The organism is Candidatus Limnocylindrales bacterium (genome assembly GCA_035626395.1).
GTDB lineage: Bacteria > Desulfobacterota > Binatia > UBA1149 > CAITLU01 > DASPNH01.
Map to the genome: position 1 here is coordinate 806740 of DASPNR010000042.1, position 57671 is coordinate 864410.

45 protein-coding genes and 2 tRNA genes (2 of these 47 only partly in view) are annotated in these 57671 nt (G+C 68.4%); 17 read left to right on the forward strand and 30 right to left on the reverse strand.

Going from position 1 to position 57671, the window contains the following annotated elements; translation table 11 throughout:
* Window positions 1–720: the 3' portion of a sucrase ferredoxin gene (locus tag VEC57_19095; protein ID HYC01249.1), read on the forward strand. Its footprint begins 282 nt before the window's first position; only the last 720 of its 1002 coding nucleotides appear in the window; its start codon lies beyond the left edge, outside the window; it ends in the stop codon at window positions 718–720.
* A 123-nt stretch (window positions 721–843) separates the two neighbouring features.
* Complete coding sequence (locus tag VEC57_19100; GenBank protein ID HYC01250.1) at window positions 844–2094, forward strand: alpha/beta hydrolase; 1251 nt, start codon at window positions 844–846, stop codon at window positions 2092–2094.
* On the opposite strand, the gene VEC57_19105 is transcribed toward VEC57_19100, so the two are convergent.
* The gene (locus VEC57_19105; GenBank protein ID HYC01251.1) at window positions 2039–2788 is read right to left on the reverse strand and encodes a hypothetical protein; all 750 of its coding nucleotides are present in this window, start codon (window positions 2786–2788) and stop codon (window positions 2039–2041) included. The two genes, VEC57_19100 and VEC57_19105, sit on opposite strands and share 56 nt — an antisense overlap.
* A gap of 101 nt (window positions 2789–2889) precedes the next feature.
* On the opposite strand from VEC57_19105, the gene VEC57_19110 reads away from it, so the two are divergent.
* Window positions 2890–2965: transfer RNA gene (locus VEC57_19110), tRNA-His, on the forward strand.
* Window positions 2966–3159: 194 nt separating this feature from the next.
* Window positions 3160–3235, forward strand: a tRNA-Lys gene (locus VEC57_19115).
* A gap of 24 nt (window positions 3236–3259) precedes the next feature.
* On the opposite strand, the gene VEC57_19120 is transcribed toward VEC57_19115, so the two are convergent.
* Window positions 3260–3940 (reverse strand): FKBP-type peptidyl-prolyl cis-trans isomerase, encoded by a 681-nt coding sequence (locus VEC57_19120; GenBank protein HYC01252.1) that lies wholly within the window; start codon window positions 3938–3940, stop codon window positions 3260–3262.
* A gap of 161 nt (window positions 3941–4101) precedes the next feature.
* On the opposite strand from VEC57_19120, the gene VEC57_19125 reads away from it, so the two are divergent.
* Window positions 4102–4788 carry a hypothetical protein gene (locus VEC57_19125; GenBank protein HYC01253.1) on the forward strand — a complete coding sequence of 229 codons (687 nt, stop codon included), beginning with the start codon at window positions 4102–4104 and terminating at the stop codon, window positions 4786–4788.
* Window positions 4789–4838: 50 nt separating this feature from the next.
* On the opposite strand, the gene VEC57_19130 is transcribed toward VEC57_19125, so the two are convergent.
* Window positions 4839–6644: an ABC-F family ATP-binding cassette domain-containing protein gene (locus VEC57_19130; protein HYC01254.1), complete on the reverse strand. Its 1806-nt coding sequence runs from the start codon at window positions 6642–6644 to the stop codon at window positions 4839–4841.
* 285 nt (window positions 6645–6929) lie between these two features.
* Here VEC57_19130 and VEC57_19135 point away from each other — a divergent pair, with 285 nt between their 5' ends.
* A complete protein-coding gene (locus tag VEC57_19135; protein ID HYC01255.1) occupies window positions 6930–8972 on the forward strand; it encodes a hypothetical protein in 2043 nt (680 codons plus the stop codon).
* A gap of 2 nt (window positions 8973–8974) precedes the next feature.
* Here VEC57_19135 and VEC57_19140 read toward each other — a convergent pair whose 3' ends face one another.
* The 4 genes from VEC57_19140 to VEC57_19155 all read right to left on the reverse strand — a co-directional run bounded on the left by VEC57_19140 (window position 8975) and on the right by VEC57_19155 (window position 13120).
* Window positions 8975–9757 carry a proteasome-type protease gene (locus VEC57_19140; protein ID HYC01256.1) on the reverse strand — a complete coding sequence of 261 codons (783 nt, stop codon included), beginning with the start codon at window positions 9755–9757 and terminating at the stop codon, window positions 8975–8977.
* Window positions 9758–9886: 129 nt separating this feature from the next.
* A complete protein-coding gene (locus VEC57_19145) occupies window positions 9887–10702 on the reverse strand; it encodes a transglutaminase family protein (protein HYC01257.1) in 816 nt (271 codons plus the stop codon).
* An 11-nt stretch (window positions 10703–10713) separates the two neighbouring features.
* Window positions 10714–11655, reverse strand: coding sequence for an alpha-E domain-containing protein (locus VEC57_19150; GenBank protein HYC01258.1), 942 nt, complete (start codon window positions 11653–11655; stop codon window positions 10714–10716).
* A 4-nt stretch (window positions 11656–11659) separates the two neighbouring features.
* Window positions 11660–13120, reverse strand: coding sequence for a circularly permuted type 2 ATP-grasp protein (locus VEC57_19155; GenBank protein HYC01259.1), 1461 nt, complete (start codon window positions 13118–13120; stop codon window positions 11660–11662).
* 210 nt (window positions 13121–13330) lie between these two features.
* Here VEC57_19155 and VEC57_19160 point away from each other — a divergent pair, with 210 nt between their 5' ends.
* Together VEC57_19160 and VEC57_19165 are read left to right on the forward strand one after the other, a co-directional pair.
* Window positions 13331–14821 (forward strand): hypothetical protein, encoded by a 1491-nt coding sequence (locus VEC57_19160; protein ID HYC01260.1) that lies wholly within the window; start codon window positions 13331–13333, stop codon window positions 14819–14821.
* A gap of 4 nt (window positions 14822–14825) precedes the next feature.
* Window positions 14826–15764: a DUF5715 family protein gene (locus tag VEC57_19165; protein HYC01261.1), complete on the forward strand. Its 939-nt coding sequence runs from the start codon at window positions 14826–14828 to the stop codon at window positions 15762–15764.
* A 439-nt stretch (window positions 15765–16203) separates the two neighbouring features.
* Here VEC57_19165 and VEC57_19170 read toward each other — a convergent pair whose 3' ends face one another.
* Window positions 16204–17376 carry a glycosyltransferase family 4 protein gene (locus tag VEC57_19170; GenBank protein ID HYC01262.1) on the reverse strand — a complete coding sequence of 391 codons (1173 nt, stop codon included), beginning with the start codon at window positions 17374–17376 and terminating at the stop codon, window positions 16204–16206.
* A complete protein-coding gene (locus VEC57_19175; protein HYC01263.1) occupies window positions 17373–18866 on the reverse strand; it encodes an oligosaccharide flippase family protein in 1494 nt (497 codons plus the stop codon). The genes VEC57_19170 and VEC57_19175 overlap by 4 nt, the downstream gene beginning before the upstream one ends.
* A gap of 51 nt (window positions 18867–18917) precedes the next feature.
* On the opposite strand from VEC57_19175, the gene VEC57_19180 reads away from it, so the two are divergent.
* The gene (locus VEC57_19180; protein ID HYC01264.1) at window positions 18918–20033 is read left to right on the forward strand and encodes a glycosyltransferase family 1 protein; all 1116 of its coding nucleotides are present in this window, start codon (window positions 18918–18920) and stop codon (window positions 20031–20033) included.
* A 552-nt stretch (window positions 20034–20585) separates the two neighbouring features.
* Here VEC57_19180 and VEC57_19185 read toward each other — a convergent pair.
* Entirely contained in the window at window positions 20586–22679 is a 2094-nt protein-coding gene (locus VEC57_19185; GenBank protein HYC01265.1) for a hypothetical protein, read from the reverse strand.
* 310 nt (window positions 22680–22989) lie between these two features.
* On the opposite strand from VEC57_19185, the gene VEC57_19190 reads away from it, so the two are divergent.
* On the forward strand, window positions 22990–23997 hold the full coding sequence (locus tag VEC57_19190; protein HYC01266.1) for a cysteine synthase A: 1008 nt from the start codon (window positions 22990–22992) through the stop codon (window positions 23995–23997).
* Window positions 23998–24084: 87 nt separating this feature from the next.
* On the opposite strand, the gene VEC57_19195 is transcribed toward VEC57_19190, so the two are convergent.
* On the reverse strand, window positions 24085–25998 hold the full coding sequence (locus tag VEC57_19195; GenBank protein HYC01267.1) for a pectin acetylesterase-family hydrolase: 1914 nt from the start codon (window positions 25996–25998) through the stop codon (window positions 24085–24087).
* A gap of 344 nt (window positions 25999–26342) precedes the next feature.
* Here VEC57_19195 and VEC57_19200 point away from each other — a divergent pair, with 344 nt between their 5' ends.
* The gene (locus VEC57_19200) at window positions 26343–30833 is read left to right on the forward strand and encodes a hypothetical protein (GenBank protein ID HYC01268.1); all 4491 of its coding nucleotides are present in this window, start codon (window positions 26343–26345) and stop codon (window positions 30831–30833) included.
* 239 nt (window positions 30834–31072) lie between these two features.
* Here the strand turns inward: VEC57_19200 and VEC57_19205 are convergent, their stop codons facing one another.
* Window positions 31073–33484, reverse strand: coding sequence for a sulfatase (locus tag VEC57_19205; GenBank protein HYC01269.1), 2412 nt, complete (start codon window positions 33482–33484; stop codon window positions 31073–31075).
* 107 nt (window positions 33485–33591) lie between these two features.
* Window positions 33592–33801, reverse strand: coding sequence for a dodecin family protein (locus VEC57_19210; GenBank protein ID HYC01270.1), 210 nt, complete (start codon window positions 33799–33801; stop codon window positions 33592–33594).
* Window positions 33802–34047: 246 nt separating this feature from the next.
* Between VEC57_19210 and VEC57_19215 the strand changes: the two genes are divergently transcribed.
* Window positions 34048–34704 carry a YecA family protein gene (locus VEC57_19215; GenBank protein HYC01271.1) on the forward strand — a complete coding sequence of 219 codons (657 nt, stop codon included), beginning with the start codon at window positions 34048–34050 and terminating at the stop codon, window positions 34702–34704.
* Here VEC57_19215 and VEC57_19220 read toward each other — a convergent pair.
* Genes VEC57_19220 through VEC57_19230 form a run of 3 tightly spaced genes read right to left on the reverse strand, consistent with a single transcriptional unit; the run spans window position 34635 to window position 37983 of the window.
* Entirely contained in the window at window positions 34635–36287 is a 1653-nt protein-coding gene (locus VEC57_19220) for an ABC transporter permease subunit (GenBank protein HYC01272.1), read from the reverse strand. The genes VEC57_19215 and VEC57_19220 overlap by 70 nt on opposite strands.
* Window positions 36288–36297: 10 nt before the next feature.
* Window positions 36298–37245, reverse strand: a complete 948-nt coding sequence (locus VEC57_19225) for an ABC transporter permease subunit (protein HYC01273.1) — start codon at window positions 37243–37245, stop codon at window positions 36298–36300.
* A 3-nt stretch (window positions 37246–37248) separates the two neighbouring features.
* Entirely contained in the window at window positions 37249–37983 is a 735-nt protein-coding gene (locus VEC57_19230) for an ABC transporter ATP-binding protein (protein HYC01274.1), read from the reverse strand.
* Window positions 37984–38104: 121 nt separating this feature from the next.
* Here VEC57_19230 and VEC57_19235 point away from each other — a divergent pair, with 121 nt between their 5' ends.
* Window positions 38105–38833 (forward strand): signal peptidase II, encoded by a 729-nt coding sequence (locus tag VEC57_19235; GenBank protein ID HYC01275.1) that lies wholly within the window; start codon window positions 38105–38107, stop codon window positions 38831–38833.
* On the opposite strand, the gene VEC57_19240 is transcribed toward VEC57_19235, so the two are convergent.
* From VEC57_19240 to VEC57_19255, 4 genes are all read right to left on the reverse strand, one after another.
* On the reverse strand, window positions 38766–40490 hold the full coding sequence (locus tag VEC57_19240) for a hypothetical protein (GenBank protein ID HYC01276.1): 1725 nt from the start codon (window positions 40488–40490) through the stop codon (window positions 38766–38768). The genes VEC57_19235 and VEC57_19240 overlap by 68 nt on opposite strands.
* A 98-nt stretch (window positions 40491–40588) precedes the next feature.
* Window positions 40589–41368, reverse strand: coding sequence for an SDR family oxidoreductase (locus tag VEC57_19245; protein ID HYC01277.1), 780 nt, complete (start codon window positions 41366–41368; stop codon window positions 40589–40591).
* Between the two features lie 96 nt (window positions 41369–41464).
* Window positions 41465–42715 (reverse strand): sulfotransferase, encoded by a 1251-nt coding sequence (locus VEC57_19250; protein HYC01278.1) that lies wholly within the window; start codon window positions 42713–42715, stop codon window positions 41465–41467.
* A gap of 1 nt (window position 42716) precedes the next feature.
* Window positions 42717–43808: a DUF1214 domain-containing protein gene (locus VEC57_19255; protein HYC01279.1), complete on the reverse strand. Its 1092-nt coding sequence runs from the start codon at window positions 43806–43808 to the stop codon at window positions 42717–42719.
* Window positions 43809–44029: 221 nt separating this feature from the next.
* Between VEC57_19255 and VEC57_19260 the strand changes: the two genes are divergently transcribed.
* Window positions 44030–44749, forward strand: coding sequence for a BON domain-containing protein (locus tag VEC57_19260; protein ID HYC01280.1), 720 nt, complete (start codon window positions 44030–44032; stop codon window positions 44747–44749).
* Between the two features lie 11 nt (window positions 44750–44760).
* Here the strand turns inward: VEC57_19260 and VEC57_19265 are convergent, their stop codons facing one another.
* Window positions 44761–45447, reverse strand: coding sequence for a pyridoxamine 5'-phosphate oxidase family protein (locus VEC57_19265; GenBank protein HYC01281.1), 687 nt, complete (start codon window positions 45445–45447; stop codon window positions 44761–44763).
* Window positions 45448–45593: 146 nt separating this feature from the next.
* Between VEC57_19265 and VEC57_19270 the strand changes: the two genes are divergently transcribed.
* The gene (locus VEC57_19270; GenBank protein ID HYC01282.1) at window positions 45594–46910 is read left to right on the forward strand and encodes an aminotransferase class I/II-fold pyridoxal phosphate-dependent enzyme; all 1317 of its coding nucleotides are present in this window, start codon (window positions 45594–45596) and stop codon (window positions 46908–46910) included.
* A gap of 7 nt (window positions 46911–46917) precedes the next feature.
* Here the strand turns inward: VEC57_19270 and VEC57_19275 are convergent, their stop codons facing one another.
* The 5 genes from VEC57_19275 to VEC57_19295 all read right to left on the reverse strand — a co-directional run bounded on the left by VEC57_19275 (window position 46918) and on the right by VEC57_19295 (window position 52650).
* Window positions 46918–49074, reverse strand: coding sequence for a PAS domain S-box protein (locus VEC57_19275; protein HYC01283.1), 2157 nt, complete (start codon window positions 49072–49074; stop codon window positions 46918–46920).
* A 167-nt stretch (window positions 49075–49241) separates the two neighbouring features.
* Entirely contained in the window at window positions 49242–49931 is a 690-nt protein-coding gene (locus tag VEC57_19280) for a fumarylacetoacetate hydrolase family protein (GenBank protein HYC01284.1), read from the reverse strand.
* Window positions 49932–49936: 5 nt separating this feature from the next.
* The gene (locus tag VEC57_19285) at window positions 49937–50920 is read right to left on the reverse strand and encodes a GNAT family N-acetyltransferase (GenBank protein ID HYC01285.1); all 984 of its coding nucleotides are present in this window, start codon (window positions 50918–50920) and stop codon (window positions 49937–49939) included.
* 141 nt (window positions 50921–51061) lie between these two features.
* Window positions 51062–51913, reverse strand: coding sequence for a metal ABC transporter permease (locus VEC57_19290; GenBank protein ID HYC01286.1), 852 nt, complete (start codon window positions 51911–51913; stop codon window positions 51062–51064).
* Window positions 51910–52650 carry an ABC transporter ATP-binding protein gene (locus tag VEC57_19295; protein HYC01287.1) on the reverse strand — a complete coding sequence of 247 codons (741 nt, stop codon included), beginning with the start codon at window positions 52648–52650 and terminating at the stop codon, window positions 51910–51912. Before VEC57_19295 ends, VEC57_19290 begins: the two co-directional genes overlap by 4 nt.
* A gap of 147 nt (window positions 52651–52797) precedes the next feature.
* On the opposite strand from VEC57_19295, the gene VEC57_19300 reads away from it, so the two are divergent.
* Window positions 52798–53463, forward strand: coding sequence for an ankyrin repeat domain-containing protein (locus VEC57_19300; protein HYC01288.1), 666 nt, complete (start codon window positions 52798–52800; stop codon window positions 53461–53463).
* Window positions 53464–53572: 109 nt separating this feature from the next.
* Here VEC57_19300 and VEC57_19305 read toward each other — a convergent pair whose 3' ends face one another.
* Both VEC57_19305 and VEC57_19310 read right to left on the reverse strand, forming a co-directional pair.
* Complete coding sequence (locus tag VEC57_19305; GenBank protein HYC01289.1) at window positions 53573–54229, reverse strand: hypothetical protein; 657 nt, start codon at window positions 54227–54229, stop codon at window positions 53573–53575.
* 113 nt (window positions 54230–54342) lie between these two features.
* Window positions 54343–54801, reverse strand: a complete 459-nt coding sequence (locus tag VEC57_19310) for a PaaI family thioesterase (GenBank protein ID HYC01290.1) — start codon at window positions 54799–54801, stop codon at window positions 54343–54345.
* A 135-nt stretch (window positions 54802–54936) separates the two neighbouring features.
* Between VEC57_19310 and VEC57_19315 the strand changes: the two genes are divergently transcribed.
* Complete coding sequence (locus VEC57_19315; protein HYC01291.1) at window positions 54937–56259, forward strand: MFS transporter; 1323 nt, start codon at window positions 54937–54939, stop codon at window positions 56257–56259.
* 103 nt (window positions 56260–56362) lie between these two features.
* On the opposite strand, the gene VEC57_19320 is transcribed toward VEC57_19315, so the two are convergent.
* Both VEC57_19320 and VEC57_19325 read right to left on the reverse strand, forming a co-directional pair.
* A complete protein-coding gene (locus VEC57_19320; GenBank protein ID HYC01292.1) occupies window positions 56363–57133 on the reverse strand; it encodes an ABC transporter permease in 771 nt (256 codons plus the stop codon).
* Window positions 57130–57671: the 3' portion of an ABC transporter ATP-binding protein gene (locus VEC57_19325; protein HYC01293.1), read on the reverse strand. The gene runs 403 nt beyond the window's last position; only the last 542 of its 945 coding nucleotides appear in the window; the start codon falls outside the window, past its right edge; the stop codon is at window positions 57130–57132. Before VEC57_19325 ends, VEC57_19320 begins: the two co-directional genes overlap by 4 nt.

Below are 57671 nucleotides of genomic sequence, written 5' to 3' on the forward strand. Positions count from 1 at the left end.
TTCACCCGGCGCGAGATCGCGGCCCCGCGCGCCGAGCTGGCGCAGGTCATCGACGCGATCGACTTCGATCCGGACGGCCGCGTCGTCGCTGCGCCGCGGCTGGCCGCGCACCCGCTGCACGGGCCGCGTGAGCAGGGACGCGACATCTTCGTCTGCACCCACGGCAGCCGCGATGCGTGCTGCGGCAAGATGGGCTTTCCGCTCTACCGCCATCTCTGCGAGCGCATGGCGGCGCCGGGCGTGCGGCTGTGGCGCTGCAGCCACCTCGGCGGCCACCGTTTCGCTCCCACGCTCCTCGATCTGCCGAGCGGGCGCCTGTTCGGGCACCTGCGCTTCGAGGACGCCGAGTGGCTGCACGACGGTGATGCCGGCAGCGACCGCATCCGCAAGCACTACCGCGGGCTGTGCGCGCTGCCGGCGCCGGCGCAGGTGCTGGAGCGCAGGATGTGGGAGCGCCACGGCCTGCGCTGGCTGGACGCGCGGCTCCTGTGGCGCTGCGAAGAGGAAGGCGATCACGCGAGCGTCGAGCTGTCCGCGTTCTGGCAGGATGGGGCGCAGTCGCAGTGCCGCGGGGAGGTGCAACGGCGCGGGGGTGGCATGCAGCTGGTGGCGGAGAGCTGCGGCCGCGATCCCGAGCCGCCGTATTCGTGGGAGCTCACATCCTGGAGCGAGAGCCGCCGCTTAGGCGAGCTTGCGGGCGAGAAACAGCGCGAGCAGTAGAACCGTAGAAGCGACGATGAGGACGATGAGACGATTGCGAGAATCCATGCTGGTGCCCCCGTGCCGTCATGACCGCTGGGACGAACAGCGTCAACCCGGTCACACTCTGCAACCATGCGCACGATGGTGAGCATCCGGCCCTATCTGATCGCGGCGGCGCTCGTGTATCTGGTGGGCACGCCGTTCGCGCTCGACGGCGAGCGCCTGGACCTGGACGATCGGGTGCGCCAGGGCGTGCCGGGACGGTTCGTGAAGCTGTCGGCCGGCCACACCCGCTACGATCTGCTCGGCCCACAGCCTTCGCAGGTCGTCGTGCTGGTGCACGGCTTCACCTCTCCGTCCTATGTCTGGGGCGAGATTCCCGGACGGCTTCGCGACGCGGGCTATCGCACGCTCGTCTACGACCTGTACGGCCGCGGCTTTTCCGACCGTCCCGACGTCGATTACGACCTCGATCTGTATGACCGACAGCTCGAGGAGCTGCTGGCGAAGCTCGAGCTGAGCGAGAGGGTCCATCTGGTCGGGCTGTCGATGGGCGGCGTCATCGCCAGCGAATTCGCGCTGCGGCACGGCGACCGAGTCGCTTCGCTGACCCTGATCGATCCGGCAGGCTTTGGCGTGGATGTTCCCGTGCAGGCACGGCTGCTGGCGCTGCCGCTGGTGGGCGAGTACGTGCTGCGAGCCTTCGGCGACGGCGTGCTGATGTCCGGCAACGAGCGCGGGGTGCACGACCAGTCGCTGGTTCCGGACCTGCAGGCCAGGTTTGCACCGCAGCTCGCCTACCGCGGCTACAAGCGCGCGATCCTTTCATCGATGCGGCACATGCCGCTGTCGGACTTCCGCGAGCGATACCGGGAGCTCGGTCACGGCGCGCTGCCGGTGCAGATCTTCTGGGGACGCCAGGACCGCGTCACGCCTTTCGAGGGCGCCGAGGTTGCGGCCACGCTGCTGCCGAAAGCGCATGTGCATCCGGTCGAGGAGGCGGGGCATCTGCCGCATTACGAGAAGCCCGACGCCGTCGCGCCGCGCCTGCTCGCGTTTCTGGCCGCCAATCCTGCGCCGGCTCAGCAGGGCGTCGCGCTGCAGGGAATGTGCGGGACGACCGGCGCGCACGTGCACACGGCACAGGGCGATGCGCACGTGGCCGTGCACTCGGATGCAGCTGCAGGCGACGGCAAGGCTTCCGAGACAGGCGAGGGCGCGGAGACGAAGCGAGGTGCGCAGCGCGGCGCCGCGTCCGCGGAGCGCAGGGCGGCGCGACCGCCGCAGCAAGAGAAGGATTGCCGCGAGTGCGACCCGCGCAAGCGCGACCGGATGCCTACGGCGGAGGAGCGCGCAAGGCGGCGAGCTCCTTCTCGGCCGCCTGCCGAATAGAGGCGCTCTGCAGCTCGCGCAGGTCGCGCACCTTGACCTCGGCCGGAACGGTGAAGACGTCCTCGGGGATCGGCGCGGCCGTATCGACCTGCGTCGCGACCGTTTCCACTCGGATCGTCCCCTGGATTCCCTCCGACTTGAGGAGGATGTTCGTGCCTTCGATGTAGTGGCTGGTGATGCCGGCGATCTCGACGACGTCGCAGTCGTAGCCGAGAAACTTGTCTTTGGTCGAGACCGGCTCCGGCCGCCCGCGCAGGGCAGGGAAGCGGTTGCGGATATCGGCGGCGGCATTCATCACCGCCTTCTTGTCCGCGTCGCCGAGCGTGTTGTAGCCGTCGATCAGCGTGGCCAGCTTGTTGGGCGCGCGCAGCGCGGTTCTGGTCCCCATCTCGATGCGCGTGATTTCGGAAGGGGTGGAGATCTCGATGGTGTGCCGCTCCCCCGGCGTTGCCGAGTCGGCCGACTGCGAGCGCGTCACGGTGACCCGCTCGTCGCCGCGCGCCCGCAGATACATCACCTTCGTGCCGGGATCCTTGCCCTTCATCTCGTAACGAATGATGGCCGTCTCGAACGGGACGCGCTGGTTCCACGGGTGCGCCGCGGTTTCGGCGACGGCTTCGATGGCGCCTGTAACCAGCAGTGCGGCGCAGAGCGCGCCGATGTGGAGGCAGCGGGGACGACTGGACTGGTTCATGTTTCTCGTTGGACTCCGGCCTGGGATTTTCTTATCTACCCATGTTTCCGGCCGGGTCGAGCTTCCGCATGGCATCATGCGTTGCGGATGCGATCTGTGCGGTGGGCGTAGCTCAGGTGGTAGAGCCCCGGGTTGTGGTCCCGGTTGTCGTGGGTTCGAGTCCCATCGCCCACCCCACTTCTTTCGCGGGAATGGCCAACCGTCGCAGCCAGGCTGTTGCGGCCGTGTCGGGGCAGCCCTCGGCGCCGAATGCCGCGACTGCAATCGCCGCCGCGGTTGACCCGCTGGTCGGCGCGGCATTCGCGGCGCGAAGATCTAGCCACATGGCCCTTTGCCCTACCGTGACGCGTAGGGTAGCAGGGCCGACTCGTGGGTGCGTAGCTCAGTTGGTAGAGCAGCTGACTCTTAATCAGCGGGTCCCAGGTTCGAATCCTGGCGCACCCACCACACTCCTTCCTTCCCAGCCGCTGATCAATTCACCTTGATCAGCTCGACCTCGAAGATCAGCGTCGCGTTCGGCGGGATCGCACCGGGCGCGCCGCGCTCGCCGTACGCAAGCTCGGGCGGAATGGTGAAGCGGTACTTCGAGCCTTCGCTCATCAGCTGCACGCCTTCGGTCCATCCCTTGATGACGCGGTTGAGCGGAAACGTTGCGGGCTGGCCGCGCTTGTAGGAGCTGTCGAACTCCTTGCCGTCGGTGAGCGTGCCCTTGTAGTGCACGGTGACGTTGCTGGTGGCGGTGGGCTTGGCGCCCGTGCCTTCCTTCAGAACCTCGTACTTCAGGCCGCTCGGCGTCGTCGTCACTTTTCCGCTCTCCGTTCCGGCAGCGGCCGTGCCCGCCGCCGCGTTGCTGGCTGCTGGATTGTTCGCGGCGACCTCGGCGGGCGCCGCGGTGGCCGGGTCGTTCTTGTCGGCGGTGGCCGATGCGGCCGTTGCGGGCTTCGCCATCTCGGCCGCCGAGGTTGCCGGCTTGGTGGCCGGCGCCGCGCCGGTGGCCGGCTTGGCGGCATCGGCACCGGCCTGCGCCGCTGCTGCCGATGCGGCCTTGTCGGGCTTGGCCGCGTTCTGGTCGTGGCCGGCATCGTCGCCGTTGCAGGCGGCGGTGGTAATCATCAGCAGCGCGAAGGCGGCACCGTGCAGAAGGATGTTCATGAGAGATGCTCCTGGGCTGACGTTGGAGACGCTGGGGACGACTCCATCCCTAGCCGCGAACATGGCCGCAGTCCAGGCGATTGGCAGGCTTCCGGTGCCGGCGTATCAAGGCACGCCGGCAGCCATCGCGCACGCGTGTCGCTGGTGGGGAGAAACGAGCGATGGACCTCCATCTGAGATCGAGCGCGATACTGCGAGCGCTGCTCGGCGCCATCGCCGCCGTGGCGGTGGCGCATCTGGCAGCGCAGCTAGGCGCGCCGGCCTTCGACGTTCCCTCCAGCCATCCCGCCGTGCGCGCGCTCAACATGGACCAGGAGCCGAGCGTGCCCACGCTGCTGGCGATGGCGCTTTGGGCGATTGCGTTCGTGCTGGCCACATTGATCGCGCTCGGCGAGCATCGCGCGCGCCGTCGGCATGCTGGCGCATGGGCCTTCTTCGCCGTGGTGCTGGGCTACCTGCTCGCGGACGAGCAGCTCGGGCTGCACGAAGCGCTTGCGGTGTCGCTCTCGTCGTCGCGGGCTCAGCCGGCGCTGCGCGCCACGTGGGTCGTGCCCTACGGCGTTGCCGCGGGGGCCGGAGTGGCGCTCGGCTATCGCGTTGCGCGTGAGCTGCCGATGTCGGTGCGATGGTGGCTGCGAGCGGCGATCGTGACTTTTGCGAGCGGTGCCGCGGGAATGGAACTGCTCGGCGGACTCTATCTCGAGCGCCACGGCCACGATCTCTTCTACCATCTCACCTTCGTGACGGCCGAAGAGTCGATGGAGATGATCGGCCTGGCGTTTCTGGTGCGCGCGCTTCTCGAGTGCCTTCACTTGACGCAGCCGCACATCCACTTGCACCTGGACTGACCATACGGCGCGTCTCCTTTTTCCGTCGAGGCCGCCGCGGGTTCCGGTTCCTACGCCGAGCGCTTGTCCTCGAGCTCGCTCCAGCGCGCATACAGCCGTTCGACTTCCGCCTGCGCCTCTTCGAGCTGGCGATAACGCACGGCGACCTCCGCAGCGTCGCTTGCGATCGCCGGATCGGCCGCACGCTGCTGCGCCTGCGCCAGCATTTCCTCGGCGCGAACGATCGTCTCTTCCATCGCGTCCCACTCGCGCTGCTCGTGGTAGCTGAGCTTGCGCGGCCTGGCTTTCTCGGAGGGTGGAGCAGTCTCGCGAGCGACTTCCTTTCGCGCGGCGGCAGGGGCCGGCCGCTGCCGCCGCGTCGCCTCCCACTGCCGATAGTCGGCGTAGGGAACGACGCGGCCGCTGCCGTCCAGGCCCAGCACCGTGTTGGTCACGCGCTCGAACAGATACCGATCGTGCGTGACCAGCACGACGGCGCCAGGAAACTCGAGCAGGCTTTCCTCGAGCACCTCGAGCGTGGGAATGTCCAGGTCGTTGGTCGGCTCGTCGAGCACCAGCACGTCGGCCGGCTGCAGCATCAGGCTGGCCAGCAGCACGCGGGCCTGCTCGCCGCCCGACAGCTTTCCCACCGGCATCGCCAGCTGCTCGGAGCGGAACAGGAAGCGCTGCGCCCATCCCGCCACGTGCACGGGCCGGCCAGCGAAGATCACCTGGTCGCCTGCCGGCGCCAGCGCGCGCCGCAGCGTCAGCGACGGATCGAGCGCCGTGCGATGCTGGTCGAGCATCGACACGCGCAGGCCATCGGCGCGCTCGATGCGGCCGCTATCGGGCTCGAGCTCTCCGACGAGCAGGCGGATCAGGGTGGACTTTCCGCTGCCGTTCGGGCCGAGCAGGCCGAGGCGCGTGCCCGGGGCCAGCACGATGCTGGCGTCGCGCACGATCGTTCGATCGCCGAAGCTCTTGGCCACGTCCTCGGCCACGAGCAGGCGTCTGGTGCGCCGGTCGCTGGCGCGGAAATCGATGCCCGTCGCGCGCCGGTCCAGGCGTGCACTGACGTCGGAGAGCTCCTCCATCAAGCGTCCCGCTTCCTCGATGCGTGCCTGCTGCTTGGTCGTGCGCGCCTTGGGCCCCCGCCGCAGCCACTCGACTTCGCGTCGCACGCGGTTGGCCAGCGTCGCCTGCCAGCGAGCCTGCTCGGTCAGCGCCGCGTCCTTGCGCTCGAGGAACTCGCTGTAGCGTCCGCGCGTCTCGAAAAAGCCGCCGTCGTGGACAGGGTCCAGGTCGAACATGCGCTGCGCCACGTTCTCGAGGAACCATCGGTCGTGACTGACGACGATGAACGCCGAGCGCTGCGACGTGAGCAGGCTCTCCAGCCACAGAATGCCGTCGAGGTCGAGATGGTTGGTCGGCTCGTCCAGCAGCAGGACGTCCGGCTCGGTGATGAGGGCCTCGGCGATGGCGAGGCGCTTTTGCCAGCCGCCCGACAGTGTGGCGGGAGCGACTTCCGGATCGGTGAAGCCGCAGCGCCCGAGCATGGCCCGAACCCGCGCCTGACGGGCCGCGCGGTCGTCCGCTATCGCGTGCAGCGCGGACTCCAGAACCGCAGCGGCAGTGGCGGCGCGAAAGGAGGGATGCTGCGGAAGGTAGGCGAGGCGAGTCAGCCGCCGCAGCGTCACGGCCCCGCGATCGGGTGCTTCGATGCCGGCAAGCAAGCGCAGCAGCGTGGATTTTCCGCAGCCGTTGGGGCCGACCATGCCGACGCGGTCGCCGTCGTGGATGCCGAAGGAAACGCCGGTGAAGAGCGGCACCGCGCCGTACGCCTTCGTCAGGTCCTGGCATCCCAGCAGCACGGCCATAGCGGGCGACGGTTTAGCCGGGGAGGGCCGGGGAACAAATCAGGCAGGCCGCCAGCGCGAGTCGCCCTGGCGATCGCATTCGTGAGGCGGCGCTGGGAACGGCGACGAGACTCTTAGAATGGCCACAGCCATCGCCATGCGTGCGAATCATGACAATGGTTCTTTGCCCGCGGCGAAATCCCCTGGTTCCTACACCATCGAACTGATATCGCTCTAAAAGTCGTGGCGATCTGCGCAGGTTCGGGAGGGGCCTGGATCGATCACGCAGAGCCAGGGGGGTGTCACATGTTCGGTTTCTCGGCGCGCCGCGCGCGCATCCTTGCGTCTTCGTGTCTGCTGCTTCTCTTGAGCGCCGGTGGCGCGGCCGCGTCCGTGTGCGGCAACGGCGTGGTCGAAACCAGTGAGGAATGCGATCCGGGCGGCGGCCTCTACATCGAGGGCGATCCGTCGCAGCCGACCTGCACCAACGGCAGCAAGTGCTTCTACGAGAACAGCTGCTGCAAGTTCAACTGCCAGTTCGTCGGCCAGGGCGCGGCCTGCAACGACGGGGACTCGTGCACGTCTCCCGACGTGTGCAATCAGGTCGGCCTCTGCGTCGGCACCGGCAACTCCGTCAACGGAACGCCGTGCGACGACGGCCTGTACTGCAACGGCACCGAGACCTGCAGCAACGGCACATGCGGCTCCTCCAGCGGCGATCCCTGTCCCGGGACGCTATGCAACACCTGCCAGGAAGCGACGGATACGTGCGTGGATCCGGCCGGCACCGTTTGCGGCAGCGAGACCGGTTGCATCCTTGGCCAGTGCGACGGCGCCGGCGCGTGCAACGGCCAGCTCATGGACGGTCCGTGCGACGATGGGATCTTCTGCAACGGCGCCGACACCTGCGCCGGTGGCACCTGCAGCGTCCACGCGGGAGATCCCTGTCTCGGCGGCAGCGAGTGCGCCGATGCCTGCCAGGAAGAAACGGACTCGTGCAACGATCCCGCCGGCACGGCCTGCACCGATGACGGCAACGCCTGCACCGACGACGTGTGCAACGGCAGCGGCGTCTGCCACAGCCCGCCCAACACCGCCGCCTGTGACGACGGCGTCTTCTGCAACGGCGCAGACGCCTGCTCCGGCGGCAGCTGCTCGGTGCACGCCGGCAATCCGTGTCCCGACGATGTCGGGTGCACCGTCGATGCATGCGACGAGGACGCCGACAGCTGCTCCAACACGCCGAACGATGCCGCCTGCGACGACGCTCTCTACTGCAACGGCCCCGAGACGTGCCATGCCATCCTCGACTGCCAGAACGCCGTCTCCCCGTGCGTCGACGGCAACTCGTGTACCGTCGACAACTGCAACGAAGCGACGGACCTCTGCAGCTACGATCCTCTGCCCGAGCTGGCCGCCTGTAACGACGGCTCCGATTGCACCATCGACGACATCTGCGTCGGCGGCGGCTGCGTGGGAGAGCCGCCGCTGATGGCGGATCTGTGCCCGTGGGTTCTGGTCGAGCGGGAGGACGCCAAGGGCGACCGTATCAAGACCGGTTTCGAAACCATCGTCGGCGGCGACATCTGCGGCGGGTTCCTGCTGCTCGGAGATGCGTCGATCAACGAAGGCGACGTCGTCTCGGAGCTGACCGACGGGCGCGGTGCGATCCGCATCGGCGCAGCCGCGCTGATGTACGACGACATCGCCAGCGGCGGCGGCGGCGCGAAGGGACGTCCGAACGGCGTCAAGGTCCCGTACACGGAGGAGTACCGACTGGATCCGGGTACCGTAACGCCCAAGAGCGATGCGACCGGCAGCTATGACCTCGACGGCAGCAACCCGCTCGTGGGACAGTGCGCGCTGGCTCGCGACAGCTTCGGCCCCGCGGCAGCAGCGCTGGATGCGCTGCCGACAACGGCCAATGCGGGCTCGGTGGCGATGCGTGCGGGCGAGCTGGTCACGATCACGGTGCCTGACCCGGGCGCGCTCAACATCATCGACATTGGCGACATCCGCGGCTCGACCGATTCGGTACTGGAGATCGACGGCGGATCTGATCCCGCCACCGTCGTGGTCCTGCGCGTGGCGGGACGCCTGCAGCTACGCGCGAGAGCGCGGATCGACCTCGTCGGCGGCCTGACGCCCGAGCGGCTCCTGATCTACGTCAGCGGCCGCAAGTGCGAGCTCGGCGACAAGGCCGAAGGAGCCGGCACGCTCCTGTGCACGGCCGGCCGTTTGAAGTTCGGCACGCAGACGTTGTGGACCGGCGCCCTGTACGGTGCCGGCCGCCTGGTGCGTCTGGGCGACCGGACCGAGCTCATCCGTCAGGCATTCCAGGGGTTCTGACGTCACTTTCGGGCGGCAGGCGAGGGGTCGCCGTCGCCGTGCGATTCGACGGCCCACTCCGGGCGCGGAATGGATCGGAACGATTCGCGCAGCGCCGTTCCCCATTGCTCGCGCAGGTTGCGGAAGTACGGATCGTCGCTGGTGATGCGCTTTCGCACCTCGGGAGCGTACGTATTCTCCCGATACACGAGCAGGTCGATGGGGAGGCCGACGGTGAGATTGGAGCGCAGTGTCGAGTCCATGGAGACCAGCGCCAGCTTCACCGCATCGTAGAGATCGGTTTCGTAGCTTGCGGCGCGGTCCAGGATCGGCTTGCCGTACTTGTGCTCGCCGATCTGCATGAAGGGCGAGTCCTCGCACGCCTCGATGAAGTTGCCGGCCGAGTAGATCTGATAGAGCTGCACGGGGCGCCCTCGAATCTGGCCTCCGAGCAGCAGCGAGACTTCGAACGCGACGTGCTGCTGCTTCATCGCCTCGCCGTCGCTGCGGTAGACGGCCCGCACCGCCTCGCCAACCAGCTGGGCGGCGCGGAACATGGTCGGCACCGTGCGCAGCGTCTCGGGGTCCACGCCTCCCTCGGCCGTCAGGCCCTCACACACCATGTTGACGACGGACTGGGTGACGGCGAGGTTGCCGGCGGTCATCAGCGCGATCATGCGCTCTCCCGGCGTCTCGATGACGTGCATTTTCTTGAAGGTGGCGATGTTGTCGACGCCCGCGTTGGTGCGCGTGTCCGACACCATGACGAGCCCATCGCGCAGACGCAGCGCTACACAGTAGGTCATTCGTCCCCTTGCGCCGCTTGGCGGCGACATCGACGGCAGCGAGTCCTTGCCGTCGGCTCGTGGATGGGCGCGCGCGACTGCGGTCGTTCCGGCGCGATCAGGCGATCCCGCCGTGGTCGGAGGCGGGAGCTACTGCTGCGCGCCGGCAGGACGCACGTCCACCAGCACCGACATCGTCTCTTCCGCCAGCCCTCGCCGCACTCCGCGCACGGGGCACGCCTCGGAGTAATCGAGGCCGATTGCCACGCGGACGTAGGAGTCGGTGGGACAGACGAAGTTGGCTGCGTCGAATCCTATCCAGCCAAGCTCCCCGACCCAAGCCTCTGCCCATGCGTGGCCGGCCTGCGTCGCCCCCCCTGAGCCGGCAGGTTGGAGGTAGCCGCCGACGTAGCGAGCCGGGTGACCGAGAAGGCGCGCACAGGAGGCGAACACGTGCGCGTGGTCCTGGCATACGCCGGCGCCGCGTCCGACGGCTTCGTCGGCCGTTGTTCCCGTGTCGGTGACATCGGCGGCGTAGCGGACGTGGCGGTGCACCGCTTCCATCAGCGCGTGAAGCACCTCGAGGGCGTCGCCGCGTCCGCGCACGGCTTCGGCAATCTCGCGCAGCCGCTCGCTCGGCTCGGTCAGCGCGGTCGTGCGCAGCCAGTACGCCGGCGGAAGGCGCTCGACGCCGCCGCGCACGATGCCGGACCGGTCGGAGGTCTCGACTTCGCCTTCGGCAATCACCGTCGCGCTCTGGTGCGCCCGCGTCAGCGTCAGCACGTGCAGGATGTTTCCATAGCCGTCGTCGGTGGACGGAAGCGGGCGGCCGTCGGTATGCGCCAGGCGCCACCACACCACCCACTGCCCGTCGTGGCTCTGAGGCGTCAGGCGCAGCAGCTGTGCGGCGTAGTCGACCGGCCGGTCGTAGGCATAGGTGGTCTGGTGACGGATGTGGATGCGCATGGGCAGCGGCCTCAGGTCAGGTACTTGACCGCGATCTCCTGCCCGAGCGCCGCGTTCTCGCGCAGAAAGCCCTGCAGGAACTCGTGCAGCCCGTCCTGGAAGATCTGCTCGATGCGCCCGTAACGCAGCGTGGAGTGCATTTGTCCGGCCAGACGGTGGCATTCGCCGCGGTCGGCGTAGGCGCCGGCAAGGGCGTCCAGACGCAGCGTGACCTCGTCGAAGCAGCTTCGCAGCGAGCGCGGCATCTCGGGCCGCAGCAGGAGCAGGTCGGCGATCAGCCACGGCTGCAGGCGGTCGCGATAGACCCAATGATAGGCGCGTAGCGCCGAGACCGAGCGCAGGATGGCGGCCCATTGGTAGTAGTCGCGCGCGCCGCCGATGCTCTCGTGCTCCGGCAGCAGCACGTGGTACTTGACGTCCAGGATGCGTGCGGTGTTGTCGGCGCGCTCGAGGAACGTACCGAGGCGAACGAACCAGTAGGCGTCGTTGCGCAGCATCGTGTTGGCGTAGGCGCCGCCGAACAGGATCGAGCGCTCCTTGACCCACTCCAGAAACCGCCGCGCCTTCTCCGGAGTCGGCGGCTCGGGACACACCGAGCGCAGATCGAGCCAGGTCGTGTTGACCGCCTCCCACATGTCGGCGCTCAGCGCCGTGCGCACGGCGCGCGAGTTGGCGCGAGCCGTCTGCAGGCACGAGACGATGGAGGAAGGATTGCTCTGGTCGCAGGCCAGGTGCTCGAGCACGGTCTGCGCCGTCGGCGTCTCGTACCTGGCGTAGAACGTCGTCTCGCAGCCGGCAGCCACCACCGTCGAATGCCATTCGACCGTATCGCTTTCGGCCTCCGGCGACAGGTTGGCCATGCGCAGGCCCACGTCGAGAAGGCGCGCCGTGTTCTCGGCGCGTTCCATGTAGCGGGCCAGCCAGAACAGGTCTTCGGCGGTGCGGCTCAGCACGAGCTCATGCCTCCAGCACCCATGTGTCCTTGGTGCCGCCACCCTGGCTCGAGTTCACCACCAACGATCCTTCGCGCAGCGCCACGCGCGTCAGTCCTCCCGGCACGATGCGGACCTGATCGCCGTAGAGCACGAACGGCCGCAGGTCGACGTGGCGCGGTGCGATGCCGCTCTCGACGAAAGTGGGGCACGTCGAAAGCGCCAGCGTCGGCTGCGCGATGTAGCGGTCGGGGCGCGCGCGCAGCATCGCGCGAAACGCCTCGACCTGGGCCCGGCTCGCAGCCGGCCCCACCAGCATCCCGTAGCCGCCCGAGCCCTGGACGTTCTTGACGACCAGCTCGCCGAGGTGCTCGAGCACATAGGTGAGATCGTCGCGCTGGCTGCAGCGCCAGGTAGGCACGTTCTCCAGGATCGGCTCCTCGCCGAGAAAGAAGCGGATCATGTCGGGGACGTAGGTGTAGATGGCCTTGTCATCGCAAAGGCCGGTGCCCACGGCATTGGCGATCGAGACGTTGCCGGCGCGATAGGCGGCGAGCAGCCCAGGCACGCCCAGACTCGAGTCGGGGCGGAACATCAGCGGATCGAGATAATCATCGTCGATGCGACGGTAGACGACGTCGACGCGCTGCAGCCCGCGCGTCGTGCGGGTGTAGACGACGAGGTCGATGACGACCAGGTCGAGACCTTCGACCAGCTCGATGCCCATCTCGTCGGCCAGGAAGGAATGCTCGTAGTAGGCGCTGTTGTAGGAGCCGGGAGTCAGAAGCACCACGGAGGGCTCGCCGCTGCAGTTGGGCGGTGCCACCGAGCGCAGCGTGGCCAGCAGCTCGTCGGGATAGTGCGACACCGGCTGCACGCGATGCATCGAGAACAGATCGGGAAACAGCCGCATCATGACTTCACGGTTCTCGAGCATGTAGGAGACGCCCGAGGGCGTTCGGCAGTTGTCTTCGAGAACGTAGAAGCAGTCGGGTCCCGTGCGCACGACGTCGATGCCGGAGATGTGCGCGTAGACGCCGCCCGGCGGAGGCAGGCCCTGCATCTGCGCGCAGTAGCCGGGATTGGCCAGCACCATCGCCTGCGGGATTCTGCCGGCGCGAACCATTTCCTGGCTGGAGTAGGAGTCGGCCAGGAAGGCATTGAGCGCCCGCACGCGCTGCTCCAGTCCGCGGGCCAGGCGCGACCATTCGGCGGGGTCGAGCACGCGCGGGATGATATCGAACGGGATCAGCCGCTCCGGATCGCCGCCCTCGTTGTAGACCGCAAAGGTGATCCCGGTGCGACGAAAGACCGCCTCCGCCTCGTGACGCTTGGCCGCAAGCGCCGCCGCAGGCATCGCATCCAGCCAGGAGGCGATGCTCTCGTACTGCGCGCGCACCTTGCCGTCGGCCGCCATCTCATCGAAGGCCGGCAGGTCTCGGGTTCGCTCGGTGGCCGTCCGCCCGGGGATGGCACAAACATTCACGGGCGTCCGAAGTGCAACGTGCGTACCACGGCGCGCCCGGCTCGCGCTCGCAAAATTTCCGCGCGCCGCGGGCTCGCGAATGCTCGCGGGGGTGCTGTCGATGCTGCCGGGCGTGCTCGCAAAAGCGGCGGCTGTCCAAAACCCGGGCAGCGGGCGATGCACGGCGCACGGATTGAAAGCGCGCGGCCCTGCCTGCACGAGACAGCTCAGGTGGCCTGCTTTCCATCCGACGACCGTGCGCGGGCATCGGTCTTTCGTGCCTGCGCCTTCTACTTCGCGCTGACGCTGGCGGCCTGCGTCGGCGCCGGCGTTTTCAGCCGGCCGGTCGTGGCCGACAACCGGCTGTACTTCTTCATGGCCGAGCGCGCCGCCTCGGGCACGCCACCGCACGTCTCGATGATCGATACCAAGAGCCAGCTCGCCACGCTGCTCGGCGGCGCAGCCATCGCCATCGGGCGCTCGGCAGGCGTCGATGACGTGCACGCAGGGCGCGCGGCCAGCGTCGTGGCGGCGTCGGCAGCCGTGGCCGGCACGGCCCTGCTCGCCGCCTCCGTTGCAGGCTCGAGCGTGGCGGGAGCGATCGCCGCGCTGGCGCTGCTGTCGACGCGCGGCTTCGTCGATCACGCCGCCATCGGCTTCAACCCGAAGATCTTCCTTGCGGCGTTCCTCGTATGGGCGCACTGGGTCTGCGCCCGAAATCGGCCGGGCGCAGCGGGCTTCCTGGCCGGCTGCGCGTTCCTGTGCTGGCAGCCGGGTTTGCTCGGCATCGCCGCGGTCGCTGCCGAGACCCTTCTTCGTCACGGCGTGCGCCGCTGTGCCACCGTCATCATGGCCGCACTGTTGCCGATCGCTCTCTACCAGGCCTACTTCCTCGCCAACGACGCCGTGGGCGAGCAGCTCGTGCAGACGTACGTGATGACGCTCGGCAGCGTCCACACTCGCGTTGCATGGGCCCCGTCGCTGCTGTTCCTGCTGACGGAAGCCCGAGGGCACCTGCCCCTGCGCCTGGCTCCGCTTCTGTGCACCGTCACGATCGCCGCTTCGGCGCTGATCGCGATCACGCGGCCGCGGCGGGCGCTGGCGATGCTGCAGCGGCAAGGTGCAGCGATCTCGCTACTCGTGGCGGGAGCCGGTGCCGTGCTCTTCACGCTCTACGATCACCAGGGCGTGCCCGATCTGTTCTTCCCCGCTCCGTACGTTGCCATCGGTGCGGGCATCGCCATCGCCGCCGCTGCGCGTAGCGCCGCGGTCGTCGGCGAGCGGGCGGCGGCGGCGGTGACGGTGATTGCGGTGGCGGCTCTGATGGTCCAGCTCCATGGCGGCGGCGTCCAGCTTCCGCGCAGCGGCCGCACGCTGGCGGAACAGCGCGAGCTGGCGGCGGTGCTGGCCGACCTCGGAGAGCAGCATGGCGGAGTATGGGCGTACGAGGCGGTGCATCTTCTGGCGCTGGCGCATCTCGAGAACTGGGTGCCCGTGGCGCAGCTCTACGATGACGTGGCTTCCGTCATGGACATCCACGCCTATCGGCCGCAGCGGGACGGCCGCATGCCGGGCATCATCGTTCGCGGCCGCGGCCGGCTGCCCGGCTTCGATGGCTATGCGGCGGTCTACGAGCGCATCGCCAATCCGGCCTTCGGGCGCGACGGCCTGAGGCTCTACAGGAAGCTGGTGACAGCCGAGCCGGAACCGCCTATAGATTGAGCCGGTGCGTGGGGACCTCCTTGCAGCGGCGGCCATTCTGGCCATGACCGTCGCGGCGGCGACAGCCGTCGCCGCGCCATCGTCGTCCGCATCCCCAGTCTCCGAGCCCGTCCTTCCGGCTCGTATCGTTCCGAAGATCATCGACGTTCCCGGCAGCCTCGGCCGTGCCCGTGCGGCGCGAGACCATGACCGCGAGCGGCTGCAGCGCGAGCTGACGCCGGCTCTGGTCGGCGAGCGATGGATCGAGGATTACGCTGATCTGGAGCGAGCTTACCGAGACGGTCTGCTGGTCGACGTGAAGAGCGATCCGGACGGTCTCGGCATCGAGCTGCGCCTGGAAGGTCCCTCGCGCATCGGCGAGCTCGTGGACGAGGACTCCATCCTTCAAACCCTGCTTTGTCGCGCGGCGCCGCCCACCGTCGGCCTGCTGTACCGGCTGGCCGACCGTATCCGCCTGATCGAAGGGGAGGCCTACGAGCCGCTGATCATCACGAGCCTGGTCAGGACCTGGAGCTACCAGCAGCGCCTTTCGGCGGTCAATCCGAACGCCGACCGCACCCGCGAAGGCATCCCGCCGACCCACGTCCTGGGTCTCGCCTTCGACATCGCGCGCAGCCCCTTGTCGGCCGAGCGCCAGAGGCTTCTGGAGTCGGTGCTGGACGAGCTGTCGGCCGACGGCGAGCTCGTCTACTACAAGGAAGGCTCGGGCCACGACTGCTATCACGTCATCGCGATGCCCAGTGCCCACGCCTCGCTGACCCGTTACTACGAGAAGCTGACGGGCCAGGATGAGCGCCGGCTGGCCTCCGGCGAGCGGCATCGCGAGCACGCGCTGCCGGCTCCGCCGTGTGTGATGTTCGGCCGCGGCCTCGAGCCTTACAGCGCCGTCTGCACGTGCGACCTGCCGGCCGATGCCGGACCCATGGCCGGCGACGGCGGCTGAGCATCGTCTTTCGCACAGGTTTGTGGGGCACGAGGCGAAGATGCACTTGCGGCCCCGGACCACACTGAGTAAGCTTCGAAAGCTCGATCCGACCGGATCGCGCTGGCCGCAAGGCCCTCCTGTTCGGAGTTCCGGTCTCGTCCCCCAGGTCCATTCTGCGCGCCGCCTGCGCGCGGCTCATTGCGTGTGAACGCCTCGCGTTCGCTGCGCTGGCCGCGTCATCGGCGCGCTCGGTCTCGACGGTGATGCCACCCGCCGTCGGGCCGTTGCAGAGGGAAGCCGTGTGCGCTGGTACCGGGGGGTCCAGCGCTCCCTCTCGCAGCGGAGCCTTGTAACGTTCCGGGGCTCAGGCGGCACTCCTGGCGGGTCGTCGCGGTTGGTAGTCCCAGCCAGCCGCGGCGGCACGTTCCTTCTGCGTGCGGTTCGCGAAGGAACGGCGCTACAGATTGGCGAGCGCGGTTTCCATGTCGCGCGAGACGCGGTCGTAGGTGAGGTTCTGCAGCGCCCATTCGCGGCCGGCGATGCCTATGCGGCGGCGAAGCGTCGGGTCGGCCAGCAGGGCCGCGAGCGCTGGGACGAAATGCTCGGGGTCGGCCAGAACGAACTCGAGACCCGGCGTCATCGCAAGGCCCTCCGCGCCGTGCGGCGTGGTCACCACGGCTTTTCCGGACATCAGCGCCTCGGCGATCTTCAGTTTGGTTCCAGAACCGGAGAGGAAGGGCGCGGCGAAGACTGCGCAGCGCTTGATGTACGACTGCACCTCGGGAACGTCGGCGAACATCTCCGCATGCGGAACCGCCGCCACCGCCTTCTGCAGCGCGGCGTCGGGACTGCGGCCGACGAGCCACAGTCGATGCTTCACCCCGGATTGCGCCAGCTCCTGCGACACCTGCAGCAGGCATTCGGCAGCCTGCGCGTTGGGCAGGTAAGCGAACGTCCCGACGAACAGCACGATGTCGGCGTCGCCGTCGCCCGCAGGCTCTCGCCGTGGCACGGCGTTCAGGACCACCGCAACATTTCCGAGGCCGAAGCGTTGCCGGTAGCTGCGCGCGTTCTCCTCGCTGGCCGCCCACACCTGGTCGGCCAGCTTCAGCGCGCGACGCTCGAGCGCCTCGGTGTTGGAGGCGAGGGCCCTGTAGGCGAACCGGACCAGCGCGCTGCCGGCGGCGGCTGCGACGCCGGCGTGAAGCTCGGATTCCACGTTCATCGTATCTGCAATGATGCGCACGCCGGGCACGCGTGAACGCAGCGGCGCGCACAGTTCGGCCAGATACGTGTCGCCCAGCACCACCACGTCGGGTCGCGCGGCGCGTACCTTGGCCGTGATGAGTCGCTCGCGCTTCGGCCACAGATAGCGTGCAGCGGGAATGGACCGCCCCGTCAGCATCGCCCGCGCAATGCGCCGTGCCCTGCCGGCCGGCGTCTCGGTGGCGGCGGGGAAGAACTCTGCGGCACGGGCCGACAGCTCGGCGGCGGCGCTCGGCTCATCGCCGACGACCATCAATTCGGTATCGTGCCGCTCGCTGAGGATCTGCCAGATCATGCGCACGCGCATGCGTCCGCCAAAATCCGGGCCCCAGGGCGAGTATGGCGCGATGTAAACGATCTTCATGATGCGCGGCCGTGCCGTCGCCTTGCCGGAGCCATCTGCGCGAGCAAGCCGAGCATGGTGCGTGTCCGTCGCGGCGCCAGCAGCGCCAGCACCGCGGCGTAGGCGCCAAACGTCGTCAGCGCCCACGCGGTAAGCGAGACGACAGAGGCCGCCGGCCATCGGGAATGCAGCAGATGCATCGCCAGCGCCGCGGCGCCTGCGGCCACCCACGGCGCTGCCACCGCCGGTGCGACGTCGAAGGCCACCGTACGACGCGCCACCGGAATGGCGGCGGCGATGGCCGGCGCCGCGGCGATCGCCGCGCAAGCCGCACCCATCGGTCCGAATGCGAGCGTGAGCGCCGTGCCCACCGACCACATGATTGCCGCCTGCGCGGCTGCCAGCGCGAACGCGTGCCGTGCATGTCCGAGCGCGCCGAGCAGCCCGAACAGAGGGAACGCGCTCGCCAGCGGCAACATCGCGATCCAGTAGGGCAGCACCAGCGGCACGGCCGCCTCCCACTGCTGGCCGAAGACGAGCTCGGGCAGGCGGTGCGCAAAGACCAGCACGACCGCGGCGGCCGGCGCAACGGCGGCATTGGCAGCGAACAGGACGTTCCCGATGAAGCCGCCGAGCTGCTCGCGGTGGTCGAGCATGCGCGAGAAGGCCGGGAGGTACACCCGCTGCATCATGAACAGCGGCAGCACCGGAGCTCGCCCGACCCACGACGCCCACGTCAGCATGCCGACGGCGGCCTCACCCGCCAGCACGCCGACGGCAACCGGAATGAACGCGTCCTTTCCCAGGGCCACCAGGGCGATGCCTTGGAAGGGCACGCCGAAGGCAAGGTGACGGCGCAGGCGCGGCCACGACAGGCGCCAGCCCGCCGGCCACGGTGCGGCGGCGTGCGCGAGAATGGCTCCGGTCATGGTACGCGCCAGGAGTGCGAAGCCCAGACTGACGGCCGCGCCGAAGCCGGCCAGGGCCAGTCCGACTGCGGCCGCGTTGAAGATCAGCGCCTGTCCTACCTCGATCACCGCCAGACGATCGAATTGCAGGTGCCGCTCCAGCCGGATCGACGGCACCGTCTGCAGCGATGCCGGCAGCAGCGCCAGCGCCGCCAGGCGGATGACCAGAGCGACGTCGTCGCTGCGGTCGTAGGCCGACGCAAGCGCAGGCGCCATCGTCCACGCCACCGCGATCGCCGCCGCCACGAACAGCTGCTGCGCGGTGAAGACGCTGCGATAGTCGTCGATCTCCGGCTCGTGCGGCTGGCGTACCAGCGCCGCGCCGAGGCCGACGTCGGAGACGAGATAGAGCACGCTCCACGCCATGACGACGATGGCGTAGATTCCGAACTCCTCCACGCTCAGGATGTTGGCCAGCGCCACTGCGCCGGCGCCGTGCAGCGCCTGGGACAGGACCTGGCGCGTGGCCAGCGCACCGGCCGCTCGCGCCGTTGCGCGCCTGATCGCCGACGGCGAGAGCAGTGGCGGAGCGGGAGGCGCCATCGGTGTCATCGACGATCGCGATCGGCTAGACGGGCCATTCTCGTGCGCTTCTTGATCAGTCTTCTCGCGCTCCGTCCAGGGCGTATCGGTGGCACCGAGACGTACATCCGCGAGCTGCTGGCGGCTCTGCCTGCCTGCATGGGCGAAGACGAGGCCGCCGTCCTTCTTTCCAGGCACATCGCCGACGACGTGCCGACGCCGGGTCTGGGCCGGATCCTCGTCGATGCCACGCCGCCGGTGCTGATGGCGCAGCGGATGGCCGAGGCATTCACGCCGTATCGTGCCCGCCACATCGAGCGCGTGATCAAGACCTTCGCGCCCGATGCGATCCTGTTCCCGCAGATCTCCATCTTTCCCAAGCTCGTCCAGGCGCAGGCGGTGATCACCGTCGGTGACGTGCAGCACCTGGTGCATCCCGGCAACTTCGCGCTGGTCGACCGTCTGTTCCGTCGGGCTATCTATCCGTACAGCTTCGAGAGGGCGGCGATCGTTCTGTCGATGTCCGTCCATACTCGCGAGCAGCTCATCGAGCTCGCGAACGTCAGCGCCGGCAAGATTCGCGTCGTGCCGCTCGGAGCCGGCGTGGCCGCCGGCTCGCGCGCCGGCGTTCCCGTGCAGGCTCCCTATCTGTACTTCCCCGCCGCCACCAATGTGCACAAGGGGCACGACGTGCTGCTGCGCACGTTCGCCGCCGCCGTGCGCGAGCACGCGCTGCCGCACACGCTGGTGCTGACGGGGCAGCAGACCACGCACTGGCGCACGTTGAAGCGCCAGATCGCGCAGCTCGGCATCGCCGACCGTGTCATCCATCTCGGGTTCGTGGCGCGCGACACCGTCGGCTCGCTCTACGCTGGCGCCGATGCGGTCGTGTTCCCGACGCGCTTCGAAGGATTCGGGTTGCCAGTGCTGGAGGCGGCCAGCGCCGGTGCGAAAGTCATCGCGTCCGATCTTTCGGTATTCGAGGAGGTCGGGGCCCGCGGCGTGCTGAACATCGATTTCGAGGACCCGCGCCAGCTGGTTTCGGCGCTGGCGGCCGAGCAGCGCGCGAGCCTCGGAGAGCAGGCGTGGACCTGGGAGCGCACGGCACGTGCGACACTGGAGGCGTTGCGCGATGCGGGGCAGGGCGTGTCGGTCGGAAGAGGGAAATGGAGGCGCCGTACGCAGTAGGGGGAGGGCGGCCTGCGTACGACGCCTCGAGAGTCGAAGGCTCCAGGCACGAGCTCAGGGGAGATGGGGAAAGCCGTGCTCCCTCCGACTCACTTGTTCGCGGCCGCGCGCGTCACGACGGAAGCTGCGCCGGTCGACAAAAGGACAACGAAAACGAACCCTTCTTTTTCGCGGGCCGCGTCGGTTCCGGCCACGCGCTACTTTCTTACAGCGGTGTAACCAGACCAACAAGAGGGTTTGCGGGGGCAGCGAAAAAAAGAACGGAGGACCGGGTGCGGTGTGTTGCGTGCGGCTGCTGCCTCGCGATGGCGTCAGATGCGGCGGACGGTGTGGTGGTGAGGTGCCGCGCGCAGAAGGGGGAGGGCGGCCTGCGCGCGGCACCTCGTTGTCGGAAGTTGCAGCGCGCGAGGCTTGGGGGAGGGGGACAACCCGCACGCACTTCCGACAAGCTGTGGTCAACGTTCTACATACACATCCATTTCACGGCGGCCATGTCCGTCCTGTCCAGCCGCGTGCTGTGCAGTGCATGGCTTTCACCATGCGCCGTCAGCGCTAGTCGGGACAGTTGGAGCCGCCGGGGAAGTTGTACGTGACGCTGTGATCATTGGCACACCGCGGCTCGAATTCAACATTCAGCGCCACCACTCCTGGGCCCGGAAGACCCGACGAGCTGTTGATCGCGGGACTGTTGGAGGCAGCGATGCAGAAGATGTTGCTGAGCGTTCCGCCAAAGTGTCCGCCGGTGGCGCCGACCTCGATGGTGTCGGGATAGCACGCGCGATTCTCGAGGAGGCTACAATTGCCCGCATTCAGGGCCTGGCACTCGGCGTCTGTGATGCATGTCAAATAGCCACGGCCGCTCGCGCGTACCTCACCGTCGCAATACGATTGGATCGGTCCGAGCGTGCAAGTGCTGTTATCGCCGCACAAATAATCTTCACACTGGTTCGGCTCGACGCCCGCACCGCCGCCTGCCGTGCACGACCCGAGTCCTGCAGCCGCGCACTCCGCATGCGACTTGCAGCCGAACGAGGCATCGCCCGAACATGCGCGGCAATGGCACATCGCTCCGACGGGCTCATCGCACGGCAACGACGCCACATTCGACTGATCTTCGGTGGTGTAGTTCTGCACGATATGGATGCCGGCGCCGCCGATATTCGTGGACGGATGCGGCGGACAATCGAAGCTGATCGGGCCAAAGGTGGGGTGCAGAGAATTTTCGTCGCACGCCAGATTCGGCCGCTGTCCGCCCGCGCAGGTGCCGTTGCGCTGGCCGTCGTTGGGGGTGACGTCGCCGGTGCACTGCGGGCAGGGAACCGTCAGCGTGTTGCCGCCGGTGTGGATGATCGCATTCAGCTCCAGCGATGCATCCCAGACGCCGTTGCCGATATCGGCGGTCCCGGTCAGCTCCTCGGTGATGCGATTCATCACGCAGACCGGGATGCCGCCGGAGGACAGCGGCAGCGGCGGGCCGAACAGGCAGGCGCAGGTATTGTTGACGGCGCCGCAATCGGAGTCCGCGCCGTTGATCGTATCGCAGAAAATCGTGGGATCGCTGATGCAACGGCAGCTCGAGGTGGCGGCCGTCTTGGTCAGCTCGAGCCGAACCTCGCACGCCGCACAATCGGCGTCGCACTCGAGCCGCGCCGGATCCGGATAGACGTCGGGCAGGTCCACGTTGTGCGCGGTGCCGGTCCAGCCCGTGCTGAGGAAGGTATCGGTGAGCTGCACTCCAGGGCCACCATTGAGCCGCCGAACGACCTGATCGATGGGGCAGTCATTCGGCAGCTCGTATGCCATGGCCGCCAGACCCGATCCCGAACGATCGGCCACGACGTCGGCAACGCAGCTCTGCAGCTGCGCCACGCTGTCGCCGCAGGAGCCGAGCGCGTCGAGCTCGTGACGCGAGTCGATTGCAGGAAAGTCGTCGATGTCGCATGACGAGGCGATGCCGGCCTTTATCGCGTCGATGGTCGCGGCAATCTTGCCGTTGGGATCGTCGCCTTCGCAGCCGTAGTCGAGGCCGCTGGCCGCCTTGTCGAGCGCGGTCTGGCATTTCACGCGCTCACCGACGATGGTCGGGAGCGCCTTGGAGAGACCCGAGGCGATGGCGCGATGGCAACCGCGTGCATCGCTGGGAAGCGGCGTATCGGGAGTGCCCATCGTGTCGTGCAGCGCGTTTCGCACCACGCCGTCGGCCGACGCGATCATGCATGCAGCGAGCTCGCTGAAGTCGTCGATGCCGGTGGTGGCGCCGCCGTCGTCCGACAAGTGGCCGGGCGAGAGGCAGCGGCCGTAGTTGGAGAGGACCGTATTGATGGGCGAGCCACCCGGAGCGCACTTGCCCGTTATGGCCGCCGTGACCTTGTCGCGCGCCTTGCCGAGCTTGCCATCCAGGTCAGCGCCCGGATTGTTGCAGTCGACACCGCCGCCGATGACGCCGGCGTCGCGCTGCGTATGACACTTGGCTGCCGACTTCAGAAGCGTCTTGACGTACTTGCCGACGCTCTTGCCGATGGCTGAGCGACACGCGGTCTCGGCGCTGCTCTGGGCGCTGGCCGTAGAGGGGGCCGAAGCGAAAGCGCCCGACAGAACGAGAGTGAAACAGAAAGCGGTTGTGGGGGTGGTGAAAGATTTGCGCATGTCCGATCTCCTCGACATCGCCGCCCTCTTTTTTTGGCATATGCGGCGTGCGCAGACGCGAGCGAAATTCACGTCTCCTTTCGTTCCCTACAGGGGTGTTACCAAAGCAACAATGGGGTTCCACCATTAGGAAGCGAATTTTTTCGCCCCTTGCATGACCAGTGAAAAAACCGTGGCAGGCGCCGTGGTTGACGGACGACAAACAAAGCAGGTCCGAAGCTGACCGATCTGCAACGCAGAAATGCACGACGTTGCCTTTGTTCCACCGCGAAGGGCCGCATAGCTTCGACACAAACGCCGGAGGTTCAGCGTGGATATCTGCAGCGGGTTCGTGCAAGCGATCGGTCGAACGCCATTGATACGGCTGCGCGGCCCGTCGCTGGCCACCGGCTGCGACATCCTGGGCAAGGCCGAATTCCTCAACCCCGGAGGTTCGGTCAAGGATCGTACCGCCTGGTTCCTGATCGAGGACTTCGAAGAGCGTGGCCTCCTGGGCCCTGGCGGCGTGATCGTCGAAGGGACCGCCGGAAACACCGGCATCGGCATCGCGCTGGTTGCCGCGGCGCGCGGGTATCGCGCCGTCATCGTGATGCCCGAGACGCAGAGTGCCGAGAAGAAGGAGACGCTGCGGCTGTTCGGCGCCGACCTTCGGCTCGTGCCAGCCGTTCCATACAAGAACCCGGGCAACTACGTTCACGTCTCCGAGCGCCTGGCCAAGGAGCTGGCGGCGAGCGAGCCGGGCGGCGCCGTCTGGGCGCAGCAGTTCGACAACACCGCCAACCGCCGCGGCCACCATCGCACCACCGGCCCGGAGATCTGGCAGCAGACCGACGGGCGCATCGACGGCTTCGTCTGCGCCGTCGGCACGGGCGGAACGCTGGCCGGCGTCGGCAGCTTCCTCAAGGAACGAAACCCGCAGATCAAGATTGCCATCGCCGATCCGATGGGAGCGGCGCTGTATGCGTACTACACGCGCGGCGTGCTGGAGAGCCAGGGAAGCTCCATCACCGAAGGGATCGGGCAGGGCCGCATCACGGCGAACCTGCAGGACGCTCCGGTCGACCTGGCGTTCCAGATCGCGGACGAGGAAATGCTTTCGTACGTCTTCTCCCTGCTGCGCGAAGAAGGGCTGTGCGTGGGCGGATCCACCGGTGTCAACGTCGCCGGCGCGGTGCGCCTTGCCCGCGAGCTCGGCCCCGGCCACACCATCGTCACCATCCTTGCCGACGGCGGTCAGCGTTATCAGAGCAAGCTGTTCAATCCGGCGTATCTGCGAGCGCTGGGGCTGCCGGCGCCCGACTGGCTCGAGCTGGGCTGACCGGCGGCCACCGCCGGCAAAAGAAAAGGCCGGGCATGCTCGCATGCCCGGCCTTCGTCTGTCAGCGGCGCGCCGCTGGTCGGCTGATCACTCCGCGCAGTTCACTTCATTGCAGTCGCAAATCGTGGGCGCGCAGGTGACGGTGTCGTTGTTGGCGTAAGGAGCGTTGCTCGTGTCCGGGTCGTTCTCGCACGAGCCGCCGGGGCAGTCGGCGCCGCTGGTGCACAGCCCGCCGGCGTTGGTGCCGCCCTGGCACGAGTTCGTCAGGTTGCAGTCGCCGCCGGTGTTGTTGCAGTCGGCGTTGACCCAGCCCGTGTTCGAGATCATCGCGTTGACGAAGTCGAGGATGCGCACGGGGTTGCCGTCCGCGTCGCGGCTCTTCGTCTCGGTGTAGATCTTGTCCGAGCCGAACATGGTGTGGCGCGACCCGGCGCCGGTGAAGTACCGGTAGTTCGGCGATGCCGCCGCGATCTGCGACTTGAAGTCGCGCATGCACTGGTTCCACTGGCAGGTCGGAACCCACCAGTTGCCCCAGGCCGCCACGTTGTCCGGGTTCTTCATGACCTGGAAGAAGTTGCACTGGCTGCCGCCGCCGCCGTCGTACGAGGAGTCGTAGTGAGCGAAGCGGGCATTGGGGAAGCGTGCCGCCAGGCCATTGGTCAGCTCCACGATCGAGAGCTGGGTGACCGGAGGCTCGACGCCCGGAATGTCGGTCGGCAGAACCTCTTCGACCTTCCACGAGCTCTGGATGTAGCTGTCGAGCCACTCCTTGGTGATCACGCCCACGCCGCCGTCGCCGAGGACGGAGAAGTCGGCCGACGGCCACACGTCGCGGATCAGGTAGTACGAGTTCATGATCGCGCCGTAGGAGCCGGCGCTGGAGCCGGTGACGAAGACCGCCTCGGGATCGAGGAAGTGCTCGCGCGCCCATTTCTCCACGACCGCCGCATTGGTGCGGCCGCGGTGATAGGCGGTGCTGCCCGATCCATACGTCGTGCTGTTGGCGCCGCCCCAGTGCACGTCGCAGCTGCAGTAGGTCACGAAGACCACGCTCCAGTTGCGGAAGGGGTTGTCGGGATTGTCGAGGTCGGCGAACCCGGTGCCGACCAGCTCGGGATTGTCGCCCGCATCGGCCGTGCGCGAGCAGGTGCCGATGCCGAAGCAGCTGGCGTTGTTCCAGCAGGCGCCGCCGCCCTGGTAGTACATGAGGATCTTGTTCTCGTCGCCGCTGTGGCCGCGGCGCGCGAAGAACAGGTAGGGATCGCCGTCGACGCACGCCGGCTTGAGGTCCTTGCCGAGGTACGGAACGGTGCTGCCGGGAACGATGGTCTGGGCGGTCGTCGGGTAGTCCGGCGCGGTCGTGGTACGCTCGTGAACCTCGCTCAGTGCGTCGGCAAGCGCCTCGTTCATCGCGGTCTCGTCGCCGGCAGCGCAGGCGACCCCCGCATCGGCCACGATCGCGTCGAGCGTGGCGTCGAGCGCCGTGGCCAGCTCGCTCAGCGACGCGTTGAGGATGGCCTTGTCGGCGTCCTTCGACGGGTCCTTGATGTACTTGCCGTGCGCCTTGGTCGCGGCGCTGAGGTACTTGCCGATGGCGCCGATCTGCTTCTGGACGCAGGCCGACACGTCGTCGTCATTGAGGTCCAGGCCGCTGGTGAGGCCTGCGACCGCCGCCTGCACCAGGCCGGTGACGTCCAGTCCGAGGCCCTCGCTGCTGGAGGTGGCCTCGTCGCACGAAGAAGACTTCTTGGCGGCAGTGGCCTCGGTCTTGTCCCACGCAGCGTCGAGCTTGGCCTGGGAAGCCGCAATGTCGGCGGTGGGATCTTCGCCGGTTTTCACCTGACCGGCCAGCGCCTTGGCAACGGCAGCCGCGTGCTTGCCGAGGGCCTGCTGCTTCTTGGCGACGCACACGTTGGCCGGATAGGGGCCGGCCTGGGCGGACGTCGCTGCGACCGCCACGCTCACGAGCGCGGTCGCGAACAAAGTTCTGGTTCGAATCATGGTCGTCTCCGATGGTTTCTGGTGAGGCCGGCAGAACGGTATCGGATGACGCCGCTCCCTCCCCCGGCAAACTGGCCGAAGGTAGGCGCCAAGCGTGGTCGAAGCAAGAAGCGAACTAGGGGGAGAGCACAGAGCGGCCGAGTCGCGTACTTTATGGCCGTCCCAGCTCCTGCCGCCATCGCGAACGCGATCCGCGACTAGCCGCAATGACGCGTCGCGCCGTGCTGGTGGATGCGGCGATGCATCATTTTCTGTTGTCTCAGCCCTCCGGTCTGTTTACACGCTAGGCAGCATCTCCGGGCCGCGAGGGGCGGTCCGGCCTTCCTGGGAGGGAATCGCACAGAATGATCGCTTTCAATCGGCGCCGCCGCGTGGCGCTCCTCGTCCTTGCGGCCGCACTTGTGACGGCCACCACCGGCGCGGTCGCCGCTCCGCCCTCCTACACGCTCTTCGAGTCGGGGCAGGTCCGCCCGCTGGCGATGTCGCCCGACGGTACGCTGCTGTTCGCGTGCAACACGCCCGACGCGCGCCTCGAGGTCTTCTCGATCACCGGCGGCGGCCTGGCGCACGTCGGTGCCGTGCCGGTCGGGCTGGAGCCGGTGGCCGTTGCCGCGCGCAGCAACACCGAGGTCTGGGTCGTCAACCACCTCTCCGACAGCGTCAGCATCGTCGACGTCTCGACGCCGTCGGCTCCACGCGTCACGCGCACGCTGCTGGTAGGCGATGAGCCGCGAGACATCGTCTTCGCGGGGAGCTCGGGAAATCGCGCGTTCATCACGACGGCGCATCGCGGGCAGAACGGCGGCTTCGACCCGCAGCTGACCACCGCCGGCATCGGCCGCGCCGATGTCTGGGTCTTCGATGCCAGCAATCTCGGCAGCACGCTCGGCGGTACGGCGCTGACGCGCTTGACGCTTTTCGGCGATACACCGCGCGCCCTCACGGTCAGCCCCGACAAGAGCACGGTGTACGCAGCGGTCTTTCATTCGGGCAACAAGACGACGACCCTGAACGAGGGCCGCATTCCCAATGGCGGCCAGGCCGCCGGCGGCTTGCCGGCGCCCAACACCGATCACACAGGCCGAGCGCAGCCCGAGGTGGGGCTCATCGTCAGGCACAACGGCACGGCATGGGTGGACGAGCTCGGCCGCAACTGGTCGAGCCACGTCATGTTCAACCTGCCCGACAACGACGTGTTCCTGATCAACGCGAACACGGACCCGCCGAGCGCGGTCGCCGGCGCCGCCGGCCTGCGCAAGAGCGTCGGCACGATCCTGTTCAACATGGCGACCAATCCGGTCTCGGGAAAGGTCTACGTCTCCAACCTGGAGTCGCGCAACGAGGTCCGCTTCGAAGGTCCGGGCATCTTCGCCGACACCACCGTTCGCGGGCACATCGCCGAGAGCCGCATCACCGTCATCGACGGCACGACCATCACCCCACGCCACCTGAACAAGCACATCAATTACGACAGCTGCTGCGCCCCCAACCCCAGCACCGAGAATTCCAATTCCCTGGCGTTCCCGTTGGAGATGGTGGTGTCGTCGGACGGCGCGACCATGTATGTCGCGGCGCACGGCTCGAGGAAGATCGGCGTCTTCTCCACCGCCGAGATCGAGAGCAACACGTTCGTTCCCGACGATGCCGACCACATCGCGGTCACCGGCGGCGGTCCCGCCGGCCTGGTGCTGGACGAGGCACGCGGGCGGCTGTACGTGCTGACGCGCTTCGACAACTCGGTCTCCATCGTCAACACGGCGCTCGGCGTGGAGACGGCGCACGTGCCTCTCCACAATCCCGAGTACGAATCGATCACGGCCGGCCGCCGCTTCCTCTACGACGCCGCCCACACCTCCAGCCACGGCGATTCGGCGTGCGCCAGCTGCCACATCTTCGGCGACTTCGACTCGCTGGCCTGGGACCTGGGCAATCCGGACGACGAGCTGCTCAACAACCCCGGCCCGTTCGTCGTCGGCCCGTTCAACGATCCCGACTTCCATCCCATGAAAGGCCCCATGACCACGCAAAGCCTGCGCGGCATGGACAACCACGGCCCCATGCACTGGCGCGGCGACCGCACCGGCGGCAACGACGCGTCCTCAGCGCAGCCCAACAGCGGCGCGTTCGACGAGGATGCGAGCTTCAAGAAGTTCAACGGGGCCTTCTCGGGACTGCTCGGCCGCGCCTCCGACCTGACTTCCGAGGAGATGCAGCAGTTCACCGATTTCATCCTGCAGGTGAACTATCCGCCCAACCCGATCCGCGCGCTCGACAACACCCTGACGGCGGCGGCGCAGTCCGGCAGCAACTTCTTTTTCGGCGCCACTTCCGACACGTTCCAGAACTGCAACGGCTGCCACGTCACCAACGCCGCCGGCAATGCCCAATTCGACATCGAACGACCTGGTTTCTTCGGCTCCGACGGGCGCAGCAGCTTCGAGAACGAAACGCAGATCTTCAAGGTGGCCCACCTGCGCAACATGTACCAGAAGGTCGGCATGTTCGGCATGGCCTCGGTCGGCTTCTTCAACTCGGGCGACAACGGGCACAAGGGCGATCAAATCCGCGGCTTCGGCTTCCTGCATGACGGCAGCACCGACACGCTGTTCCGTTTCCACCAGGCCACCGTCTTCAACCAGGGGAGCTTCAACAGCGGCGGGTTCTCCTCCGACACGCAGAGGCGCAACATGGAGCAGTTCATGCTCCAGTTCCCGAGCAACCACGCGCCGATCGTCGGGCAGCAGATCACCCGCACCTCCACCAACGGTGCCACCGTCGATCCTCGCATGACGCTGCTGGTGCAGCGCGCCACCGCCGGCGAGTGCGATCTGATCGCCAAGGGAACCGTTGCCGCGGAGGCTCGCGGCTGGGTGTTCAGCAGCGGTAGCTTCACCAGCGATCGCGCCTCCGAGGGCACGATCAGCGACGCCTCGCTGCGCGCACTCGCCAACACGGCCGGCCAGGAGATCACCTACACGTGCACGCCGCTGGGCTCGGGCGTGCGCGCCGGCATCGATCGCGACGAAGACGGCTACCGGGACCGCGACGAGCTCGACGCCGGTGCCAATCCGGCCAACCCCAACAGCTATCCGGGCAGCGAGCCCACCTGCGGCGATGGAATCCAGGATGCCGGCGAGCAGTGCGACAACGGCAACGCCAACAGCGACACGACGCCCAACGCCTGCCGCGAGGACTGCACGCTCCCAGGATGCGGCGACGACGTCACCGACAGCGGCGAGCAGTGCGACGACGGCGGCGACAACAGCGACACCGTGCCGAATGCCTGCCGGGAGGATTGCACGCTGCCGAGCTGCGGCGACGATGTCGTCGACAGCGGCGAGCAGTGCGACAACGGAGGCGACAACAGCGACACGGTCCCGAACGCGTGCCGCACCGACTGCAGCAACGCCCACTGCGGCGATGACGTCGTCGACAACGGCGAGGCCTGCGACGACGGCGGCGACAACAGCGACACGGCCCCCAACGCGTGCCGCACGAGCTGCGCGCTGCCGTTCTGCGGCGACGATGTCGTCGACAGCGGCGAGCAGTGCGACGACGGCGTGGCCAACAGCAACACGCTGGGCGATGCCTGCCGCACCTCGTGCACGCTGCCGTCCTGCGGCGATGACGTCGTCGACAGCGGCGAGGAATGCGACAACGGCGGCGACAACAGCAACACCGCCCCCAACGCCTGCCGGAGCGACTGCGATGCGCCCTCCTGCGGCGACGGCGTCACCGACAACGGCGAGGGCTGCGACGACGGCAATGGCATCGACGACGACGCGTGCCGCAACAACTGCTCGCTGGCCAGCTGCGGCGACGGCGTGGTGCAGACGGGCGAGGAGTGCGACGACGACAACGAGTCCAACACCGATGCCTGCCTGAACACCTGTCTGGACGCGAGCTGCGGTGACGGTTACGAGCAGGCGAGCGTGGAGGAATGCGACAACGGCATCCTCAACGACGACCAGACGCCGAATGCGTGCCGCGAGAACTGCACCGATCCGGAGTGCGGCGATGGCGTCACCGACAGCGGCGAGGCCTGCGATGACGACAACGGCGCGACCGGCGACGGCTGCCGCCCCGACTGCACCAGCGAAGTGTGCGGCGACGGCATCCGCGACGCCGGTGAGACCTGCGACGGCAGCCAGCTCGGCGGGCAGAGCTGTTCGGGCCTCGGCTACAGCAGCGGAACGCTCGGCTGCACGATGGGCTGCAACTACGACACCTCGGGTTGCATCACCGACCCGTACTGCGGCGACGGCATGATCAACGACACCGGCGAGACCTGCGACGGCAGCAACCTGGGCGGCCTGACCTGCGCCGACCTTGGCTACGTCGGCGGCGCCCTGAGCTGCACCGGCCAGTGCGGGTACGACGAGATCGGCTGCTACCGCGCCTTCAACACCAAGTCGATCAAGCTCAGCGCGCTCAATGCGGGACCGGGCCAGCAGAAGCTCAAGCTCGGCAGCGACTCGATGATCGGCACCGGCGTCGTGTTCAACCCCTTCACCGAAGAGACGCAGATCGTGCTATCGGAGGAAGGCGAGGTGGTGTGGTCGGCCGTCATTCCGGCCGGCAGCGCCAACTGGAGCCTGGCGGGCAACACGGTCAAGTGGAAGTCGAAGACGGATCCGAGCGGTCTGATGACGCTGTCGGTCGGACTTGCCGGGCAGCCGTTCGCGGTCAAGTTCAAGGCCAAGTACGCAACCGTCGAAGGTGCAGCGTTCGCTTCGCCGCTCGAGGTCACGTTCCGCGTCGGCGACGATACGTTCTTCGGGACGGTGCCGTGTACGACGCATATCGATGGCGACAAGATGTACTGCCGTTTCTGATTCAAGAGCGGGGCGGCCTCGCATAGCGCCCCGTCTACTTCGTTGGACGGCTCGGGGCTCGCTCCAGCGGGCCTCCAGCCCGCTTGCGCTCACGCCTCGCCGTCCGCCTCGTATCCGTGGCACTCTGCGCGGCCGCTCTTGAAACCGCGGGCGGCCGCGCATAGCGCCCCGTCTACTTCGTTGGACGGCTCGGGGCTCGCTCCAGCGGGCCTCCAGCCCGCTTGCGCTCACGCCTCGCCCTATTGCGCGTAGCCCAATGCCCGCAGTCGTTCCATGTGGGCCGGGGCCGAGGGGATGGCGGGCGCGCTGGCTCGAGTCATCTTTTGCCAGGCTTCGATGTTGATCGTCTGGAGGGTCTTCAGGAGGCTGCCTGTTCGCATCTGCAGCAGCCGCTGCGTGACGGGGTCCGTGCCGATCTCGGTACCGTAGCTTTCCGCCGTATCGAAGAAGCGCACCGGCGGGCGGGGCAGCTCCTCGGCCCCGGCGATCGTCTTGGCAGTGAACCAGGCCTGGTCGGAGAGGCACGCGAGCATGATCTGCAGGCCGCCCGTGAAGACCGAGCCGCAATCGCGCGCGCTGCGGCCGCCGCGCTCGAGCTCGGGCTCTTCGCTGACGAAGACTCGCGCAGTGCGTCCCGACTTCAGCGACAGCAGCGAGGCGCCGTGCATGGCAAGCGCCGAGGCGTCGATGCCGGTGAGCTCGAGCAGCGTCGGCATCACGTCCAGGAGGGGCACGGGAGTCTGCACCCGCCGGTGCGACTGAACGCCGGGGCCGGACAGCAGCAGCGGCACGCGCGTCACTTCGAGATGCCCCGGCGGGTGATGGCGCCACATGCCGCCGTGCTCGCCGAGATACTCGCCGTGATCGGCGAGCACCGCCAGGATCGAGGTGTCCAGGTGTCCGTGGTGCTCCATCCACGCGACGAAAGAAGCGAGCGCGGCATCGGTGCCCGCGACTTCGGCGTCGTAGAGCGATCGGCGCACCGAGGCCGTCGGGCGCTCCAGCCATGGCGGATCGATGAAGCGGTCGATCTCGAGCAGGAGCTCGCCCTCGGCCTGCGGCAGCTCCGGCCGAAGCTCGGGATCGAACGGGCCGTGAGGGTCGAGCACATGCACGTAGGCGAAGTACGGCCGCCGCTGCTGCGCCTCGATCCATTGACGGGCCAGCTCGAGCACTGCGTGCGCAGACGTCCCGGCCTGCTCTTCGTCGACGAGCACGTCGAAGCCCTGGTGCAGCCCGGCATAGGCGCCGGCATTGCCGTTCTGGATGAAGGACGCGGTCTGGTACCCGCACGCCCGCAGCACCTCGGCCAGTGTCACGTATTCGTCGCGCAGAAAGTCGGAGAAGTCCCAGGTACCGGTGGCACTGGGGAGCAGCGAGGTCATCAGCGAGGGCACGCTGGACCTGGTCTGCGGCGCCTGCGCAAAGGCGCGCTCGAACACGACTCCGCGCGCGGCGATGCGATCGTGGCCCGGTGAGGCGACCGGCCCGCCGTACAGCGCCAGACGGTCCGGGCGCAGCGCATCTTCCACGATCATGACGACGGAAGGCGGCGCCTGGCCGTCCTCGCCGTCGCTGCGAATGACCGGCGAGCTCCACAATGCGATCGAATCGGCCTCGGTGCGCGCGCTCAGCTGCACGCTGACGCTCCTTCCCGCCCATCGCGACAGGTCCACGCGCACGTCATCCCAGCCGACGCCGCTGTCGATCTGCTTGAGCAGATCGTAGCTCCTGTCGCCTTCGAGCAGCGTCATGGCGAACTCGGTGCTGCCGTCGGTGCCGAGCACGCCGAGGCCCGCCTCGAACACCGGTGCCTGCGCCGGCAGGACGATGTCGTATCGCAACGTGTGCGCGGGTACCTGGAAGAGCGCGCGCCGCAGCTCGCCGCCGAGCTTCTCGTAGGTGACGCCATAGCCGGAGGAGGGATAGCGATGCTTCCACGAATGCACGCGGACGCGACGCAGATACACCGGCGTGGTTCCATCGGCTCGCGCCGACACGAAAAGCCGCCGCACGACGGCGCCGGCTTCCAGCCCTCGCTCCAGGGCCTTGGCTGCGTCGATCGAATAGGTGTGAAAGCGGCCGTCGGCGATCAGGTCGATGCGCGACTTGTCACGAACCAGTCGCATCGCGTCCTCTTCATCGCTCCATCCCACCAGAAGATGCGCGGGCGCAGCCGTGCTTGCCTCGATTTCGATCGTACCGATCTGTTCCTTGGGAATGGCCAACGCGGCGGCGGTTCGCAGCTGTCCTGCATGCAACGCCAGCGCGCCCTGGGCGGCCTGAAACCGCGCATCCTCGTCGACGGGTTCGAAGCCGGCGGCTCCACGCGAGAAGTCGGCTTCGAACAGCGTCATGGCGGCGCTGGCGTTGACGGAGGCCTCACCGGCCGCCGCGGCGCTCGGTGGCGTCTCGTCCAGGCGCAGCACGCGCATGTAGGGACAGGAGCGGCGCACCGCCGCGAGCGCCTCCTGCTGATAGGCGGGGCCGGCGCGATCACGGAAGCGCTCGGCAGCGTCGATGAGCGTGCCGCGGCCTCGTTCGATGTCGAACAGCCCCACCGTGCGCCCTCGGACGGCCACGACGGCGACGATGATGGCCACGGTCAGGCAGAGAATGATCGTCGCGATTCTGGCGGCGGAGGTGGCCACGGGGGAGGGCCGGCATTACCAAAAGGGCTGTGGCGGAGAAACCGGCGGCGTTGGCAGGAGGCGAGGCGAGGCGCGGCGGCGGCGCGCTGCCGCGCCTCGCCCTCGCATCAATCCTCGTATTTGAAGGAGACGCGCACCTTGGCGCGATACTGCGCGACCTTGCCATCCTCGATGGTCATGTCGAGCTCACGCACTTCGGCCACGCGCAGATCGCGCAAGGTCTTGGAAGCCTTGGTAATTGCTGCGGCCGCGGCCTGTTCCCACGAATCCGTGCTGGTGCCCACGAGTTCGATGATCTTGTAGACGCTTTCACTCATGCCTGAGCTCCTTGTCGTTTTCGGTGCGGTAGAGCCCCGCCACTGCACGCGCGGCGGCAGTGCGAGCGTGGCGATGCTAGTACGCCGCAGGCCGCGCTGACAATGACTGCGACCCTGGGTGCCGCGCGTTCTCCCCGATGGGGCGGGGCCGGCGGCGGTGTGGGAGCGAGAAATGTCCATGCGGTTCGGAATCAGGCCAAATACCGGTTGCTGGCCTCGAACAGGCCATTGCATGATGCAGGACCGATGAGAGCCTTTCCCGGACTCGCAGAATCCCCTTCCGACGACGAGCTCTACTCCCTGGCCGGATTCCTGGCGCAGCGCCCGTGCTCACGGCGCGCCATGAGCCTGGAGGAAGTGCACGGGTTCCTGACCGCTCTGCACTGTGTGCCGGGGCCGCTTCCGCCTCTGGTGTGGCTGCCGGTGATTTTCGGCGGCGACGTCGAGCGAGCTTCGGGCGCCACCGGTGCACACATGATCGGTGTGGTGATGCGTCTGAGCAACGAGATCGCGCGCTCTCTCTTCGACAGCAGCAACCAGGAAGCGTTCGAGCCCTTGATCGCCTTTCCCGGCACCTGCGAGCGCGTCTCGGCCGCCGGCTGGTGCGACGGCTATCTGACCGGGCTCGACGTCAAAGCCCGCGCGTGGATCGAGCACATCGAAGAAGACGGCGAGATGCGACGCGTCCTTTGTCCCATCATCGCCCTGTCTTCACGCTTCCAGAACGTGCTCGACTGCATCGAGGACGACGAAGCCGACGAGGACGAGGACGGCGCGGGTGACGACGAGGAGCTGGAGGCGATGCTGCCGACGGCGGTCCTCGCCGCCTACACCTACTGGCGGATCTCCGACGTCGTCGTCGAGGACGATCTCCAGGCCGAGAGCGCAACCGCGGCCAGCTGAGCCGCGATCACCACCGCCGCCGTTTGCGACAGCGGCATCCACGCCACCGTCACCATCCACGCAAGATGCGCAAGCGCCGCTGCGCCCGCGCCGTGGCGCCGTGCAATCAGTCCGAGCGCCAGCGACGCCGGCAGCGCCGACAACGGATCGAACGGAGAGACGGCGATGGCCCACAGCAGCGTGGCGAGCAGCCATCCCGACCGCGGCGCGAGAACGAAACGATACAGCCAGGTCTGACCTAGGATCGCCACGAGCGCGGACATCGGAGCCGCGGTGAAGTCGGGCACGGCAGCCGACAGCAGCCGCTCGGCAAGCGGCTGCGCCCACGCGGGCGGCGCGGCGATGCGCATCACGAGCGGCCCCGCCATCCCGAGCAGCACGCCCACGGCGAGCGCCACGAACGCTCCTCGCGCATCGATGCGCGACCACGGCAGGCGGCCTTCGCGCGCACAGGCGAGCAGAGCGCAGCCGAGCAGCGCGGCGCCGCCTGCCAGATGCGAGGTCGCCAGAGGCGCGGTCGCCTGAGGGTTTCCGGCGAGGATCCAGACGGCCGGTCCTGCCACTGCAAGCCACCACAGGATCGTCGCGACGCTGGCAAGACCGATGGCGCCGTGTCGGCGCACGCTGCCGGCGGCGTCGAAGCGGTCGAGATCGGCGCCGGTGCGCACGAGCAGCCACGAAGTGAACAGCGCGGTGCCGGCTCCGGCCGCCATCACGTCCACGCCGCGGTCGAGCATGTCGGCCGCCACCAGCAGCGGCCCGCCGAGCGGCACGAGCGCCGACAACGCCGGCGAGATGGAGTGGAACGACCACGCCAGCCCCGCCATCACGCTGGCCGCCGCCGGCAGCACGCGCATCGGCGCCGCAGCGCCGCCGACGACATCATCGACCAGGCGCACCAGCCACATGCCGAGAGCCACGGCGCAACCGATGAACATGGGCAGACCCAGCAGCCACAGTCCGGCTTGCTGCACGCCGCTGAAGATGGAGGTCGCTGCGGCCACAAGCGCGGTCAACGTCGCCCATGCGGTCCACGTCAGCCATTTGCCGCCGATCAGCTCGGCGCGCGAGATTCCCGCCGACAGGAGAACCTCGAGCGTGCGCCGCGCGCGCTCGCCGGGCAACGCTTCGGCCAGCGGCCCCGTGAGCAGGGAGATTGCGACGATCGCGATCAGGATGGACCTGCCGGGCAGGCGCACCGGCGGCCGATAGCGCCGCACCTCGACGCGGCTGTCGCCGGGCAGGGTTTCCAGCACCGCGCGCAGGTCGTCGGGAACGTCGGGCGCGCGCACGCGCACGGGCGCTTCGGCGACGATCTCGGCCTCGCCGAGCGGCGAGAGCTCGAGCCTTCCCTGCAGCGCAGCCGGCACCATTCCGCGAACGGCGATGGGCTTGCTCGACACGGGCGCGGCCGGAGCGTGGCGGCGGCCGGCGGTGCCGACGTTGGACAGCGGGCTCGGGATAAGGCCCGCCGGCAGCAGCAGCGCGAGCGCGAGCAGCAGAAAGCGCCGCCCCTGCTTGCCCGCGTTGTGGCTGCGCAGCTCGTAGCGGGCCACCGCCAGCAGGCGTGCCGGTCGTATCATCGCGGCGTCCTCACACACACTCGCGATTGCGGAAATCGGCCGTCACCAGCAGCACCGCCGCCGCGGCGCCGGCGGCAACGAGATAGGAAGGCACCGCGCCATGCATGAACGAGCCCAGGGAGAGCAGGGGAAGGAAACGGCCGATGCCAGGTTGCCACCAGCCGACCGCCATCAACGCCATCGTCGCGGTCAGCGCGCGGGAGAGCGGTCCGGAAAACCCTTTCTCGGCCGATCCGCGTGCCATCATCGCAAAGCCGATGGCGCCGCCTGCCACCGCCGCGCTGGTTCCCACGACCAGCCAGCGCGTCAGATGATCGATGGCCATGAGCGAGTCGACGACGAGGAGGCTTACGATGAGGGCCGGGCTGAGCACTGCCGTCAGTGCGAGCACGCGCGCGCACGCATGCATCCAGACCGGAACGGGCAGCGCCAGCTCGGCTTCGAGCGCACCGTTGGAACGGTCGCGATACAGCGCACCGGCGCCCATCACCACGCCGTACAGCGTGAACAGCAAGGCGATGATGCCGGCCAGCAATGCCGCCTGATTGCGAACGTCGCCCGGGCGCGCCTCCAGCGGCGGAATCTCGAGTCGCCAGCGATCGCCGGCGGCCTCGCGCAGCACCGATTCGGCGCGGTGCGTGGCACGCCCGCCCCAGGTCCTGCCGAGGACATAGATGTCGCCCTCGCGCCAGATCGCACGCGTGGCCTGCCCCGTCAGCAGCAGCGGCTCGGGATTCTCGACGACGAATACGCGAAAGCCGTCGGTCTGAAGGGGAGCGACCAGCTCGGGTGTCGAGACGTAGACGTCGGGCGTCGTGCCCCAGGCCGCATAGGCGCCGGCGGTTCCGACCAGGGCCAGCGAGGCGAGCAGGCCCGGCCAGGCCATTGCACGCACGACCAGGCCTTCGCGCAGCAGCCGCAGCAGCACGGCCAGAGTCAGGAACGAGAGCGCGCGCATCGGCTAGGCGGCCGCTTCGCTGGTGAGAGCCATGAACGCATCGCCGAGCTCGCTCGTGCCGGTGCTGGCCAGCAGATCGGCCACCGATCCTTCGGCCACGATGCGGCCGCCCGCCATGACGCCGACGCGGGGACAGAGCGTCTCGACCTCGCCCATGATGTGAGAGGAGACCACGACGGCGCGGCCTTCGGCCGCAAGGCCGCGCACCAGTCCGAGCACTTCACGGCGTCCGCCGACATCCAGACCATCGGTCGGCTCATCGAGCAGCAGCAGCGGCGGGTCGTGCACGAGCGCGCGCGCGAGCACCACGCGCCGCTTCATGCCGGTCGACAGCGCCGAGCAGTTGGTGTCGGCGTAGCGAGAGGCTCCCAGTTGATCGAGCAGTTCGCGGGCACGCGTGCGCGCGTCGGCAACGCCCTGGATGTTTCCGAACAGTGCAACCGTTTCGGCGGCCGTCAGTCTTTCGGGCAGCCCCGCCTCGGCCGGCACGTACGCCAGGCGCGAACGCGCCTGAACCGGATCGGTTCGGGCGTCGATCCCATCGATCTCGATGCGTCCTCGGTCGGGGCGCAGCAGCGTGGCCAGCATTCGCAGCGTCGTGGTCTTGCCGGCCCCGTTGGGACCGAGCAGGCCGTAGATCTCACCGCGCCCCACACGCAGCGACACGCTGCGCACGGCATCGACATGGCCGCGCGCAGGATCGTCGAAGGCACGAGCCAGGTCCTCGGTCAGCAGCATCGCGGCAGTTTAGCGGTCGGCGCATCGGCATCCAACGCAGGCGAGCAAAAGAGTGCTCGGCCGCCGCAGCGTTGTCGCCTTCCGATACGGACGCTGCCAATATCGGCGGTCACGGTTTCCGATGAGGCTTCCTTCTTACGACTCGGGCATGGCCGGTGTGCGTGCTCTGCTGGCGCGTCACCGCGTGCTCCTCGGCCTGCTGGCTTTGGACGCGATCACCAAAAGGATCGCTTTTTCCGTGCTGCCCTCGAACGAGACCGTGTCGGTCATGGGCGTGCCGGTGTTCCAACTCGCTCTCAATGAATGGGGCGTCATGGGCGGCGTCGAGGGCATCGGCTCGGTGACGAGCAACTCGGCCTACACGTTGATCCTGGCTGCGGGGCTGCTGGTGCAGGCGCTGGTGATCTGGTGGCTCGGCAGCGTGGAGCTGCAGTTCTGGCTGCGGCTGGTGGCGGGGCTGACGGTGTTCTTCGCGATCGCCACCGCGGCCGAGTTTGCCGCCAAGCCGATGGCGGACGTCTCGGCCGATCCGGCGGTGGTCGTCACGTCCATTCGCGGCGCGGCGCTGGTGCTGAGCCTGGCGCTGTATGCCGTTTCGCGCGCGCCGCTGCCGCGGCTGGCGTTCACGCTGCTGGCCGGCGGCGCGCTGGCCAACGCGCTCTCGTACGCGTATCCGCCTTTCGAGGTCGTCGACTTCCTGCGCATTCCGCTGCCCGGTCGCGACGACGTCTACGGCGTCGTCAACCTGGCCGACGTGTACGTGCTGGCGTTCGTCGTGGTGGCTATGGCCTGGCCGCTGCTGTCGCTCCTGCAGTGGATGCGGCAGCGACGGGTGCCGAGCGTGGCTTGAGCTCCCTGGTGGCGCGCGAGCTCTCCAGCTCCACGTCGGCATGGACCCAAGCTCTCTCGAACCGCGCCTGCACCTGGCGCGCCTCCTCGTTCTTGCCCTGCGCCTCCAGGCTTTGGCGAAGACCGAAAAGCGCCCAACCGTTGTCGGGATTGCGCAGGGCGTCCAGATCGGCCCGATAGACCGCTTCGGCTTCGGATGCGCGCCCGGCTTCCAGCAGCACCGCGCCGAGGTGGTGCCGCACCGGGCTCGGCCAGTCCGATGGCTCGGTGTAGAGCAGGCTGTCCTCGAGCTCGACGCCGTGCTGGAGGCGCGCGATGGCCTGATCGAGCCTGCCGTCCTTGCGCGCGATCTCGGCCGCCAGCAGGTCGGTTGCGATTCCGAGCACCGTCGAGACGGGATTCGTGCTCAGCATCTTCATTTCGGCCAGCTCGGGCCTGGCCAGAATCGCCTCGAGCGCGGCCAGCTCCTCGCGCGCCTTGCCGAGCTCGTCGCGGCCCGCATAGGCGTGGCCGCGCGCCCAGTGCCACAGCGCAGAGGGATACACGAGGTCCTCGGCGGGCTTTTCCAGCGCCAGGATGTCGTCCCACCTGGCGAACCGGACCAGCGCATACATCGGCGTGACGGTGAAGTGCTGCAGCGCGGTTCCCAGCCCCGGCGCGCGCACGTGCTCGTGCATCGTCTTCTCGTCGGTCTGGACCGCCGCTGCCAGCGCGACCTTGCTTGCACCTTCCATGGCGGCGGCGGCCCACAGAAAATGGTGATTGTGCGGGACGTACGCCAGCGGGTACATGCCCTGGCGCCGGCACTGCGTCATGTAGGAGTCATCGGCGGCCGCGGCTTTCTGATTGACGAGGACGGCGTCGTGGTAGCGACCGATGCGCATGTACGTGTGCGCCGGCATGTGCACGAGATGGCCTGCGCCAGGCGTGAGGGTCCCGAGCTTGTCGGCGTACTTGGCCGCACGTCCCGGATCGCGCGAGGCCTCGGTGGTGTGGATGTAGAAGTGGATGGCGCCGGGATGGTCGGGGTTCTTCGCGAGCACGCTTTCGATCGTGCGAAGCAGCTCGGCCGTGTACTTCGTTTCCTTTCCTTCCTTGTCCCAGTACGCCCACGGCGTCAGATCCATGAGCGCCTCTGCGAACAGCGCCTGCACCTCGACGTCGTCGGGGTAGCGCCTTGCCACCTGGCGCATCGCATCGGCGTAGGCGAGATCGAGCGGCGCCCGGTCTGCCGGAGCCTCCCTGGCGTAGCGCTTGGATAAGGCCTCGATCAGCGCGCGCTCCTTCTCGCTGGCGTGGCTCGCCAGCGACAGGGCCTTCTGCGCACGCTCGTACGCTTCGGGCGCGACCTTCGGGTCCATCGGCGCGTTGATGTTGGGACCGAGCACGAGCGAGGTTCCCCACACGCAGATCGCGCACTCGGGATCGAGCCGCGCCGCCTCCTGGAAGGAGCGTTCGGCCTCGGCGTGATTGAAGGCGTAGGTCAGGATCAGTCCCTGATCGAAATAGCGCTGGACCTTGGGGTTCTTGCTGCTGATGGGCCAGTGGTTCTTCCCGAGGTCGTCGAACAGCGGCGCCCTGGGCGCCGTCTCGGCGCCGGCCGCGGGCGCACCGATCATCAGGAACGCGGTCAGCAGAGCGGTGGCGAATGGCTTCATGCTCGCTCCTTTACGGCGCCCCGTCTGTCTGTCCGTCCCGAAGCGCCCGCCTGACCATGCGACAGGGAGGCGTGCACGTCCAGCATTCCTGCTCCAAGCTACACGAACCAGTGCCCCGCATTGACATCCAGGCTCTGTCCCGTGATGACGCTGGACATGTCGGAGGCGAAGAACACCACCGCCTCGGCGATCTCTTCGGAGGTCGGGATGTGCTTGAGCGCCGTCTCGGCCGCGACGCTGTCGTACATCTGCTGCGGCGTGATGCCGTATTTGGCGGCTTCCGCCGCGAAGTAGCTCTCCAGCGGGGGGCCCCAGATGTATCCGGGAACCACCGAATTGACGCGAATCCTCGAGGGCCCCAGCTCGAGCGCCAGCGTCTGCGTCGCCGCAAGAAGTGCGGCCTTGGACGCCGCGTAGCCGCCGAAGCGTTCCATCATGCGGCGCATCGACATGCTGTTGATCATCACGATGGCTCCGCCGCCCTGCGACCTCATCACCGGGATCACCGCCTGCGACAGGCGAAGGGAGCCGAGGACGTTGACCTCGAAGGGCGGCTTCCAGTCCTCGAGGTTCGCCGTCTCGATGCGCTCGTAGGTGCCGGGATGGTAGGCATTGTTCACCAGCACGTCGATGCGGTCGTACTCCTTGAGCGTCGCATCGATCAGGCGCTCGCAGGAGGCCCTGTCGGACACGTCGGTCGGCACGGCCAGCGCACGGCCGCCGCCGTCGCGAATCGTGCGCACCATGCCCTCGAGCTTGTCGTGACTTCGTGCGGCCAGCGCCAGGCACGCGCCTTCGCGCGCCATCGCGAGCGCGATGGCCTGTCCGAGGCCGGGGCCGATTCCGGAAACGACGACGACTCGGTCTTTCAGCAGCATGCAGTTCTACCTTGGATGAGGAGGTCGTCCGCCGCCGCTGCGTGATGCCAGGCGACCGTCGATCTCCGAATGCTCAAATGCAAGACCCGACCCCACTCATCGTTCGGCTTCGATGGCGAAGCGGTCGATGTAGGCGGCGAAGCGCTCGCGCATGCCTTGCGCGGTGAGGCCGAAGTCGGCGGCGCTGTAGCGGTGTTCGCCATGCTTGTGCTGCGGGTTGTCGCGGTGCCATCGCCGCAGTGACTGCGCCGTCTCCTCCGGATACTCGATCCCGAAGTGCGCGTACATGCGGCCGACGGCGCCGGCTGGATCGGCGACGGTTTCGCGGAAGTGCAGGTCGTAGAAGCGCGCCTCGCCGAGCTCTTGCCGCACCGCCATCGCGTTCTCCATCGTGCTGGCCCACAGTTCGAGCGTCCAGGCGGCGATCGCATGCTTGTCGGGCTCGTCCTCGTAGATGCCGCGCCAGCCCGCGATCAGGCTGCACAGAGACGGCAGCACGCGCGCCGGGTCGCGATGCGTCTGCACCACGCAGGCGTCGGGATAGATCTTCAGCAGCGCACGCAGATGGCGAAGGTGCGCCGGGTACTTGAGCACCCAGCGCCGCGGAGAATCGTTCGCTCCGATCAGGCGCAGCAGATCGCGATGACGGCGGTAGGGAGGCTCCATGTCGCAGCCGGCGTACCAGCGCGAGTAGCTCGGCAGCGTGGAATTGCACTCGAAGCTGTCGTCGGTGAAGCACTGCTGGAGAAGGTGGCGGCATTCTTCGGGCCCGTCGGCCGTCATGAGATGAATGGCCTTCAGGCTCGGGTCGAGCCAGTAGGTCAGCTTCAGGCCCTGCGCCGCCTGCTTGAAGCACGGGTCCCTCTCCCAGTCGCTGCGCGAAGGTCGCGCCTTGGGCGCCGCGGCCAGCCAGTACTCGAGCACCTGGTTGGCCGGGTCCTGCGCGAGCAGGGAGTGCAGCGCGGTGGTGCCGGTTCGTGGAAGGCCGAGCACGAAGATCGGCCGCTCCACGGGCGTCGCCAGCATCTGCGGGCAGCGCCTCCAAGCCTCTTCGGCAACGAGGCGGTTGCGCAGGATGGCGACGAGCTGCTGGCGCACCAGCCAGCGTCCGAACGGATTCAGATGCGACTCCTCGTCGTAGGAGCGCAGCAGCACCTGCAGCCCCTGGCCGTAGTCGTCCTTGCCGAAGTCGGTCAGGCCACCGGCGGCCGCGATGGCCGCCTCGCGCAATGCCTGTTCGGATTGCACGAAGCTGGTGCGCTTGCGCGAGACCTTCTCGATCGTGCGTACGGCGCCGTTGAAGAGCCGCACCGGAAGGCGCTGATCGCGGGAGGTCGCACCCGACATGTCAGTCCGGCTCCACCTGCGACAGCGGCACCACGCGAGTCGCCGGCATCGGGAAGTGCGCGGCCTTCACCCACCGCAAGCCCATCGTGCCGCGTCGGTGCGAGGCCGTATCGACCCAGTTCGCGACGCCGGGATTGCGCGAAGCCACCACGAGTCGGAACGAGCCGTCGCTGCGGTAGCGCGTGGTGTGCTTGTTGTAGTGGATCGGATGGTAGCGGAAGTCGAGCGACTCCATCCAGATGTTGTTGAGCTGGAAATTCCAGTACTCGCACGGCGGCGGCGTGGCCTCGACGATCAGCGCCTCCTGCGGCTCGAGTTGCCAGTATCCCATGTAGAAATGGATGTTGGGATCGCCGTGCGCGCCGCCGGTGACTTTCGGGTCCATCTCGAGGATCTGGTTCGGGCGTGAGCGAAAGCCATCGGCCCAGCGCGCGAACAACGCCGAGGTGCCGGCGACGTAGCGGGCGGCATCGTCGAGGCCATTCACCAGGCGGGCGGCGGTCAGCGGCTGCGGCGTTCCGTCGGCGCCGAGGCGCTCCAGCCGCAGATCGGCCGGCACCTCGCTCGTGCGATCGAGGAAGTTCTGGCGCACGATCAGCATCGAGCTGTCCGGCTCCAGCTTGATCCAGTTGCCGGCATGCGGCCTGGCGCTCAGGATGATTTCGAAGCGACCGTCGGCGTCCGTGACCACACCGCCGCCTTCGAGATAGCCGCTGCAGCCGGAACGGGCGCTCGATCCGTAGTGTCCATAGTAGGCGCCGATGCCGAGATAGGAGACGGTGCCGCGGGTCCCGGACAGGCGGTACTCGTAGCGGCCGTCGATGGCGGCGTTCTGGTAGTAGCTGTCGGGATTGTCGCAGCCGATCTTGGCCGTCTCGTGGCTGAGCCGGTAGAAGGTGGGCGCGGCCGGATCGGCGTGCTCGAGAAATTTCTCGAGCGCCAGCCGCGTCAGCCGCGACAGATAACGGTAGCCCTCGGCGCGGTCGAGCTCGTCGCCCGCAAGATCGCTTTGCACGACAGCGCCGGCGCTCTTGAGCGCGTCGCAGAAATCCTCCCAGGTACGGCCGGTCCGAAGCGCGTCTTCCGGTGTCATTCCATGTCCTCTGCCGCACGATTGCTGCCGGTCGCCGCAGCTGCGCCGCACCATAGCCAAGGGCCGAGGGCTTGGCCATGTGGGCGTGCAGCGGGACGCAGCTGCGGCGCCACGCGACAGTCGGCAGCTTCGTTTACACGCGTGAGTGTGCAGCATGCCGTGACAAGCGGCCGCGCCGGCCTATGCTGAGAGCAGCACTGTCGAAACCGGAGGTACCTTCCATGGCCGACGACTCCGATCTCCTGACACGCATCCACTACCAGCTCGGCTCCGAGCAGCGCATCGGCTTCGCCAGCGATCCCATCCGGGTCGAAATCGAAGGCAGCACCGTGCGCCTGCAGGGCGAGGTTCCCTCGGTGGCGGCCAAGAAGCTGGCGGTCCGCCGCACCGAGGCCGTCGCCGACGGCTGCAACGTGATCGACGAGCTGGTCGTGCGGCCGGCCAAGGACATGACCGACGACGAGATTCGCGATTCGGTCGCGAACGCGCTGCTGCAGGAGAGCGCGCTCGCCGAGTGCCGCCTGCGGCAGATGGCGCGCGACGAGCTGCAGACGCTGCGCGACGTTCCCGGCTCCGGCCCCGGCGAGATCATGCTGGAAGTGCGCGACGGCGTGGTGCAGCTCAGCGGCAAGCTCTCGAGCCACGAGCACAAGAGGCTGACGGGCGTGCTCGCGTGGTGGGTCCCCGGCACGCGGGATGTGCGCAACAGCATCGTCATCGATCCGCCCGAGCGCGACACCGACGCGCAGTTGACGGACGCGATCCGGCTGGCTCTCGACAAGGACCCGTTCGTGACGTCCGAGCAGGTCAAGATCTTTTCCGAGCACGGCGTCGTGCGATTGCAGGGCATGGTCGGATCGGACACCGAGCGCGAGATGGCCGAGGCCGATACCTGGTTCGTCGAGGGCGTCGACGACGTGGTGAATCAGATCCGCTGCTGAGCGCGCGCTGGCTAGCGACCCGGCCGCACGTAGGCGGTCGCGTACGCCGGAGCCGCCTTCTCCGCCGGCGTGCGTGGATCCGCCTGCGGTACGCCCGGCTGCAGCTGCAGCGGAATGACTCCTGCCCATACGTCGAGGGCGTGATCTTCCTCATCGTCGATGGGGTTGCCCGTACGCACCTTCGCCGACGCCTCGGTGATCGGGAAGCGCACGACCAGCGTACGCAGGCTCTCCTCGCGATTGGGCCACCGCACGTCCTTCCAGCGGCCCGGCACGACGTGCTCCACCATCGCCTCGAGCGCGCGCATGTGCTCGTCGGGATCCGTCACTTTCTGACCGATGCCGAACATGACGACGCATCGGTAGTTGACCGAGTGGTGGAAGGCCGAGCGCGCCAGCACGAGGCCGTCGAGGAGCGTGACCGTGATGCAGGCCTCCGCGCCGTCGGCGAGCGCGCGAAACGTGCGGTTGGCGGTGGAGCCGTGCACGTAGAGTGCGTCACCGATGCGGGCATAGGCGGTGGGAATCATGAACGGCTGGCCGTCGACGGCGAACGCGACGTGGCAGACCAGGCCTTCATCCAAAATCGCATGCACCGTGGCGCGGTCGTAGTCGCCGCGGCCGGCCAGACGCTTCAGCGTCGTGCGGGCAGTGGGAACGAAGGCGTCGGTGCGGGTCTCGGTCGCTTCGGGTTGCATGGGACTGCTCCCTTCACCGGCAGCTTTTTCGCTGCCGGCAGTCGTCGGCCGGGTCCGGCCCCGGCAGGCCGCCGCTGATGCGGCTCGGCGCGGGCCGCGCTTGCGCGCAGCCGGCCGTATTGTTACACTACGAAACCTGATTCGTAATGCTACGTTTGGATATCACGGGATCGGGCGCCGAGGCAATCGCGCGCGCCATCGAGGCGGCGGTGCGCGAGGAGCGCCTGTCCAGCGGCGACAGCCTTCCGACCGTGCGCGGCTTGGCCGAGCAGCTCGGAGTCAGTCCCACGACCGTGGCGTCGGCGTACCGCCTGCTTCGGCATCGCGGGCTGATTGCCGGCGCCGGCCGCCGCGGCACCAGGGTCGCGCGGCGCGCGCCACTTCTGCGGCGCTTTCCGGTGCCGGTGGCCACCGGCGCCATCAACGTCTCCGACGGCAATCCCGACCCGACGCTGCTTCCCGACATGAAGAAGCTGCTCGCGCGCGTCCATCCGCAGCCGACGCTTTACGGGACCGCATGCGTGCTGCCCGCGCTGGCCGAGGCGGCGCGTCAACAGCTTGCCGCCGACGGCATCCGCGCCGACACGCTGACCGTGGTCTCGGGCGCGATGGACGGTATCGAGCGCGTGCTGACGACACAGCTGCGCAGCGGCGACAAGGTCGCCGTCGAAGATCCCGGTTTCGCCGGCGTGCTCGATCTCGTCACGGCGCTCGGCCTGCAGACGGTCGCGGTGGAGATCGATGACGAGGGCATGAAGCCGAAGGCACTGTCGGCCGTGCTGGCCAGAGGCGTTCACGCGGTGATCGTCACGCCGCGCGCGCAGAACCCGACTGGCGCAGCCGTCAGCGCTCGCCGCGCCGCCGAGCTTCGCAAGATCCTGGCGGCGCATGCATCGGTGCTCCTGATCGAGGACGATCACGCAGCCGCAGTCTCCGGGCATGCGCTCCACAGCCTGAGCACCAGGACGACGCGGTGGGCGTACGTGCGGTCGGCCGGCAAGTCGCTCGGGCCCGACCTTCGCGTGGCCGTACTGGCGGGCCCCGAAGACGTCGTCGCGCCGGTGGAGGCACGCCACATCCTGGGAATCCGATGGGTGAGCCACATCCTGCAGGCGATCGTTGCCGAGGCATGGACGAGCAGGTCGGTGACGGCAGTGGTCGCGGCGGCAGAGGCCGAATACGCCGCGCGTCGTGCGGCACTGATCGAAGCGCTTGCCAGGCACGGAGTCGCCGCCACCGGCCGCTCCGGTCTCAACGTCTGGATTCCGGTGCGCGAAGAAGCGGCGCCTCTTCAGGCGCTGCTCGCCGCAGGCTGGAGCGCTGCGGCCGGCGAGCGTTTCCGCCTGCACAGCGGACCGGGCCTGCGCGTCAGCATCGGGCGTCTCGCCCGCGACCGCATTCCGGCACTGGCCGACGCCGTGGCCGACGCTCTCGGCTCGGCACCGGCCGTCGCCGAAGTCTGAGGCGCCGTCAGGCGCTGATTGCCTGTTCCTCGATCCGGCCCTGGCCGATCGTGAAGTAGAAGGTCGCGCCGTTGTCGACTTCGCCGCGCGCCCATACCTGGCCGCCATGACGCTGGATGATGCGCGCGACCGTGGCCAGGCCCACGCCGGTGCCCTCGTACTCGTCCGGATGGTGCAGGCAGGTGAATGCCCGAAACAGCTTGTCGATGTAGCGCATGTCGAAGCCACAGCCGTCGTCGCGCACGAAGTAGGTACGCACTCCGTCACGTTGGGTCATGCCGACCTCGACGTGAGCGGCGCGTTCCTTGCTCGTATACTTCCACGCGTTGCTGAGCAGGTTCTGCAGCACCATGACCAGCATGCGCGGGTCGCCCTGAACCGTCATACCTTCGGCGATGCGCACGTCGATGCGGCGGGTCGGATCGCGTTGGCGAAGGTCGGAGACGACGGCGCGGGCGGCGGCCGTCAGGTCCACTTCTTCCCAGCGCATCTCCTCGCGCAGCACGCGCGTCAGGCTGAGCATGTCGTCGAGCAGCTCCGCCATGCGCTGGCTGGCGCGGCGCACTCTCTCCAGGTGCGAACGTGCCTCGGCCGTCATCGTGTCGGCGTGCTCGGAGATGAGCAGCTGCGAGAAACCCTCGATCGTGCGAAGCGGCGTGCGCAGATCGTGCGAGACCGAATGCGCGATCGCCTCCAGTTCCTTGTTCGCATTCTCGAGCTGTGCGGTCCGCTCGCGCACGGTCAGCTCCAGGTTGCGGTTGAGCTTCTGCGCCTCCTGCTCGGCGTTCTTGCGGTCGGTGATGTCGACGGCCGCCACGGCGATCTGCGGCGGTCCGCCTTCCACGTCCCACACCGGTGACAGCGTGACCTCGAACCAGTAGGTGCGCCCGCCCATCTCCAGCCGGTACTCCGGAATACGGCGCGGACCGCTGGTGGCGCAGCGGCGGAACTGGGCCATCCAGAAGCGCACGTGATCCTCGGGCAGGCCGATCTGGCGTCCGCTGCGGCCGGCCATGTCTTCGGGCGTGGAGCCGAACAGGCTGGCCAGCTGGCGGTTGGGGTTGGCCATGATGAAGTCGTCGCCCTCGATCTCCACGAGCGTCAGCAGCACGTTGGTGGCGTCGAAGACGCCCTTGAGCTGCGCCTCGCTCTGCCGCAGCGCGGCCTCGGTGCGTTTGTAGGTCGAAAGGTCGCGGACATAGGCGGTGAAGATGGGGCGTCCCTCGAACGTGCTGCGAACCACCGCCAGCTCGACGGGGAACTCGGTGCCGTCGCCGCGAAGTGCCGGCAGCTCGACGCGCCGGCCGACGACGCTGCTTTGATTGGCCGCCAGATGTCGCTCGAAGGAGCGGCGGTGCAGGGAACGCAGGCGCTGCGGGATCAGCAGATCCACCATCGGCCTGCCGATGGCCTCGTCGCGCCGGATACCGAACATGCGCTCGGCCGAAAGATTGAACTCGATGACGGTACCCGACTCATCCATCGCCACCACGCCGTCCATGGCGGCATCGAGCATGCCCGTGCGCTTGGCTTCGGCCTCGCGTGCCGTCTTCTCGGCGACGCGCGCTTCGGTTGTCAGCGTGCGCTGCCTGTCGATCTGCCAGGCGATGGACAACGAGGCGCTGAAGCTGACCAGCACCGCCGTGATGCCATAGTAGGTGGCGGCGTCTACCGGCGCCTGCGTCGCCGCGGAGTTCCATGCGAGCGCCGCCGTTGCGCACGCCACGGATGCCGCCTGCGCCGTGATTCCCCACGGGACGTAGGTGGCCGAGCCGATCGCCATGGCCAGGAAGAGCAGTGGCGTGGTGGTCCGGTCCGCGGTGACGACGCCCGAGGCAGCGACGGCGACATAGATCAGCGCGGCCGCGCAAACCATGATCGTGCGCGCAACGACGCGGCGGCGAACCCGGGCCAGGGCAAGCAGAGAGGAGACGACTGCCGCCACCTGCAGCAGCTTCAGGGCGCTGACCTGCTCGAGCTGCGGGTGCCCGAGCCACAGGTCCACGACAGCGAACGCGGCGTTGGCACCCAGAACGACCACGATGGCGTGGCGGAAGCGGCGGATGAGGTCGGCGAGGAGCGCCCGATCTGCCCGGTCACGCTCGAGGGTGGCCGCGCGAGCCGCGTCGCTGTGAGATGAAAAATACGTGGAGTCCTCGTGCATCGACGGACCTGTGCGCCGACCCGCGCGGAACTCCGAACGACCCGAATATAACGTCGTCGAGGGGATGCTGGAAATGGAAGTTTTTGCGGCCTGCGTGCCGGCGGCAGCCTCGAGCACGATCGAATCGCCGCAGCAGCCGTCTCGCCGGCAGACGATTCCGCGCGCCGTCAGCCCTCCGCGAACGTGGCAGAGACCACGCCGAGCGGGCCGAAATCGGCGTTAACTTCGTCGCCTGCCGCGACGAAGGCGGGTCGGACGCAGCTCCCGCACAGGATCCAGTCGCCGGCTTCCAGCCGCTCGTCGAACCGGTCCAGGAAGCGCGCGACGAGCACGACGAGCACGGCGAGGTCTTCCGGTACCAGGCGCGCGTCGGCCGGACCGGTGACGGCATCGTTGATGCGCAGCGATGGACAGTCGGCGCGCACGCGCGGCGCACTCTGGGGCGAGCGCTCGTTGCCGAGCACGAAGCCGTGATGGAAGCTTGCCGTCTCGGCGATGCGGGCCAGGTCCCGCGACGCCAGCGCATAGTCGACCAGCTCGAGCGACGGTGATGCGGCCGCGATTGCGCGGCGCGCTTCGTCGACGGCGGCGCACGCCGGCACCTGCGCGCCGATGCGCAGCGCCACCTCGGCCTCCACGGCCAGGCGCGTGGTGGGTGGAATGCGATAGGTTGCGCCCGAGGCCAGGGCGCGGCGGCCATCGAGGAAGCCGACGAAAGAGCCGTCCAGCCCGAGATGGTGCTGCGCGACGGGGTCGTTGACGCAGATCTTCCAGCCGGCGCGCGGCATGCCCTCGCGGCGAGCTTGCCGATAGCGCGCGAACTGGCGCGCCATCGCTTCGTCGAGCGCCCGCGGCATGCGGGTCAGCGCCAGTCGTCCAGGATGAACGCGCCGCTGCGATTGAAGGCGGGGGCGTTCGGCCGCTGCATGGCAACGCCCACGATCTGCGCGCGGTAGCCACGGCGCCGAATGAGGTCGTGCGCCTCGGTGCGCGCGGTGTTGACGCCGGCGGCGACGATCTCGATGCCGGTGTCGCGTGCGTACGCCTCGCAGGCGCTGAGCAGGCTGTCCAGCCGCGGCCCGCCGCCGGGCCCTGGTCGGGCGGCGGCGAACTTGACGTAACAGAACCCCGTTCCGGCCTCGGTGCCCGGGCCGTGATGACAGACGGCGAACGCGGCGACGCCGGCGTCGTCGGTCAGCAGGATGGTTTCGCCGAGCGCGTGCGCGAGCACGGCCTGAATCTCGCACGTGACATCGAGCCCGCCTTCGGTCGCGTCGGTGATCGCGCGGCATCCGGCCAGCGCCGACTCTTGCTCGTGCGCGGGTAGGCTGGAGAAGCGCAGGTAGGAAGGCGCGGGCTCCTCGGCCGAAACGACCGCCGCGCGCGCGAAGATCGGAGTAAGGAAGCGCGGGTGGAAGCCGAAGCGCTGATAGAGCGCGTGATGCTTGGGGCTGTGGGCGAATGTGTAGAGGCCAGTATGGCGGCAGCCCCAAACCGAGAAGCGCTCGAGCACCGGCTCGAGCAGTCGCGGCGACAGTCCCTTGTTCCAGTGGACGGGATCGATCGACAGCGGCCCGAAGAAGCCGAAGCTGCCCCAGCGCGTGGCAAGGTTCGATCCTGCCACCACGCCGTCGACTTCCAGGACGAAGGCGCGGCTGGGGTCGGCCTTCCATCTCGACGTGACGAAATCGGTGTCGCCGCCGAAGGCCGCCGGATCGGGCATGCCCAGAAACGTCCCGAAGGCGAGCTTCATGATCCGCGCGGCCGCTTCGAGATCGTCGGCGCGCATGGCACGCACGACCACCTGTGCGGCGGCGGCGCTACGGTCGGTGCGCGGCACGTTCATACGTGCTCCGTTGCGGTCCGGCCGCCGTCCTGTTGCTCGACCTTGCCCTCGTTGCCATGCGGTCATCCTCGCCCTGTTCACCATCATGCGGGCAGCAGCGCCCGGCGTCCACTTGGACCACAATGAACGCCGCAATCGAGCTCAGGAACGCTGGCGCCGAAGCCGGCCGCCGCCGTGGGCAATCACCACGGCTGCGCATTGCAGCGCGACGGCCGCCTGGCCCGGCGGCAGGTCGTAATGGTTGGCCAGGACGCAGCCGGTGACCGAGCACACCAGCGCGATGGCCGGCGAGATCAGGAACATCGGGCGCACCTCGCGACATACGCTTCGCGCGGCGAGCGCCGGCAGGATCAGGCTGCCGAACGTGTAGAGGAAGCCGGAGGCACGGATGGCCAGCCCCAGCACCAGACCGGTGAGAGCCGCCAGCGCGATGCGCCAGGTTCGAACGGAAATCCCGAGCGCTTCGGCCAGCGTCGGCTCCAGGGTCACGAGCAGCAACCGGTCCATGCTCAGCCATAGCAGGGCGCCGGCCGCCAGCAGCAGGGCCGCGAACACGCCGACGTCAAGCGCCGTGGTTCCGATGATGCTCGACGCGGCCAGGCGGTGGACCTCCTCGAGGCCGTGCGGGCTGTGCGCGACCAGCAGCACCGACCCGGTGCCACCCACCAGGAACACCCAGCCGCTGGGCGCGTCCTCGGCACGCGAGCCCTGGACCGCGTCCATGGCCAGAGCCGCGCCGATCGCGAACGTCACAGCCATCGCTGCGGCGACGGCATCCGGTTCGAGCCACTGCGGGTGCCAGCCGAGCAGCGCGGGAACGGCAAGTGCCGCGGCCACACCCAGCGTCGAGGCCTGCGCTACCGCGGCGCCGAGGAAGAGCTGGTTGCGCGCGACGACGAGAACGCCGGCAAGGGAGAGCAGCATCGCCAGCAGCCAGGCGGTCAGGTACGCGTCGTGAAACAGCGGCCACGATGCCACGAACGAATCGATCATCGCGCAGGCTCGGCGGCGGCGAAGACGGCTGCCTCGCCGAACGCGCGCTGCAGCGTGGCCGCCGACAGCATCTGCGCGGACGTGCCGGAAACCACCGTCCCGTCGAACACGAGCGCCGCGTGCGTTGCATAGCGGCGCGCCAGCGTCAGGTCGTGCGTGACCAGCACGACCGTCAGGCGCTCCTTTCGATGCAGCTCGGCCAGAGTGTCCAGGAGGGCCGCTTCGGCCAGCAGATCGAGGGCGCTGGTCGGCTCGTCGGCGAGCAGCAGCAGTGGGCGGCGCACCAGTGCGCGCGCCACCAGGGCCCGCTGGCGCAGACCGCCCGAAAGGCTCCAGTAGTCGCGCTCGCTCATGCCGGGAAGGCCGGCCACCTGCAACGCCCACTCCATGCGACCGGCGCGATCCTGCGCGTCTCCGGGCACCCCGACCATCCCCAGCCGCACGAACTCGCGAACCGTCATCGGCATGCTCGGCCGCAGGTCGCAGCGCTGCGGAACGAAGCCGACGCGTTCCTTGCTGGCGATCTGCGGCGCCAGACGCACGGTGCCGCTGCTCGCGCTCTGCACGCCGAGAATCGTGCGAAGCAGCGTGGTCTTGCCGCAGCCGTTGGGACCGAGCACGAACCACAGCTCGCCGCGGCGGACGGTCAGGGAAACGTCCGAAAGCACCACGGCGCGGCCGTAGCCGGTGGTCACGCGGTCGAGCTCGAGAATGGTTTCTGGCGTCTCGTCGGTCACTTCGCGTTTCGAAAGGAGCGGTCTGGGAGGCCTATCCAATGGTGGGAGGGGATTCAATGCGTCTGGCCGGCCGCCGCGTGCGCATCGGCGGCGGCGCCGCACCTGATCCGTGCGTTGCCAGCAGGTGCCGCATAAGATGCGGCCGTGATGAGCCGATCCCTCCGACGCAGCCACCTGACCACGCTCCTGCTGTGCACGCTCGCCGCCGCCTGCAGCTCCGCTCCCGACAAGCCGGCGGTCGGCATTCATAGCGCCGCCGAGAAAGGTGACAAGGCTGCCGTGGAGGCCAACCTGGCCGCGGGCGTGGACGTCAATTCCCTTGGCCGCTCCGATGCCACGCCGTTGCACTGCGCAGCCTGGAGCAACCACCCCGAGCTGGTCACGCTCCTGGCCTCCAGGGGCGCCGCGCTCGACAAGGTGGACGGCAAGGATCTGACGCCGCTGCACTACGCCGCGCAGAACGACTACATCGAGACTGTCGATGCGCTGCTGGCGGCCGGCGCCAATCCCAACCAGCGCAACGCCTTCGGCTATGCGCCGCTGCATGCGGCCGCCATGCAGAACCGTCTGGCGGCGATGGACCGCCTGCTCGCCAAGGGCGGCGACATCAACATCAAAGACCTGCACTCGAAGACGCCGCTGCACATGGCGATCAAGATGAAGCGCATCGAGGCGGTGCAGCGACTGATCGAGAAAGGCGCGGATCTGAATGCCATCGATGGCAGCGGCCGCACGCCGCTCGATGAAGCCAAGGCCGTGGGCGAGCCGGAGATCATCGCGCTGCTCGAGCGCGCGGGCGCGAAGTCGCACTGAGGCCTCGGAATTCCCCACCGCGGCATCGCGCGGCCATTCGCCTCCGGTCGCAGCGTGTGGTCGTGAGCGTTGCCGCTTCCTGCGCGCCGCGACGGGCGCGCCCGCCGTCTCAGCGCAGCGACAGCCGCCGCGGCTCCCAGACCGCGTCGGTGACGCGAAAGATCAGCAGCCGGTGCTGAGTGGCGACGCTGGCGAAGCTGGCCCGTGCCGTGACGGCCTCGACCTGTTCGCGCACGCCGAGGTCTTCCTCGAAGAAGCCGCCGCGCAGCGCGGCAAGGCCGAGCACGCGTTGCTCGGTGACGACGACGCCGATGTTGGTGTCGGCGACGGCTCGCAACACGTCTTCGCGCGGCGCGAGCTCCGTCTGCACGAGTGCGCCGCTGACGCCTTCGAAGCCGATGGCGCGCTGGTCGGTCACGATCAGCGCGACGCGGTCGCCGAGCAGCGCCTGCGCCGGGCGGGACTCGCGCGGCCGCAGCCATACCTCGGCCCACCGCGGGGAATTGGGGCTAGCCGCCAGCACACGCTCGTCCGTGATCGCCACCGCGACGCGGCCGCGGGTTCCCAGCCACAGCACTTCCTCCCGCACTCCCAGCCGCACCGGCAGCGCGCCGCCGGTGAAGCCCGTGACGGAAAGAAGCTCGTCCTCGCGGACGACCACCTCGAGCAGGTCGGGGAGGGGGCGCAGATCGAAAGGATCGTCGAGGGAAAACCAGCGTCCGCTGCGCGGATCGAACAGATGGCCGGCGGAGGCGAGAATCGGCACGGCCGCAAGAGCGATGGCCAGCAGTGCGGCGGCGAGTGCGCGGCCACCCTTCGTCGATGCAGCGCAGCGTGCGAAGGCGACCGGCCACGATGCCCCGCGCGCAGCCGCGCCCCTCACTCCTTGCGAGTGCCGGGAGGATCCGAGATCAGCAAGGTGCCCTGCGCGACGCATACCAGGCGACCGTCATTGGTCACGTCCACTCGTACCACGGCCGAACGCCGCCCGCACGAGACAACCTGCGAGTCGGCACGCAGGACTCCGCTTTTGACGGCCGCGAGGTAGTTGATCTTGAATTCGGTGGTGGCCGCCCACTGCCCCGGCTTCATCAGCGGGTAGAGGACGCAGCCCAACGCGTGATCGACGAAGCCGGCCATCACGCCGCCGTGGATGGCGCCCATCATCGTGACCAGCTCTTCGCGAACGGGCATCGTCGCCACGAGCTTGCCGGGCGTGATCTCCTCGATGACGATGCCGAGGTAGCGAGGCAGGCCGGGGACCTTGCCACCGGCGTCGACCATCGCCTGCGCGATCTTGGAATTGAACTCGGGAAGCTCCGGCCCGGTACCGCTCATCGAGGGGCTCCTTGTTCACGATTCGCCGCCGGCGCGGCGGGCGCACGCTACATTCCCGTTTCACGAACGACAACCGCGCGTGCTTGCGCAAGCCGCCCGATTCCTTCGCCGTCTCCGCGCCGCTATGAACCTTCAATGCGCACGCCGGTGGTGTTGTCGTGTTATTGGCTGGCGTGCCTGGCGGCGCTGGGGACGTTCTTTCCCCTCTACAGCCTCTACCTCTCCGACAATCTGGGCCTGAGCGGCTGGCAGGTAGGGCTGGTCCTGTCCGTCATTCCGCTCGTGGGCATGTTCGCGCAGCCGGTGTGGGGAGCGATCGCCGATCACAGCGGGTCGCGAACCCGCATCCTGACGCTGCTGCAGGTCGGGACGGCTCTCGGCTATGCCGGTCTGCACGGCCGCAGCAGCTTCGGCAGCGCCGTGGTCGGGACCGCTGTCCTGGCGATGTTCTCGACATCAGTGATGCCGATGTCGGTCTCCGTCTCGCTGGCGCTGCTGCGCGAGAACGGCCCCCGCGCCTTCGGCATCGTGCGCTCATTCGGCACGCTCGGTTATCTGCTGGCGGTGGCCGCGTTCCCCCTGCTGTTGCACGCGGTGTACGAGCCGGCGGCGCCGGGCATGGCCGCGGCGTCTGCGGCCACTGCCGCCGTCGCTGCATCCGATGCTGCCGCGTCGAATGGCCTCGCCACCTCTTTGCCCGCGCAGCAGCCGGCCGAGCCCGGCCTCGGACTGTTCCTGTGGGTGGCGGCCGGGGCCATGACGATCGCCGCGCTCATCTCGCTGCTGCTGCCGCGCACCGGAGCCGTGGCCGTGCGCGCGCAGCCGGGAGACTGGAGGCGGCTGGCGCGCAACGGTCCGTACGTCCGACTGCTCATCGTGATGCTGACCACCTACGCGTTCCTGCACGGGCCGCTCGTCATGTTCCCGATGTTCGTGCGCTCGCTCGGCGGCGGCGTCGACGTCGTCAGCCACATGTGGCTGTTCATGCTCGTGTTCGAGATTCCGCTGCTGGCGATGATGGGCGGAGTGCGACCATGGCTCGGCGCGCGCGAGCTGGTGGCGGTGGGAATCGGCGCGGACGGTCTTCGCTGGCTCGTGTGCGCCCTGTCGCCGAGCCTTGCATCGATCTATGCGGCGCAGGTGCTGCACGGTGTGGCGGTGGCCGGCGTCATTCTCGGCAGCGCGCAATACGTCGAGGCCGTCGTGCCGGCACGTCTGGCGTCGACGGCGCAAGGGCTCGTCTACATGATGGGCGTCAGCCTCGGCGGCATCGTGTCCACGCTCATCGCCGGCGCGCTCGTCGACAGGTTCGGGCCGACGGCGCCGGCGCTGTTCGGCGGGATCGGCGCGACGGTGCTCGTGGTCGCCCTGCCGTGGATACTGCCGCGCGTGCGAGGCCGCATTGCCGACGACTTCGTGCAGCAGGCGCCGGTCGAGGCGACGCTTCCCATCACCTGACCACGCGAGAGGAGCGGTACGGTGCTCGCGCTGCCGGATGGGCTGGCCGCCGCCGCCTCGGCTGCCGCTCCGGCGACCCGGCGTCAGGAGGGTCGAGCGATCGTCAGCTCGTCAGTCGGCGCGAGAGGCCGCCGCGTGTGTACAGCAGCAGGAGCACGCTGACGATGAGGATGTACCCGACATCCCAGAGCACGAGCAGCGGGTCAGCCGCGCCGGCGAACGCGGCGCGGGAAAGCCGGACCGGGTGCAGCAGCGGCAGCACTTCGGCCACGCCGAGCCAGAAACCGGTCAGGCGCTCCTCGAGCGGAAAGAAGACGTCGGCGAACAGGAACAGCGGAGTCAGGAACATCGTGAAGTAGTAGCTGAAGAAGTCGATGGTCTTGATGTGCACGCAGAACGTCAGGCCGAGCGCGGCGAACAGAAGACCGGTCAGCACGATGACCGGAAGGGCGAGGAGCGACCATGGCAGGGGAGCCAGCCCCACGATCATCACGATCGCGTAGAAGCAGCCGCCGTAGATCGCCGCGCGCGTCACCGACCACGACACTTCGCCGGCGAGCACGTCGTCGGGCTCGATCGGCGTCGTCAGCATGGCGTCGTAGGTCTTCTCGAAGGAGAGGCGGATGAAGAAGTTGTACGTCGACTCGAAGCTGGCCCCGTTCATGGCCGCCACGCACACCAGGCCCGGCGCCAGGAACTCGACGTAACGCATGCCGCCCATCTGCTGCACGTACGCGCCCACGCCCACGCCCACGGCGGCCAGATAGAAAACCGGTTCGAAGAAGTTGGGCAGGAGGTTCCACTTCCACGTGCGCGCGTACATCGACGCGTTGCGCTGCCAGACCGCCGCCGCATGCCGCACCGAGACGCTCACATTCCTCCCTCCAGCTTCGAGCCCGTCAGATGCAGGAAGACGTCCTCGAGGTTGGTGGCGCGAACCATGAGCTGGCGGTGGACGCCCGGCTCGCGCGAGCGCATGTGCGTGACCAGCGCCGCGGCGTCATCGAGGTGGACGATGGTACGCCGGCCCGAGCGCAGCCGCCGGATGCGCGGCGTGAAGTCCTCGAGCAGGCGCGCCGATTCATCGTTGCCCGCGTCGAACTCCACCGTCTCCGGTGCCAGCAGGCCCGTGATCAGTTCGCGGGGCGCGCCGTCGGCGATCACGCGTCCTTCGGCCATGATGGCGACGCGGTCGCAGAGGCGCTCGGCCTCGTCCATGTAGTGCGTGGTCAACAGGATGGTGGTGCCGCCGTCGCGCAGCTCGCGCACGATGTTCCACAGCGCCTGGCGCACCGCCGGGTCCAGTCCCGTGGTGGGCTCGTCGAGGATGAGCAGCTTCGGCGAGTTCACCAGCGACAGCGCCACCGCCAGGCGGCGGCGAAAGCCGCCGGAGAGATCGCGCACCGGCACGT

Excerpts from the sequence above, each read along its gene's own strand:
- VEC57_19175 (HYC01263.1), bottom strand. The coding sequence starts at position 18,866 with ATGGCGCCTCCCGCTCCGCCACTGCTCTCGCCGTCGGCGATCAGGCGC.
- VEC57_19200 (HYC01268.1), top strand. The coding sequence starts at position 26,343 with ATGATCGCTTTCAATCGGCGCCGCCGCGTGGCGCTCCTCGTCCTTGCG.
- VEC57_19275 (HYC01283.1), bottom strand. The coding sequence starts at position 49,074 with ATGCACGAGGACTCCACGTATTTTTCATCTCACAGCGACGCGGCTCGC.
- VEC57_19280 (HYC01284.1), bottom strand. The coding sequence starts at position 49,931 with ATGCCGCGGGCGCTCGACGAAGCGATGGCGCGCCAGTTCGCGCGCTAT.
- VEC57_19185 (HYC01265.1), bottom strand. The coding sequence starts at position 22,679 with ATGCGCAAATCTTTCACCACCCCCACAACCGCTTTCTGTTTCACTCTC.
- VEC57_19220 (HYC01272.1), bottom strand. The coding sequence starts at position 36,287 with ATGATACGACCGGCACGCCTGCTGGCGGTGGCCCGCTACGAGCTGCGC.
- VEC57_19195 (HYC01267.1), bottom strand. The coding sequence starts at position 25,998 with ATGATTCGAACCAGAACTTTGTTCGCGACCGCGCTCGTGAGCGTGGCG.
- VEC57_19290 (HYC01286.1), bottom strand. The coding sequence starts at position 51,913 with ATGATCGATTCGTTCGTGGCATCGTGGCCGCTGTTTCACGACGCGTAC.
- VEC57_19250 (HYC01278.1), bottom strand. The coding sequence starts at position 42,715 with ATGTCGGGTGCGACCTCCCGCGATCAGCGCCTTCCGGTGCGGCTCTTC.
- VEC57_19135 (HYC01255.1), top strand. The coding sequence starts at position 6,930 with ATGTTCGGTTTCTCGGCGCGCCGCGCGCGCATCCTTGCGTCTTCGTGT.
- VEC57_19170 (HYC01262.1), bottom strand. The coding sequence starts at position 17,376 with ATGAAGATCGTTTACATCGCGCCATACTCGCCCTGGGGCCCGGATTTT.
- VEC57_19130 (HYC01254.1), bottom strand. The coding sequence starts at position 6,644 with ATGGCCGTGCTGCTGGGATGCCAGGACCTGACGAAGGCGTACGGCGCG.
- VEC57_19255 (HYC01279.1), bottom strand. The coding sequence starts at position 43,808 with ATGACACCGGAAGACGCGCTTCGGACCGGCCGTACCTGGGAGGATTTC.
- VEC57_19100 (HYC01250.1), top strand. The coding sequence starts at position 844 with ATGGTGAGCATCCGGCCCTATCTGATCGCGGCGGCGCTCGTGTATCTG.
- VEC57_19235 (HYC01275.1), top strand. The coding sequence starts at position 38,105 with ATGAGGCTTCCTTCTTACGACTCGGGCATGGCCGGTGTGCGTGCTCTG.
- VEC57_19315 (HYC01291.1), top strand. The coding sequence starts at position 54,937 with ATGCGCACGCCGGTGGTGTTGTCGTGTTATTGGCTGGCGTGCCTGGCG.
- VEC57_19265 (HYC01281.1), bottom strand. The coding sequence starts at position 45,447 with ATGCAACCCGAAGCGACCGAGACCCGCACCGACGCCTTCGTTCCCACT.
- VEC57_19145 (HYC01257.1), bottom strand. The coding sequence starts at position 10,702 with ATGCGCATCCACATCCGTCACCAGACCACCTATGCCTACGACCGGCCG.
- VEC57_19225 (HYC01273.1), bottom strand. The coding sequence starts at position 37,245 with ATGCGCGCGCTCTCGTTCCTGACTCTGGCCGTGCTGCTGCGGCTGCTG.
- VEC57_19215 (HYC01271.1), top strand. The coding sequence starts at position 34,048 with ATGAGAGCCTTTCCCGGACTCGCAGAATCCCCTTCCGACGACGAGCTC.
- VEC57_19285 (HYC01285.1), bottom strand. The coding sequence starts at position 50,920 with ATGAACGTGCCGCGCACCGACCGTAGCGCCGCCGCCGCACAGGTGGTC.
- VEC57_19260 (HYC01280.1), top strand. The coding sequence starts at position 44,030 with ATGGCCGACGACTCCGATCTCCTGACACGCATCCACTACCAGCTCGGC.
- VEC57_19270 (HYC01282.1), top strand. The coding sequence starts at position 45,594 with ATGCTACGTTTGGATATCACGGGATCGGGCGCCGAGGCAATCGCGCGC.
- VEC57_19310 (HYC01290.1), bottom strand. The coding sequence starts at position 54,801 with ATGAGCGGTACCGGGCCGGAGCTTCCCGAGTTCAATTCCAAGATCGCG.
- VEC57_19245 (HYC01277.1), bottom strand. The coding sequence starts at position 41,368 with ATGCTGCTGAAAGACCGAGTCGTCGTCGTTTCCGGAATCGGCCCCGGC.
- VEC57_19120 (HYC01252.1), bottom strand. The coding sequence starts at position 3,940 with ATGAACATCCTTCTGCACGGTGCCGCCTTCGCGCTGCTGATGATTACC.
- VEC57_19140 (HYC01256.1), bottom strand. The coding sequence starts at position 9,757 with ATGACCTACTGTGTAGCGCTGCGTCTGCGCGATGGGCTCGTCATGGTG.
- VEC57_19105 (HYC01251.1), bottom strand. The coding sequence starts at position 2,788 with ATGAACCAGTCCAGTCGTCCCCGCTGCCTCCACATCGGCGCGCTCTGC.
- VEC57_19240 (HYC01276.1), bottom strand. The coding sequence starts at position 40,490 with ATGAAGCCATTCGCCACCGCTCTGCTGACCGCGTTCCTGATGATCGGT.
- VEC57_19300 (HYC01288.1), top strand. The coding sequence starts at position 52,798 with ATGAGCCGATCCCTCCGACGCAGCCACCTGACCACGCTCCTGCTGTGC.
- VEC57_19210 (HYC01270.1), bottom strand. The coding sequence starts at position 33,801 with ATGAGTGAAAGCGTCTACAAGATCATCGAACTCGTGGGCACCAGCACG.
- VEC57_19230 (HYC01274.1), bottom strand. The coding sequence starts at position 37,983 with ATGCTGCTGACCGAGGACCTGGCTCGTGCCTTCGACGATCCTGCGCGC.
- VEC57_19125 (HYC01253.1), top strand. The coding sequence starts at position 4,102 with ATGGACCTCCATCTGAGATCGAGCGCGATACTGCGAGCGCTGCTCGGC.